Here is a 57671-nt window from a genome sequence, read left to right as displayed (position 1 = left end):
AAATCTCCCGACAATGGATTGTGATGAATATGGCTTGTATCACTGTGAACTTCTTGTTGAGTTGTTTCACCTTTGCAAGCGCTCAGTATAAAAAGAAGAGAGAGCAATATGTATATTTTTTTCATTTCTTTTCCTCCACAGCATATTCCACCCTCATTATAGAATGAATTTATGATAAAGTACAACATGAGTGGAATCACTCTAGTCAATCTTATAAGAAATTCATTTAAGCCGATATAAAATAAAAATATTAGGAGAAAGCAAGTATGAAAACAATTAAGGAAATAACAGAAGCATTAAAAAGTGCGTCTACATATGAGCCATGGATGAAGGAACTTGAATATGACGAAAGAGCGGGAGTAAAAAAAGCTTTTTTACAGTTTAAAAAGAGATTAGAAAATCAGGAGAAAATGCTTGAACAATTTCGTCAAAAGCAAGCATTTGATGCAAGTTTTCTTCCCTTTGAAGATGCCTATTTAGCTGGAATAGATGAGGCGGGAAGAGGTCCTCTAGCTGGACCAGTTGTCACTTGCGCAGTCATTTTACCAAAAGATTGTCCAGAACTTGTTGGAGTGAATGATTCAAAACAACTATCCAAAAAGAAACGCGCAGAATTTGCTGAGTTAATTAAAAAGCATGCTCTTGATTATTCAATACATTTTCAGAGCGCGGAAATCATTGATGAGATGAATATTTTAGAAGCAACAAAACAATCGATGAAAATGTGTGTTGAAAGTTTAAAAATACGCCCAGATTTTTGCATTGTAGATGCAGTTACAGTCCCGATTGATATACCTCAAAAAAATATAATAAAAGGCGATGCGAAAAGTCTTGCGATTGGAGCGGCATCGATATTAGCTAAACACGAACGGGATTTATATATGGAAAAGTTACATAAAGAATATCCTCAATACGGATTTGATCAGCATGCTGGTTATGGCACAAAGCAACATTTAGAAGCAATTGAACAATTTGGGCCAACCATTCATCATCGCAAATCATTTGAACCAATTAAAACAATGCTAGAGAAGAAGGTGATGATATGACAATTCCTTCCTTTCAACCGATTCAACAACAACAAGTGTCCGCACAAATAAATCCTCTTGTGTTGAAACAAGGACAAGTATTCCATGGAAAGATTAAACAATTATATCCAAATCAAATGGCGGAAATCCAAATTGGCGAGCATCGTCTCATAGCAAAGCTGGAAACGCCTATAAAAGTGGGAGATTCGCATTTTTTCCAAGTGATGAGCACTTCCCCCCAGACGGAGTTAAAAGTGGTTACAGGGCCAATGACGAAGGAATTTGTAAATGTGCAACAATTGATTGAAACATTGCATTTGCCGAAGTCTCCTGAAATGCAGCAACTGTTGACGCATTTCATCAAACATCAGCTTCCTATTGTTAAAGAACAATTATTGCAATCGGAAATATGGTTGAAAAATTTACCTGACGGAGTAACAAAGCAAGAAGCATTACAAACATTGCAAAAGATGATGGAATTGAAAATTCCTTTTTCGGAAGTAACATTTAAGGCGCTACTACTCGGTTCGAAAACAAGTGGCATTTCCAATAACCTTGAACAACTTACCCAATTATTGCAACAAAATCACTTAATTTCACCTCAAATAAAAGAAAATTTACTAAATGCGTTGCAGTCCATTGCCAAACCTTTCGAAGCAGAAACAGCGGGAACGATGATTGCACGCTCTGTGCAAATTCTTCTACAAAGTGATGGACAAGAAACAAAGCAACTTGAAGCGTTAAATATTTTAAAAGAAGCAAATATTTTACCAAAAGATGCAACACTTAATAATTGGTTGAACACCGCAACGCTCTCTTCTCGCAATGAAACAGCAGGATTCTTTGTCAGACAGTTGCAATCAAGTTCAACTGTTTCAATTGCTCATACAATTCAACAGATTACCCATTGGATTAAAGGGGAAGTAACGCTTACAGAACAACAGAAAAATACCATTCTTGAATTGCTCAAATCCTTCGAAAACACTAATCATGTTGAACAATTGGCTAAACAACTCCATGTCCAATTGTTAAAAGCCTTTTCAGAACAAGCAGTAAATCGATTATTTTTTAACGAAGATGGAATTTCGCCGAAGGAGCATTTATTGTCACTACTAAAACAGGAAATGAGTATAAAAAGCGATATGGAATTTATTCAAATGGCAAAAGCTTTTCAAGCATCTAAAGAGCCATCTACACAAGTTATGATGGCGGAATCTCAAGCAATTTTGGAGTCATCGTTGAACAGTCAAGGGATACAAAAAGCTATTCAACACATATTAATAAGGCTTGGTTTAAGTTATGAAGCTGCACTGAACAAAGGAGAGGATGTTACAAACCTCATCCAATCTATAAAGCCCCAATTATTGTCCCTTATTCAAGATGAGAACGCATCTACAGAATTGAAGAATAGTGCTGAGATGGTGTTAGCCCGATTAAATGGAATGCAACTGCTTTCTGGAGAAACAGGTCATCAACATCAAATAATTATGCAACTTCCATTGCAATTTTTAGGAAAGCACGTAGATGCGACCATTCAATGGAATGGAAGAATGAAAAAAGATGGAAAAATTGATTCCAACTATGCTCGGATTTTATTTTATCTAAATATGGAAGTATTAAAAGAAACCGTGATTGATATGCAGGTGCAGAACCGAATTGTTTCGATTTATGTGTACAATGAACTGGAAGGGTTAGATGTACTAGCTGAGCCGTTAAAAAAAGCTTTAAAAGTGGGCCTAGAAGAAAAAAACTATCATTTATCCGGCGTAATGATTAAACCTTATAAAAAAACTTTGCAAAAAAATCTTGAGAAAAATATTGAAAAATTGAATGACAGAGGGGCAGTACAAAGGGGAGTGGATATTCGCGTATGAATTCGGAAAAAAGAAAAGAAGCAGTTGCCCTTATGTATAATCCTGATGAAAATAGTCCAAAAGTGATTGCGAAAGGTAAAGGGAAAATTGCAGAAAATATCCTGCAAAAAGCGCAAGAATTCGATGTACCTATATATGAAGATCCCAGCCTAGTAGAATTGCTGGGACAACTCGATTTAAACGAGTCGATACCACAGGACTTATATGAAGCAGTGGCAGAAGTATTTGCTTTTATTTATCGATTAGATCGAAAAGTTTCTTCACATTCTTAACATGACTATTGTAGTATTGTAAAAGCAAAAATGCTTATTTTACGCGAAGTAGAAAAATATGTCGAAAATTAAGAAAAATACGAAAAAAATGCGAACATAGACAATGGGTTACTGTTTGATTAAAATAGTATTGGTAACAAACTATTTCCCAAATTGGTGAATTGGAGGATGGCAAATGAATATCCATGAATATCAAGGTAAGGAAATTCTTAGGAATTATGGTGTAGCAGTTCCAAACGGAAAAGTTGCTTTTTCACCGGATGAAGCAGTTAAAGTTGCAAAAGAACTTGGATCAAATATCACAGTGGTGAAGGCTCAAATCCATGCTGGTGGACGTGGGAAAGCCGGCGGGGTAAAAGTAGCCAAAAATTTGGATGAAGTTCGTGCATATGCGAAGGATTTATTAGGAAAAATTTTAGTTACGCAACAAACAGGTCCACAAGGTAAGGAAGTAAAACGCCTTTATATTGAAGAAGGTTGCGAAATTAAAAAAGAGTACTATATCAGTTTTATTTTGGATAGATCCACTTCGCGCATTACTGTTATGGGTTCAGCAGAAGGTGGAATGGAGATTGAAGAAGTAGCAGAAAAATCACCTGAAAAAATCTTTAAAGAAGTAATTGATCCGATAACAGGATTATTACCATTCCAAGCAAGAAGATTAGCATTTAATATGGAAATTCCACCAAAGTTAGTAAATCAAGCTGCTAAACTCATGATTGGATTATACACTGCTTTTGTGGAAAAAGATGCTTCTATTCTTGAAATCAATCCACTTGTGCTAACAGAAGACGATAAAATTATGGCGTTAGATGCGAAATTTAACTTTGATGCAAATGCTCTTTATCGCCATCCTGATATCGTTGAATTACGTGACTTTGATGAAGAAGATCCAAAAGAAATTCAAGCATCAAAGTACGATTTAAACTATGTATCATTAGACGGAAATATCGGATGTCTTGTTAATGGTGCAGGTCTTGCGATGGCAACAATGGATACAATCAGCTATTATGGAGGCTCTCCAGCCAACTTCTTAGACGTTGGTGGCGGTGCAAATACGGAAAAAGTAACAGAAGCGTTTAAAATTATTCTTTCTGATCCGAACGTAAAAGGTATTTTTGTAAATATTTTCGGAGGCATTATGAAATGTGATGTCATCGCTGAAGGTGTAGTAGCAGCAGCGAAGCAAATAGGGTTAAATGTTCCGTTAGTTGTTCGTTTAGAAGGAACAAACTCTGCTCTTGGTAAAGAAATACTAAATAAATCTGGATTAAATATTATCGGAACGACTTCAATGGCTGAAGGTGCACAAAAAATTATAGAACTCGTAAGGTAAGAAAGGCTGGGGAGAACAATGGCGATTTATGTAAATAAAGATACGAAAGTAATTGTTCAAGGTATTACTGGTGAAACAGCTTTATTCCATACAAAACAAATGTTGGAGTACGGTACAAAAATCGTAGCAGGGGTAACACCTGGTAAAGGTGGACAAGTAATCGAAGGAGTACCTGTATTTAATACGGTAGCTGAGGCAAAAGCAGCTACAGGAGCGAATGCTTCTGTTATTTTCGTACCGGCGCCATTTGCTGCTGATGCGATTATGGAAGCGGTAGAAGCTGAATTAGAATTTACATGCTGTATTACGGAACATATTCCAGTATTAGACATGGTGAAAGTTAAGCGTTTTATGGAAGGGAAGAAAACGCGCTTACTAGGTCCAAACTGCCCTGGACTCGTGACAGCTGAAGAATGTAAAATCGGTATTATGCCTGGATATATTTTGAAAAAAGGTCATGTTGGTTTAGTATCCCGCTCTGGTACTTTAACATATGAAGCAGTACTTCAATTATCAGATGCTGGTATTGGCCAAACAACTGCTGTGGGAATTGGCGGTGACCCTGTTAACGGTACAAACTTTGTAGATGTATTAAAAGAATTCAATGAAGATCCGGAAACATACGCAGTTGTGATGATTGGTGAAATTGGTGGTACAGCTGAAGAAGAAGCAGCAGCATGGATTAAAGAAAATATGAAAAAACCGGTTGTAGGATTTATCGCAGGTCAAACAGCACCTCCAGGAAAACGAATGGGACATGCTGGTGCGATTATTTCTGGCGGTAAAGGTACAGCAGCGGAAAAAGTTAAGGCGATGAATGATGCGGGAATTGAAATCGCTCCAACACCGTCTGTAATTGGTGAAACATTAATTAAAGTATTAAAAGAAAAAGGGCTATACGAAAAATGTAAAACCCATTAATATAAAGAGTGTAGCGCATCTATTTGCGTTACACTTTTTCATTTCTTTATTTTATAATATTTTTTGGACAATTCTTTGTGCGGTCACGAAAAGGATATGTTCTACTATAGGAGGGGTAATGTGAGCTCATTTTCAATTGATGAGTTGATTACCTTCCACTATGTTTACCCACTTCCACTAAATCAATTTCACAAATTATTAGATGAAATTTCCTCCCTTCATGAACTGCAATTTTTATCGCCTACAAAATTAACGTCCATTCTCCAAATTTCATCGGAAAAAGCAGAAAAAATCCTAACTAATTATAAGAGAATGTTAAAGAAAAATTTGCTTGATGCATATAATCATGAAGGAATACATGTAATTCCTTATACCGATCCAAATTATCCCCTATCTTTACTTACATTAGTCGATTCACCTACTGTGCTTTATGCGAAAGGGGATATATCTTTATTAACTAGAAGAAAAATTGCTATTATCGGTTCTAGAATGGCTACACAATATACTGTGAAAGCGCTGGAGTCGATTGTTCCACCTTTAATTGAAAAGGATATAGTTGTCGTTAGTGGATTGGCAAAAGGTGCAGATAGAATGGCTCATGAGGCAACTATTCGATACGGCGGGAAAACGATTGGTATATTAGGGAATGGATTATTTCATATTTATCCTAAAGAAAATAAGAAATTAGCGACGATAATGGCTAATCAACACTTATTGGTAACGGAATTTCCACCCTATGTTGGTCCCAAAAGGTGGCATTTTCCACTCAGGAATCGTATTATAAGTGGTATTAGTGAAGCGATTGTAGTAACAGAAGCTGCGGTGAAAAGCGGTACGTTAATTACGACAGATCATGCTTTAGAACATGGAAAAGATATATTTGTAGTACCAGGCCCTATTGATTCAAAACTTTCAGAGGGAACGAATCGATTGTTAAGAGAAGGAGCAATTCCTGTATGGAACGGTCAACAAATTTTAGATGAATTAAATTTGTTTTTTTAGGAAATATATTGAAAAAAAGTTGCATTATTAGTCAAACTGTTATACATTTTGCAACAGGAATTTCTTTAAAAATATATAAAGGTGCCTCTAGTGAGGAGGAAGTTGAAGATGGCAGACTATTTAGTGATAGTAGAATCACCAGCGAAAGCGAAAACCATTGAACGATATTTAGGAAAAAAATATAAAGTAAAAGCATCCATTGGACATGTAATTGATCTTCCGAAGAGCCAAATGGGGATTGATACGGAAGATAATTATAAACCTAAATATATTACCATTCGTGGAAAAGGGCCTATATTACAAGAGTTAAAAACAGCTGCGAAAAAGGCGAAAAAAGTGTATCTTGCAGCCGACCCTGATCGCGAAGGTGAAGCGATCGCATATCATTTAGCAAAAGCTTTAAATATCGATACTGAAAGCGATTGTCGAGTAGTATTTAACGAGATTACGAAAGATGCGGTGTTAGAATCTTTTAAACATCCGCGTCCAATTAATAAGCATCTTGTGGATGCTCAACAGGCTCGCAGAGTATTAGACAGGCTTGTTGGTTATAACATAAGCCCAATTTTGTGGCGAAAAGTGAAAAAAGGATTATCCGCAGGACGTGTTCAGTCCGTTGCAATGCGGTTGATTATCGATAGAGAAAATGAAATTAAACATTTCGTTCCAGAAGAATACTGGACAATAGAAGGAAAATTTGAAAAGAATAAAAAGCAATTTGAAGCGCTTTACTATGGAGATGAAAAGGAAAAAGTAAAGCTCACAAATCAACAACAAGTGGAAGAAATTTTAAAAAAAATAGAGGGATCCGAATTTGAAGTTGTAAATGTGACGAAGAAAGAGAGAAAAAGAAATCCTGCTCCAGCGTTTACAACTTCATCACTTCAACAAGAAGCGGCGCGAAAATTGAACTTCCGAGCAAAGAAAACAATGATGATTGCTCAGCAACTTTACGAGGGTATTGATATTGGAAAAGATGAAGGTACGGTCGGTTTAATTACGTATATGCGTACCGATTCCACACGTATTTCGGATGCTGCAAAAGCAGAAGCAATTCAATATATTCACGATAAATATGGCAAAGAATATGTCTCTGAAGAAATTCCGAAGGCGAAAAAACAAACAAATGCTCAAGATGCTCACGAAGCGATTCGACCAACAAGCGTGTTAAGAACACCAGACCAATTGAAAGATGTATTAACTCGTGATCAATTGCGTCTGTATCGTCTCATTTGGGACCGATTTGTAGCAAGTCAGATGGCTCCAGCTATTCTAGATACAGTATCTGTAGAATTAAAAAATTCTGGCTGTATTTTCCGAGCAAATGGATCTCAACTGAAATTTTCAGGATTTATGAAAGTATACATTGAAGGAACTGACGATCAAACGGAAGAAACAACCAAAATACTTCCAGAGTTGCACGTTGGAGACAAAATCAAATCAGTTGAAATCATTCCAAAGCAACACTTTACACAACCACCTCCACGCTATACGGAAGCCAGACTTGTGAAAGAATTGGAGGAACTTGGAATAGGAAGACCATCCACCTATGCTCCGACTGTGGACGTCATCCAAAGACGTGGTTATGTGCAACTTGATAATAAACGTTTTGTCCCGACGGAGCTTGGAGAAATTGTCCATTCATTGATGATGGAGTTTTTCCCGGAAATTATCGATATTGAATTTACCGCGAAAATGGAAGCTGATTTAGATAAAATTGAAGAAGGAAAAACTGATTGGATTCAAATTATCGATAATTTCTATAAAGAATTTGAAAAACATGTAAAGCATGCTGATGAAGCGATTGAAAAAATCGAAATTAAAGATGAGCCTGCTGGAGAAGATTGTGAAAAATGCGGAGCACCAATGGTATTTAAATTAGGCCGTTATGGAAAATTTATGGCTTGTTCCAATTTCCCAGAATGTCGAAATACAAAGACGATTACAAAACCAATCGGCGTAACATGTCCAAAATGTAAAACTGGAGAAATTGTGGAGAGAAAAAGTAAAACGAAACGCATTTTTTACGGTTGTGAAAATTATCCTGAATGCGATTTTGTCTCATGGGATAAACCGATCAGCAGACCTTGTCCAAAATGTAGTTCATTATTAGTTGAGAAAAAAGTGAAAAAAGGTATTCAAGTACAATGTACAAATTGTGACTACGAAGAACAACCAACACAATGAAGTTAGGAAGATGATAATTATGACAGAACAAGTAGTAAATGTAATTGGTGCAGGACTAGCAGGAAGCGAAGCGGCCTGGCAGATTGTAAGCCGTGGTGTAAAAGTAAAACTTTATGAAATGAGACCTGTAAAACAAACACCAGCTCATCATACAGACAAATTTGCAGAATTAGTTTGTTCCAATTCATTGCGAGCGAATGCGCTTACAAACGCAGTTGGAGTAATAAAAGAAGAAATGAGAATGATGAACTCATTAGTTATTAAAGCTGCTGACCAGGCTAGCCTTCCAGCAGGAGGCGCTCTCGCAGTCGATCGCCATGAATTTTCTGGATTTATTACAGAACAATTAAAAAATCATCCTCTTGTTGAAGTAGTTAATGAAGAAGTAACGGAAATACCTGAAGGCATTACGGTAATCGCAACTGGACCATTAACTTCTGAAACTTTGGCTAAGAAAATTCAACAATTGACAGGTGAAGATTATCTCTACTTCTATGATGCTGCTGCCCCAATTGTTGAAAAAGATAGCATCAATATGGATAAAGTGTATTTAAAATCACGTTATGATAAAGGAGAAGCTGCATATTTAAACTGTCCAATGACAAAGGAAGAGTTTGAACGATTTTATGATGCTTTAGTAAATGCAGAAGTAGTCGAATTGAAAGAATTTGAAAAGGAAATTTACTTTGAAGGTTGTATGCCGATTGAAGTGATGGCAAAGCGTGGACCGAAAACATTATTATTTGGTCCTTTAAAACCAGTCGGATTGGAAGATCCAAGAACTGGCGAACGTCCATATGCGGTTGTACAACTACGACAAGACAATGCAGCTGGCACATTATATAACATTGTTGGATTCCAAACTCATTTAAAATGGGGAGCGCAAAAAGAAGTATTTCGATTAATTCCTGGTTTAGAGAATGTAGAGATTGTTCGCTACGGGGTAATGCATCGTAACACATTCATTAATTCACCGAAAGTATTAAAGAAAACTTATCAATTGAAATCTCGTTCTAATTTATTCTTTGCTGGTCAAATGACGGGAGTGGAAGGCTATGTTGAATCGGCTGGAAGCGGACTTATTGCGGGAGTGAATGCAGCCCGCTTGGCACTTGGGAAAGAACCGATTGAATTCCCAATTGAAACGGCGTTAGGTAGCATGGCCCGCTATATTACTGAAGCAGATCCAAACAACTTCCAACCGATGAACGTTAACTTTGGTATCTTCCCGGAATTAGGTGAACGAATAAAATCTAAGCAAGAACGAGCATTAAAACATGCTGAGCGAGCAATTGAAACAATTCGGAATTTTATGAATACTCAAACTATATAATTGATTTTAGCCTCTAAATGTTGATATAATGTTTAGAGGCTATTATTTATGTCATCATCTTTGAATAAACGTGGATAAAAAAGGTTAAATTTTTAACAATTTGTGAAGGGAAACTGATTTTTTACAAAATTACTGATTTTTTGCTTGATATATCTCGAAGTTCGGTATACAGTCGAGAATGGATGTTTTCACTGTATGTGTTCCAATAAAGAAATGACGAAAAATATGTCCTAAATGCCGCATTTTTCTTCATGGTACTTCGAAATAGAGGTGACCCAAGTTGAATATTCAACCAACAAAAGCTTTGGATGAGTTTCTCCGAGTAATTCAATTGGAAAAAAACTTTTCTGTTCATACGGTAAAGGAATATGAACGAGACATTACCCAATTCCTTACCTTTTTAAGAGCAGAAGGAGTTGACGATTTACGCGAAGTGGAGTATATACATGCAAGGTTGTTTGTGACCAAACTATATGAAGAAAAACTGTCTCGTACAACAGTTTCTAGAAAAATTTCTTCCATTCGCACATTTTTTCGTTTTCTAAATCGAGATTATGGGATTGACCTTTCGCCTTTTCTATCTTTATATCATCCGAAAAAAGAAAAATTACTACCCAATTTTTTTTATGAAGATGAACTTGCACAGTTATTTGAAGCAAATGCAGGCGACGATTTAAAATCACTACGCAATATGGCGCTACTTGAATTACTATATGCTACAGGAATTCGTGTAAGTGAGTGCACATCGATTGAATTAGACGATATCGATTTTCATTATTCCATTCTTCGGGTGATGGGAAAAGGGAGGAAAGAAAGAATTGTTCCATTTGGGCAATATGCTCATGATGCTTTAATAAAATATATCAATGAAGCAAGACCATTGATTATGAAAAATAATAAGCACAACAGGTTATTCGTGAATATGCGTGGAGGCGAACTTACTGCTCGTGGTGTCCATTATATTTTAAATGAAATGATTCAAAATGCTTGTATGCATACGAAAATTTACCCTCACATGTTAAGACATACCTTTGCGACGCATTTATTGAATAATGGGGCAGATTTACGTACAGTTCAAGAATTGCTAGGACATGCGAATTTATCCTCCACTCAAATTTATACACACGTGACGAAGGAACACCTTCGAAGTACTTATATGAAGGCGCATCCAAGAGCATAATGGTAGGGAGGAATAAAAATTGGAAATGCACGCTACTACGATTTTTGCCATTCATCATAATGGCAAATGTGCAATGGCAGGAGATGGGCAAGTTACATTAGGGAATTCCGTCGTTATGAAGCATACAGCTAGAAAAGTGAGAAAATTATTTAACGGGCAAGTATTAGCGGGATTTGCGGGTTCTGTTGCTGATGCGTTTACGCTGTTTGAAATGTTTGAATCCAAATTGAATGAATATAGCGGCAATCTGCAACGAGCAGCTGTTGAAGTAGCGAAACAATGGCGTGGAGATAAGATGCTCCGACAATTAGAGGCACTATTACTTGTCATGGACAAAAACACGTTGCTTCTTATTTCCGGTACTGGCGAAGTAATTGAGCCAGATGATGGAATACTTGCAATCGGCTCTGGAGGAAACTATGCTCTTGCAGCAGGGAGAGCTTTAAAGCAACATGCGGGGCAGCATATGACAGCGGAAGAAATTGCAAAGGCGGCCCTAACAATTGCAGCCGATATTTGCGTTTATACAAATCATAACATTATTGTGGAGGCGCTAAACTGATGACGACACTTACGCCAAGACAAATTGTAGAACAATTAAACCGATATATTGTTGGTCAAGATGCTGCAAAACGGGCAGTAGCGATTGCATTAAGAAATAGATACCGGAGATCGCTTCTTAGCGATGAACTTAAAAGTGAAGTGATTCCAAAAAATATATTGATGATTGGTCCTACCGGTGTCGGTAAAACGGAAATAGCAAGAAGAATAGCTAAGTTAACAAATGCTCCGTTTGTCAAAGTTGAAGCAACAAAGTTTACCGAAGTGGGCTATGTTGGCCGAGATGTGGAATCGATGGTTCGGGATCTTGTTGAAGCTTCCAGAAGACTTGTGAAAGAAGAGATGATGGAAAAAGTTAAAGATCAAGCAGAACAACAGGCTAATGAAGTGTTAGTAAAATTGCTTGTTCCTTCTAAATCTAAGTCAAAAATGACGCAAAATCCATTTGAACTTTTATTTGGTGGACAAAAAACGGAAAGCCAAACGGATTCTCAAGAAGAAACTGAAATTCGATTAAAACGTTCTAAAGTAAAGGAAGACTTATTAGCAGGTAAACTGGAAGACGAATGGGTAACTGTAGAAGTGACTGAACAAAATACAGCATTTCTAGACATGATGATTCCGGGAATGCCTGAACTAGGCTCTAGCGGTATGCAAGATATGTTATCAAGTCTTGTGCCGAAAAAAACGAAAAAGCGTCGCATGAAAGTGAAAGATGCTCGTCGGGTATTAGCAATCGAAGAGGCGAACAAATTAATCGATTCCGAAGAGCTAGCGCAAGAAGCGATTAAACGTGCAGAACAATCTGGAATAATCTTTATCGACGAAATTGATAAAATTGCAAGCAGAGGTCAGCATTCGTCTGCGGATGTTTCGCGTGAAGGAGTACAAAGAGATATTCTCCCAATTGTAGAAGGATCAACAGTGACGACAAAATATGGACCTGTTAAAACGGATTATATGCTCTTTATTGCTGCAGGAGCTTTCCATATGTCGAAGCCGAGTGATTTAATTCCAGAGTTACAAGGTCGTTTCCCGATTCGAGTAGAGTTGGATAAGTTAACAAAAGAAGACTTTGTTCGGATTCTAAAAGAACCTGATCAATCTCTTATTTTACAATATAGAGCCTTGCTTGAAACTGAAGGCGTATCTATTGATTTTTCTGATGATGCAATTGAACGCATTGCGGAAATTGCAACGGAAGTAAATCAAGAAACGGATAATATTGGTGCACGTAGATTGCATACGATTATGGAGCGATTATTGGAGGAGTTATCTTACGAAGCACCTGAAATTGCTCCAACACATATTCAAATCACTCGTTCATATGTAGACAAAAAACTTGGTGAAATTTCAAAGAACAAGGATTTGTCACAATTTATCCTTTAACATGAATACTTTAGCAAATAAGTATAAAGCATTTTCTACGATAATAATTGAACAATGTAACCCTAGGAGGCAATTAATATGGATTTATTAACAAAAACTAGAAAAATTAACGCATTGTTGCAAAAAACAGCTGGAAAACCAGTTAATTTCAAAGAGATGGCAGATACATTAGGTGAAACGATTGATAGTAATGTATTTATTGTTAGTCGAAAAGGGAAATTATTGGGGATTTCCATTCATCAAAAAATCGAGAATGACAGAATGAAAAAAATGTTAGAAGAACGTCAATTCCCTGAAGAATATACAAATAGTCTGAAAGACATCAATGAAACATCTTCAAATATTGATATCAATAGTGATTATACAATTTTCCCTATTGAAAACCGCGATATTTTCAAAAATGGTTTAACGACAATTGTGCCTATTATCGGCGGTGGTGAACGGTTAGGTACGTTGATTTTAGGGCGTTTAGAGGAACGATTCGGTGACGATGATTTAATTTTAGCAGAGTATGGTGCGACGGTAGTCGGCATGGAAATTTTGCGTGAAAAAGCTGAAGAAATTGAGGAAGAAGCTCGCAGTAAAGCAGTCGTGCAAATGGCTATCAACTCCCTTTCTTATAGTGAATTAGAAGCAATTGAACATATTTTTGAGGAACTAGATGGAAATGAAGGTTTACTCGTTGCATCTAAAATTGCTGATCGTGTTGGTATTACGCGTTCAGTAATCGTTAACGCATTACGTAAACTTGAGTCTGCAGGAGTAATTGAATCAAGATCTCTCGGCATGAAAGGAACATATATTAAAGTATTAAATGATAAGTTTTTGACGGCTTTAGCTGAAATTAAAATGAAATAAGCAAGTTCTTCCTATACTAGAATAATGAATTCATAACAATATTGTTGTGTAATAACTACAACTATTAAAAAGGTCTCATTATTAATGAGACCTTTTTATTTTCCTTTTAATAATTTCATTAAGGGAATAGTTTTATATAATTGTAGTACTTTTTTATCAATTAAGTGATAGCTGATAGTAACTTTTGGGAATTGCAAAGTCAAAAATTTTGTCGAATTGAAACTTTTGTTATCGAAATGTGAACTTTTTGAAAAACTTGGCATGAAAAATTGATTCAGATAGACTATGAAAAAGTGCCAAAAGACGATAGACACTGTGAATTATCTTATTTACAATAAATACTAGTGTTGAGTAAGAAATTTGTCATTTTTGTAATGAAATAGAACGAGGTGAACGGTTTGAACTTGTTTGGAGGAACAATAAGTAACTTAGAGCATGGTTTAAAATACGCATCGCTAAAAAATAAGACTATTGCACATAACATTGCAAATGTCGATACGCCTAATTACAAGGCAAAAGATGTCAAATTTAAAAAACTATTGAATGATGAAAATGAAAAACAACTTAGGGCGAACAAATCAGATAAGAGACATTATGATTTTAGTTTTGAACAATCTACCCATGTTGTTTATAGTTATGAAAACTTTCAATATCGCCATAACGGCAACGGTGTAGATATGGATAAAGAACAAGCAGAATTAGCGAAAAATACGATTTACTACAATGCTTTGATTGATCGCATTAACGGTAAATTCAATACATTAAATACAGTCATTAAAGGAGGGAAATAGTAATGTCAATCTTTTCTAGCATCAATACAACAACATCAGCTTTAACTGCTCAACGCTTACGAATGGATGTCATTTCCTCAAATATAGCGAATGTTGATACAACTCGTGCTAGACAAGTGAATGGTGAATGGGAGCCGTACCGTCGGAAAACGGTGACACTTACTGCAAATGAAGGTACATTTTCATCCTTTTTAAATAAAGCAGTAGGGAAGAGCAATGGCGTAGGCAATGGAGTAAAAGTAACAAAAATAAATGAGGATAATGAAACGCCGTTCAAACTCGTATATGATCCAAGCCATCCAGATGCAAACGAGGATGGATATGTACAAATGCCTAATGTCGATGTGTTAAAAGAAATGGTCGATTTGATCTCTGCTACTCGTTCATACGAAGCAAATATAACCGTTTTAAATGCAAGTAAAGCGATGTTAACAAAGGCTTTAGAAATAGGTAAATAAGGGTGAACAATGAGAGGGGTGAATTGATGTGGCAATAAACCAAGTAAACTTATCTATTCCACTTCAAAATGTGAATGGTAATAGAGTGATATCCAATCAACAAACGCCATTTGAAGCGCAAAAAAGTTTTGCCAATACATTAAAAGAAGCGATTGACAAAGTAAATGATTACCAAGTTCAATCAGATGAATTAACAAATAAGTTGATTCATGGAGAAAACGTTGAGTTGCATGATGTAATGATTGCAGCACAAAAGGCGAGCATTACATTAAATGCTACGGTTGAAATTCGCAATAAAGTAATTGAAGCTTATCAAGAAGTTATGCGAATGACTGTATAATCTACGGTTACGCACGGAATATAAAATGTTAGTGTATTCACTAGTACCGGAGGATTTGTAATGAATGATCGACTTAATAAATTAAAAACCGATTCCATTAATTTTTGGAAAAGTCGGACAAAGAAGCAGAAAGGTGCAATAATTGGAACCTTCGTAGGGGTTATAGCGATAGCGGCTATTATTACATATTTTACTACTCGAACAAACATGGTTCCCCTTTTCACAGAATTATCAGCAAAGGAAACTGGGGAGATTGCGGAAGTATTAAGCTCTCAAGGTGTTACATATGAAATTGCTCCAGGTGGAACGAACATTTTAGTTCCAGAAAAGCAAGTTGATTCCATAAAAGTTTCCTTAGCCGCACAAGGATACCCTGAAACTGGAGGAATTAGTACAACATTCTTCACAGAAAATGCTGGCTTTGGTATGACGGATAATGAATTTAACGTCATCAAGCATAAAGCCCTAGAAACAGAACTTGAAAACCTCATAAAGAAAATCGATGGGGTAAAAGATGCAAAAGTTATGATTTCTATGCCAGAAAAAGGTGTATTCATTAATCAGAATGCGGAGAATCAAAACGCTTCTGCTGCTGTCGTATTACATACTGAACCAGGTCATAAGTTCACTGATGACCAAATTAAAACATTATATAACCTTGTATCGAAAAGTGTTCCTAATTTAAGCACAGACAATATTACAATATCTAATCAGTATTCTGAATATTACGATTTAGAATCCGCTATAGCTGGAAGTGGTTCAATCGACTCTGTAGAAGGTCAAATGAATGTAAAGAAAACGATTGAACGTGACCTTGAACGTCAAGTTCAAAAAATGCTTGGAACATTAATGGGACAAAACAAAGTTGTTGTATCAGTCACTACAGATATCGATTTTAAGAAAGAAAATCGTGAGGAGAAATTAGTAAAACCTGTAGATGAGGAGAATATGGAAGGCATTGAAATCAGTGCCCAACGCATTACTGAAACATATACAGGTATGAATGGTGCAACAGGTCCAACGGAGATGGGCGATCCGACTGATAATGCAACCGGATATCAAGAAGTTTTAAACGGCAATGGTGATTACGAACGAATTGAAGAAACAATTAATAATGATGTAAATCGCATTAATCGTGTAATCCAAGAAAGCCCGTACAAAATTCGCGATATTGGTATTCAAGTCATGGTTGAGCCACCTGTTCCTGAAGATCCAACATCCCTTTCAGCTACAGTTGTGGAAGATATTGAACAAATTTTAGCAACTATTGTCCGAACTTCAATTGATAAAGAAGCTGCTGGAGAATTAACAGATGAAGAAATTGAAAACAAAATTGTTGTTTCTGTTCAACAATTCTATGGCAATGACGTAGAAAATATCGAAGAAACACCAGTGATTCCATGGTGGATTTGGGTTGTTGGTGGAATTTTAGTTGCTGCAATTCTTCTTCTTATTGTTTACATCTTGCGTTCGAAAAAGCGAAAAGCGGAAGAAGAAGCTATGGAAATTATTGAAGAACAAGAAGAGTTGCTTGTGGAAGATATTAATCAAGAAAAAGAAACAGAATCTACAGTTCGTCGCAAGCAATTAGAAAAAATGGCAAAAGAAAAACCGGAAGATTTTGCAAAATTATTGCGGAGCTGGATAGCTGAAGATTAATGGATAGGAGGTTCGACTGTGTCTAAAAAAGAAAAGAAATTTTTAACAGGAAAACAAAAAGCTGCACTGCTGTTAATTTCTTTAGGACCAGAAGTTTCCGCAAATGTTTATAAACATTTATCTGAAGAGGAAATTGAACGACTTACATTAGAAATTTCAGCAGTGAAAAAAGTTGAACCTGAAGTGAAAGAACAGATTATCGAAGAATTTCATAACATTGCTCTAGCTCAAGATTATATCTCGCAAGGTGGTATCGGCTACGCAAAAACAATATTAGAAAAGGCGTTAGGTCCTGAACAGGCACAAAATATTATCAATCGTTTAACATCTTCCTTGCAAGTTCGACCTTTCGACTTTGCTAGAAAAGCTGATCCATCACAAATCTTAAATTTTATACAAAATGAGCATCCGCAAACAATTGCGTTAATTTTGTCATATTTAGATCCGCAGCAAGCTGGTGTTATCTTATCTTCATTACCACAAGAAGTGCAAGCGGATATCGCAAGAAGAATTGCCACTATGGAATCGACTTCACCAGAAGTCATTAGTGAAATTGAATCGGTATTGGAAAGAAAATTGTCATCCACTTTTACGCAAGATTATACGGAAACTGGCGGCATCGATGCTGTAGTAGAAGTATTAAACGGTGTGGATCGCCAAACAGAAAAAACAATACTCGATGCGCTTGAAATTCAAGATCCAGAGTTGGCAGAAGAAATCAAAAAACGCATGTTTGTATTTGAAGATATTGTGACTCTCGATAATCGTTCAATTCAACGAGTTATTCGAGATTGTGAAAATGAAGACTTGTTGCTCGCAATGAAAGTATGTAGTGATGAGGTAAAAGAAATTATTTTCCGCAATATGTCACAACGAATGGCGGATACATTTAAAGAAGAGATGGAAATTATGGGACCTGTACGCCTACGTGATGTAGAAGAAGCACAAATGAGAATTGTTGCTATCATTCGTCGATTAGAAGAAGCTGGAGAAATTATTATAGCTCGAGGTGGAGGAGATGACGTCATTGTCTAAGCTAATCCGTTCGAGCGAGGCAATTAAAAAGCAAAATGGGCCGGTTCAAATTGAAATTCGAAATCTTTTTGCGAAACAGTTTGATTCTACCCAGGATATAGGCGAAGAGGAGCATTCAATCACATTAGACGAGGTGTACAAAGAGCGAGATCGCATTCTTGAAGAAGCGAATCTAGAAATCTCTTCAAAGCGGGAAGAATTTGAATTGTATTGCCAAGCGAAACTAGAAGAAATCGAGAAATTAAGACAGCAATGGCAAGAGGAAAAGCTCATTCTTCAAAAAGAAGCATATGATGAAGGCTTTCAACAAGGTTATGAAGAAGGAATTCAGAAAGCGACTGCAGATATGGAAAATGCGTTAAAACTAGCGAATGAAACTGTTGAGAATGCTCACATCAATGGAATGAAATATGTTGAGGAGCAGGAACATGTTATTTTAGATTTGGCGATTAAATCAGCGGAAAAGATTATTGGAGCATCGCTAGAAAAAGATGAAGCGTTATTTTTATCCATAGTTCGAAGAGGTTTAAAAGAAGCGCAAGAAAGCAAAGAAATTAAACTATATTTATCACCAGTATATTACAAGTTGGTAACTGAAAATCGAGATGAACTAGCAGCAATGTTCCCGCCGGATGTTCCGTTCTTAATCTTTGTAAATGAAGATTTGAACGATACAGATAGCTACATTGAAACAAATCATGGGCGCATCGTATTATCAATTGATGAACAATTGAAAGAATTGCGCTTAAAGCTTAGCGAAATTTTGGAGAGTAAGGATTGATTCCGATGAAAGCGGCTGACTTGGTCAACAATATACCTGCCATCGACACGTTCAAAAAATATGGAAAAGTTACGAGAGTTGTCGGACTATTGATAGAATCTCAAGGTCCAGAATGTTCCATCAATGACGTATGCAAAATTCATGTTCGTACGAAAAAAGGGCACGAAGTAATTTTAGCGGAAGTAGTAGGCTTTAAAGATGAGTATGTTATGTTAATGCCTTTTACTTCCGTACGAGAAATTTCCATTGGCTGTTTAGTGGAAGGAACAGGAAGTCCATTAGAAGTTAAAGTCGGTCCTGAATTAATTGGAAAAGTACTAGATTCGCTAGGCAACCCTTTTGATGGGACTTCTCTTCCGAGAGGATTAGTTTCGGTACCTACAGAAAACGAACCTCCAAATCCTTTGCATCGTCCGCCCATTGATCAGCAATTGGAAGTGGGAGTAAAAGCCATTGATGCGATGCTGACGGTAGGAAGCGGACAAAGGGTTGGTATTTTTGCAGGTTCTGGTGTGGGTAAAAGTACTCTTCTCGGCATGATTGCACGTAACACAAGAGCAGATTTAAATGTGATAGCTCTTATTGGTGAGCGCGGCAGAGAAGTGAGGGAGTTTATCGAACGTGATTTAGGTGAAGAAGGATTAAAACGATCCATCGTGATTGCAGCTACAGGTGATCAGCCTGCATTAATGAGGATAAAAGGTGCTTTTACTGCGACAGCCATTGCTGAGTATTTCCGAGAACGAGGTTTAAATGTCATGTTAATGATGGATTCTGTTACTCGTGTTGCAATGGCACAACGGGAGATTGGATTAGCAACAGGTGAACCGCCTGCTCAAAAAGGTTATACGCCATCAGTCTTTTCAATATTACCGAAATTGTTAGAAAGAACCGGGACAAGCATGAAAGGGAGTATAACGGCCTTTTATACGGTGCTTGTTGATGGGGATGATATGAATGAACCAATTGCAGATGCGGTTCGAGGTATTTTAGATGGACATATCGTATTAGACCGCACCTTAGCAAATAAGGGACAATATCCGGCTATTAACGTACTAAAAAGTGTCAGCCGTTTAATGAATCATATTTCTTCTGAAGAACATGTAAAAGCTGCTGAGAGAATTAGAGAATTGTATTATACATACGCAAAATCAGAAGATTTAATAAACATTGGGGCTTATAAAAAAGGAACGTCGAAAGAAATTGACGAAGCGATTTATTATGAACCCCTTATTACTCAATTTTTAAAACAAGGATTTAAAGAAAAAGTAACACTTGAAGAAAGTGTTAACGAACTAATTGCTTTAGCGAATGGCGGTGGCAAATAATGGTTCAATATACGTATCGATTTGAAAAACTATTAACAATTCGCGAACAAGAAAAACAGCAAACAGAAATGGCTTACAAAGAATCGGTTCGATCTTTTGAAAAAGTAGCGACACAATTATATGAATTGTTAAAGAAAAAAGAAAACTTAATTGAATATCAAAATGAGCGGTTAAAAAATGGACTAACGATTGATGAAATCCACCATTTTGCAAAGTTTATTGATAGTTTGGAACATACCATTGATGAAGTACAACAAAAAGTAAAACAAGCACGTGTAAAAATGCAATGGTATGAACAAAAATTAGTAGAAAAAAACTTGGAAGTACGTAAGTATGAAAAAATGCGAGAGAAGGATTATAGTGCATTTCAAGAGGAACAAAATCGCCTAGAGGCCCAACACTTGGACGAGATTTCCTCACTTATGTACAACAAGAAGATATTTAGGTGATTTTATGGTGAAAGTGAACAAAAAGCTGAAAAATGATTATACTGAAGATTTTATGGAAAAAAAATCACCAGGATTTTTTCAAAAATTCTTCGCTTGGGTGATTATTCCGCTACTATTCGTTATAGCCATTTTGCTCGTCGTTGCTCAATTTACAAATACGAACATCTTTGAAAAGGCTTCTGAAATGTTGCCTCGTACTGAAGAAGAAACACCTGCCAGCGCTATTGATATGGACAATAAAATTGTTGAATTACAAGCGCAAATTCAAGAAAAAGATGCGCAAATTGAAAAATTACAAAGCGAATTGGATACTGCTTTAGCTGAGAACGAAAATCATATAGCAATACAGAAAGAATTGCGAAAAAGAATTGAAGAATTAGAATCTGGAAAACAAGAATCAAAAAAAGATTTGAAAGAAATTGTTAACACTTATGAAAAAATGTCGGCCAAAGCTGTTGCACCAATCATTGTAGAAATGAAAGATGAACAAGCGTTGGAAATATTATCGAATTTGAAGCCAGATACACTTTCTCAAGTTTTAGCGAAAATGGATCCGAAAGAGGCTGCAAGATATACAGAATTATTATCTAAAAACAAAGAATCAAATACCAACTAGAAAGGAGGTGAAAGAATGAGTATAGGAATGCCCTTTATTATATCTCAATCCCAATCGTTAGGATCCATAAAAGGACAGCAAAATGTTTTCAAAAACAAAGAAGGTTTTAGTAAGTTTGGTGATGTTTTTAATAAGGTTGTTCAAAGTGAAGAGAAAATGTCATCCGGAATTATGGAAACGGTAGAAAAAGAAATTCAACCACTATTAAAAGCTGATTCCGTAGAAGACATATTTGATTTACTCGAAATTCCTAACGATGAAGGATTGATTATACTCTCCCAAGGTGAAGAAGAGCAAGTAATTACAATAGAAGAATTAATGTCAAACATCGATGACATTTTAACACTATTAAATATGAATACTGAGCAACTAAATGAAATTGCTCAAGAGCTTTTGGGAGAAGAAGTTCGCATCGATAATATTTGGGATTTCATTCATCTCGTAAATCATGAACAGCAGTCTTTAAACGCCAACGTTGAGTCGCAATTGTTGGACAAAATGACTTCAATTTTATTTGGCGAAGAGAATGGATTACAAAGAGATGTAGTGAAATTTTTGCAAGTAATAAAATTAGCCCAATTAGTTGGCGAACAGTCTCAATTAAAATTAGAACAACAAGAACAGATTTCTAACTTAAAAACGTTCTTACTGAATATTGAAAAAACAATTATAAAGGAAATGACAACATCAACTGGCAAATTTTCATTAGAAAATTTCCAGCAAGTCGTAGTTAAACAGGTAAAAACAGAAGTTGATTCTAACGCTCATACAACTTCCAATATTTCTTTACATCAAAATTCGGAAACGAAAACAATTACGATTACTTTGCCAAATACAAATAATGGATCACAGGCTGAATCATTAGTAAAACAAATTGAATCGATATTACAACGTAGCCAAATATCCAATTCTCAAGGAACAACGAAATTATTATTAAAACTTTATCCTGAACATTTAGGATCTATTCGAATCGAATTAGTACAAAGAGACGGTGTGATTTCTGCTAGATTGCTTGCTTCAACTGCACTTGGAAAAGAATTACTGGATAGTCAAATTCATCAATTAAAGCAAGCGTTTGTTCAACAAAACATTCAACTTGATCGAATCGATATTCAACAAAGTTTACAAGAGACGGATTTACGCGACCAAAATTTATTTAACAATATGTTTAAAGGTCAGCAACAGTCTGAAGAAAATGATAAAGATTCAGAAGAGCAGCAAGATGATGAAAAACTGTCTTTTAATGAATTTTTAGTAAATGAGGAAGTGTAGCATATGGCAGAAATGTCAAAAATCACAAATGATTACTATTTATCTAACAATAAAAAAGTAGAAAAACGTACAGGAAACTCTATCCTTGGTAAAGATGATTTTCTAAAAATTCTAATCACTCAGTTGCAGCATCAAGATCCAACTAATCCAGTAGAAGATAAAGAATTCATTGCTCAAATGGCTCAGTTTTCAACATTAGAACAAATGCAGAACATGACGAAAGCAATGGAGGATTTGCTCGAATCACAATTGCAAACGCAATTGATGGCATACACATCTTTCATAGGGCAAGAAGTAAAATGGCATGAAATTACCGATAAATTGGATGAAAAAGGAAAGCCGATTATTAACGAAGGCCAAGGGGTTATCGTTGAAATAAAATTTAAAAACGGCATGCCATTGTTTATATTAGATGATGGAAAAGAAATTACTGCAGGCAATATTTCTTCTATTTTAAAAAAGAATAGCGAAAAACCTGTAGTTGAAAATCCTCTAGTAGAGGCAAGTAAACTTATTGGAAAAACTGTCAAATACCAAAATGAAAACGGTGAGTTTGTTCAAGGAATCATCGAAGCTGTGACAACAAACAATCAAACAATTGAATATATTTTAGATAACCAAGTTCGGTTAAAGAAAGAGCAATTTGAAATTGTCAGTGAATAAGGTTGGTGAATCCATGCATCGAATACAATTTCAGCACGTACCATTACAACCGATTCATCTAAAACATAGCTCGAAACCAACAACAGAAAAAAAGACGACAAGCTTCATTGAGCATTTTGAACAAGCGAAAAATGAACTGAAAATAAGCAAACATGCTAATGAACGAATTCGGGAACGAAATATTCAAATTTCAGAAGAAGAGTGGGAAAAAATTACGGACAAAGTAATTGAAGCTCGTTCGAAAGGGATTAAACAACCACTCGTATTAATGGATCAAGCTGCGTTAATCGTGAGCGCTAAAAATGGAACAGTCATTACAGCAATGGAGAGAGATGAAGCAAAAGAACAATTATTTACAAATATTGATGGCACTATTGTACTTTAAGGCAGGACCAATCTGGATGCCTTCGTTTGCGGACTGACAGAAGCAAACAATATACAATCGAAAGGAGAAGGAAAAACATGCTACGTTCAATGTACTCTGCTATTTCCGGAGTAAGAAACCATCAAACAAAATTAGATGTTATTGGGAACAACATTTCCAATGTTAACACATATGGATTCAAGAAAAGTAGAACAGTATTTAAAGAAATGATTTCTCAAAACATCGGTAGTGCTTCCGGTGCAACAGCAACACGTGGAGGTGTCAATCCAAAACAAGTAGGATTAGGTTCTACAATGGCAGCAATTGATGTCATTCATTCTACTGGAGCCCTTCAATCTACTTCTCGCACTCTTGACTTAGCGATTTCAGGTGACGGGTTCTTTATGGTGGCTGATACAGTAATTGATTTTAAACGATATAGCTCAGATGAACCAGATGTTGCTGAAGAGATTAGTGATGAGGGGGTAGGTGAAACTAACTTCACGAATATTTTATATACAAGAGCGGGGAATTTTTATTTGGATGATGAAGGATACCTTGTCAATGCTGAAGGGAAATATTTAGTTGGTGTAGCACCTGTAGTCGATGATGAAAATGGTGACGATGTTATTAACTCATTAGATTTCCCTACAATACCTGGGAAAAACACAGACATAGACGGTAATGAGGATTTATCACCATCTGACGATCCTGCATGGATTACACCAGTTGAAGATGAAATTGATGGTATGGATGTTATATATAAACCAATTCGAATTCCTACAGATGCAACAGAAATGAGTATCGGGCAAGATGGTACTGTGACATTTGTTGATGCAAATGGTGAATTAAAATGGGCAGGGCAAATTGTGTTGGCAAAATTCCCTAACGCAGGTGGTCTTCAAAAAGTTGGAAACAACTATTATCAAGAAACGAATAACTCAGGAGCTGCCTATACACAAGTTGCAACCGTAGCAGGTATAGGCTCTATCGAATCTGGGTTCCTTGAAATGTCAAATGTGGACCTATCAGAAGAGTTTACGGAAATGATTGTGGCACAACGCGGTTTCCAAGCAAATACTCGCGTAATTACAACTTCCGATCAAATTTTAGAAGAATTAGTGAACTTAAAACGATAATCAATCTAGTAATCTTTTAACTTACTAGTCTTTGGATTATTTTAAAGAAAAGGAGGGTCGGGCCGGCTCTATCCTTCCCGGCCCTATTTCAATGATTCAACTAACACGCCTTAATGGCAAAACATTTTCATTGAATGCTTTATACATAGAAACAGTCGAATCCTTTCCAGATACGACCATTACGCTAACGACTGGGCGGAAATATATTGTAAAGGAAACTGAAGAAGAAGTTAGAAAAAAAGTGACAAATTATTATCGCACGATTCAAGTGCTTTCTAACCCCCATCTACGAGGTGATGAAAATGAAGAATAATAAATTATTAACAGTAATGCTCATCATTTTAGTGTCGATTACGTTAATTGGGGTTGTACTTGTAGTTTTATTGACTCAATTCAATAAACAATCTACAACCCTCGAACCAACCATCGATAAAATTATCGAATCTAGCGTAGATGTACCTGAAATAACGACCAATTTAGCAGATGGAAATTATATTCGCATTGAATTGAAAATTCAAACAGATAGCCCTAAAGCAGCAAAGGAACTAGCTAAACGCGACTTCCAAACAAATAACATTATCATAGAGGAGCTATCTGAATTAACGGAGGAAAACCTAAAAGGAAAAGAAGGAAAAATTCTATTAGAATCAACGATTAAAGCCCGATTAAATGAATTGATGCAAGAGGGTGAAGTGCAACAAGTATACATTACCTCCTACATCATTCAGTAAAGAAATCTGTTGAAATGGAGGTGGTCAAATGCCAGGTGATGTATTATCCCAATCGGAAATCGATGCGCTGCTTTCAGCAATCTCTACTGGGGAAATGTCAGCAGATGAAATGAAGAAAGAAGAAGAAAAGAAAAAAGTCAAAGTTTATGATTTCAAGCGTGCCCTTCGTTTTTCAAAGGATCAAATTCGAAGTCTGACGCGAATTCATGAAAACTTTGCAAGACTTTTAACTACATTCTTTTCTGCTCAACTTAGAACATATGTACAAATTTCTGTAGCATCTGTTGATCAAATTCCCTTTGAAGAATTTGTTCGCTCGATTCCAAATATGACATTAATAAATGTATTTGAAGTACCGCCTTTAGATGGTAATATTTTAATGGAGATCAATCCAAACATTGCTTACTCCATGTTAGATCGCCTCATGGGTGGTAGCGGTACAAGTTATTCAAATGTTGACAATTTAACTGAAATCGAACAAAAAATCATGACAAACTTATTTGAACGTTCCTTCGATAATTTGCGTGAAGCTTGGGAAAATATCGCTGAAATTGACCCAATGCTTGTTGAACTCGAAGTGAACCCACAATTTTTACAAATGATTTCACCAAATGAAACAGTAATCGTTATTTCAATGAATACCGTTATTGGTGAAACTTCTGGCATGATTAACATTTGTATTCCACATGTCGTATTGGAACCAATTATACATAATTTGTCTGTCCAATACTGGATGCAATCGAATACAAAAGAGCCAACAGAAGCACAAATCAAAGCGTTAGAAACAAAAGTAAAACAATCTGACTTACAGCTCGTAGCTGAACTCGGTACATCTACGATTTCAATCGAAGACTTTTTAACGATGAATATCGGTGATGTCATCCAGCTCGATCAGAAAATTTCTGATCCATTAATTCTTAGAATTGGAGATATTCCAAAATTTACTGTTCAGCCGGGTAAATTAAAGAAAAAAATGGCAGTTCAGATTATTGAGACTTTGAAAGGAGGAGAAGAAGATGAGTGATGATATGCTCTCCCAAGAAGAAATTGAAGCCCTACTTCGAGGTGAAACACTAGATGATAAAATCGAGGAAATGGCTTCAAATTCTAAAACAAATTCAAACGAAAAATTAGTTGTTGAAGATTATTTAACAGAAATGGAACGCGATGCGTTAGGTGAAATAGGAAATATTTCTTTCGGGAGCTCAGCAACTGCACTATCTTCATTGTTAGGGCAAAAAGTTGAAATAACAACTCCTGTAGTGTCACTAATTAATAGAAATAATTTGGAAGAAGAATTTCCACATCCATATGTTGCTGTATCAGTAGAATATACAACTGGTATAAGCGGTGTGAATTTATTAGTCATTAAACAATCAGACGCTGCAATCATTGCAGATTTAATGCTTGGAGGAGATGGACGCAATCCGAACCCAGATTTAGGAGAAATCCAATTAAGTGCTGTTCAAGAAGCGATGAATCAAATGATGGGTTCAGCTGCAACCTCCATGTCTACGATGTTTAACAAAAAAGTAGATATTTCACCACCTTCTCTAGCTTTACTAAATATTAAGGAAAATGAAGGTGAAGAGAATATTCCTGATGATGAAATATTGGTAAGAGTTTCCTTCCGTTTACTCATCGGGGATTTAGTAGATTCTACAATCATGGAATTACTACCATTAGATCTAAGTAAAAAGCTTGTAAAATCCTTATTCGGTGAAAATGCAGATGCGAATCAACCTGAGGCACAACCTCATGCACAAGCTGAGCCGAAACAATTAACTGCATCGCCAATGCAACAAAGCACAACATCGCAATTGGAACAACCAATACAACAGGCTAATCAACCAGTATATCAGCAGCAAGCTGCTACTACTCATGAAATACCAAGTTTTACAACTTATTCACAACCAAAACCTCAGCCGGTAAATGTTCAACAAGCACAATTTGCAACATTTGAACAACCGAAGATGACAGAGGCAGAAGCTCGAAATTTAAATATGTTACTTGATATTCCTTTACAAGTAACTGTTGAATTAGGACGGACGAAGCATTCAGTGAAAGAAATTTTACAATTAGCTTCAGGTTCCATTATAGAGCTAGATCGTCTTGCTGGTGAGCCAGTTGATATATTGGTAAATAATCGTCTAATTGCGAAGGGTGAAGTTGTAGTCATTGATGAAAACTTTGGTGTGAGAATTACAGATATTATCAGTCAGAAAGAACGCATCAATAATCTAAGATAGATGTAATAATGGAGGAATCTTACTATGTCTAAAAAAATCTTAATAGTTGACGATGCAGCATTTATGCGCATGATGATTAAAGATATTTTGACGAAGAATGGCTATGAAGTAGTTGGAGAGGCAGCAGATGGAATGCAGGCTGTAGAAAAATATAATGAATTGCGACCAGATTTAGTGACAATGGACATCACGATGCCAGAAATGGACGGCATAACAGCATTGAAACAAATTAAATCGATTGATCCAAACGCTGTTGTAATTATGTGTTCAGCTATGGGTCAACAAGCGATGGTCATTGATGCCATCCAAGCGGGTGCGAAAGACTTTATCGTAAAACCATTCCAAGCAGATCGTGTTATTGAAGCAATCCAAAAAGCAATAGGTTGATAGGAAAGATGAAAAACCTTTATAAAAAAATTAGCATTGTCCTTATGTTGTTCGCAGTTTTTATAATGACTGCTCCAGCACAGCTCACTTTTGCGAACCAAAAAAATAAAATGATTGACGAAGGCTATTTTGATAATCCTGAAACTTTCAATCAAGATTCTACAGCTGTCAAAGAATCGGCAGCTGTAGGTCTTACAGCTTGGGATTATATCAAAATGCTGCTCGCACTCATTTTTGTACTCTTATTATTAATTTGGGTGTTAAAGTTTATTAATAAAAAAAGCTATCATTTTCAACAAAATCAAATTGTTCGAAATATCGGTGGTATTTCAGTAGGTTCACAAAAGTCTGTTCAAATTTTGCAAATTGGAGATAAGCTGTACATCGTTGGTGTAGGTGAAAATGTAGAACTCATTAAGGAAATTTCAAATCGTGATGAAATTGACAAGTTGCTTAATCTTTACAATGAAAAACAAATGTTAACAACAAGTCCACCATTCATTGCAGAATTATTTAAAAAATTGAAAGGGCAGTCAAAAACGCGTGAAAATAGTAATCATTCAGATTTCGGGAATATGTTAAATCAGCGTTTATCTGAAATTCAAAAGATGCGTCGCGACGAGCTCGAAAAATGGAAGGAAAAGGAGCACGATAAATAATGGAACAATTTATCTCATTCTTTTCTGACTCTGATCCTACGAACGTCGCTACTTCTGTAAAATTACTATTATTATTGACAGTATTATCACTTGCACCAAGTATTTTAATTTTAATGACATCATTTACACGTATCGTCATAGTCCTTTCGTTTACTCGGACAGCTTTAGCGACGAATCAAACGCCTCCCAATCAAGTAATTATTGGGTTAGCATTATTTTTAACTTTCTTTATTATGGCTCCAACCTTCCAACAAGTAAATGATGAAGCATTGCAACCGCTCTTTAACGAAGAGATTGGCCTTGAAGAAGCATATTCTAGAGCAAGTCTTCCATTTAAGGAATTTATGGCAAAACATACAAGACAAGGAGATTTGGAACTGTTTTTACAATATAGTCAAGCAGAAAGACCACAATCCATTGAGGAGATTCCTTTAACCATATTGGTACCGGCTTATGCTTTGAGTGAATTGAAAACCGCTTTCCAAATGGGATTTATGATTTTCATTCCGTTTATTGTCATTGATATGGTTGTAGCAAGTGTACTCATGTCTATGGGGATGATGATGTTACCGCCTGTCATGATTTCGTTGCCATTTAAGATTTTATTATTTGTACTTGTCGATGGATGGTATTTAGTCATTAAATCTTTACTCCAAAGTTTCTAAGGGAGGAAACTCAATGTCACAATTAACAGTCATTCAAATAGCTGAACAAGCGGTATGGGTTGTCCTCTTAGTTGCAGGTCCACTAATGTTAGTCGCTTTAGTTACTGGTCTAATCATCAGCATTTTCCAAGCTACAACGTCTATTCAAGAACAAACATTGGCGTTTGCTCCGAAAATAATTGCGGTGTTAGTAGCCATCGTATTTTTTGGACCATGGATGGTGTCAAAAATGTCAGAATACTTTATTGACATCTTGAACAACTTAACGCGATACATAGGGTGACATAAATGTTAGAAATCATACCACAATTTTCTGTATTCCTATTAATGTTTGTAAGGATTTCTGCATTTTTTGTTACCGTCCCTTTTTTTTCATATCGTACGATACCACCCCAATTAAAAATTTTGTTAGCTTTAATGCTTGCTTGGATGATGTATTATACGATTCAAACAGAAGTGATTCCAATTGATGGGAATTACATATTGCTTATTATGAAAGAAGCGATGATTGGGCTTATTATTGGATTAGCTGCAACCATCATAATATCCATCGTACAAATAGCTGGTGGTTTTATCGATTTTGAAATGGGATTTGCCATGGCAAATATTGTTGATCCGCTTACCGGTGCACAAAGTCCAATGATGGGACAATTTTTTAACTTACTAATTTTATATTTATTAATTGCTACTAACGGTCACCACCTTATTTTAGATGGAATTTACTATAGTTATCAGTTTATTCCAATTAATCATTTTCCGAACTTTGGGGATGCTGGCATGGCGGAATTTACAGTAAAGTTGATTGCTGTAGTCTTTTCGGTTGCTTTTCAAATGTCAGCACCTTTAGTAGCAGCATTGTTTTTATTAACGCTTGCTATTGGTATTACCGGAAAAACGGTTCCTCAATTAAATATTTTTATTATCGGATTTCCATTAAAGATTATCGTAGGATTTCTTGTATTGTTCATTTCAATGGGGATTATGATTGAAGTGATGCAAAAGGTGATTGAATTAATGATTACCGTTATGCGTGAATTCATGCAGTTTTTAGGTGGTGCATAATTTGAAGTTACTGCTTCCTTTAGACTTACAATATTTTGCTGGTGAAAAAACAGAAAAAGCGACTCAAAAGAAACGGAAAGATGCTCGAAAAAAGGGACAAGTTGTAAAAAGCCAAGATTTTTCGTCAGCGATTTTGTTTTTAATCCTTTTTCTTTTTCTCACCTTTATGGCACCGTTTATGTTTAAAGGTCTCCTTTCTTTTTTTATACAAGCCTTTGAAAAATACATACTTTTTGAGACAGTGACAGTCGATACCATCATGAATATCTATGTTGATTCTATTTCAGAAATGGCTGTCATTTTATTACCGGTGATGGTAGTAGCAATGGTTGTGGCAATGTTCTCTAACTTTTTACAATTTGGTTTCTTGTTTACAACAGAAACAATGAAATTTGATTTGAAAAAGATTGATCCAATAAAAGGGATTAAGAAAATTATTTCATTAAGAGCTATTGTGAACTTAATTAAGTCTTTGTTAAAAGTAGCATTTATTGGGACAGTAACTGGATTTGTTATTTGGCTTAATTTTGACGATGTATTGTCTTTAGCATTTCATAGCCCTTGGGAAGCATTAATAATAGTTGCAAAACTAACGGCTATGATGGGCATCGCTAGTGCCATTGCCTTACTATTAGTCGCTATTCTTGATTACATATATGAAAAATTCGATTATGAAAAAAAATTAAGAATGTCGAAACAGGACATTAAAGATGAGTATAAAAATACGGAAGGGGACCCACTCATCAAATCGAAAATTAAGCAACGGCAGAGAGAAATGGCTATGCGACGCATGATGCAAGAAGTTCCGAAAGCGGATGTGGTTATTACAAACCCAACTCACTTTGCAGTTGCCTTAAGATATGATGATGAGTCCATGGAAGCTCCTAAAGTCGTTGCAAAAGGTGTCGACTTTGTAGCACAAAAAATCAAATTAATTGCAAAGGAAAATGATATCGTCATGGTAGAAAATCGACCATTAGCAAGGGCGCTATATGATCAAGTGGAAATTGGTGAAGAAGTGCCTGAAGAATTTTTCAAAGCAGTGGCAGAAATATTAGCTTATGTTTATCGAGTTAAACGTAAAATTTAGTTTGTAGGAGGGAAAAACATGAAATTTCGCGACTTAGGAGTATTAGCATTTATCATCGTAATAGTAGCGATGCTCGTAATCCCTCTACCAACATGGTTGCTAAGTTTTTTAATCATCATTAATATTACGCTTTCTTTACTTGTATTGCTCACTGCAATGAACATGAAAGAGGCGTTGCAATTTGCGATTTTCCCGTCAATTATATTGATTTTGACGTTGTTCCGACTTGGTGTGAGTATTTCAACTACTCGTGCCATTCTTTCCCAAGGAGATGCAGGTGACGTCGTTGAAACGTTCGGGGAATTCGTAACGGGCGGTAATATACTAGTTGGTTTAGTTATTTTCATGTTGCTTGTCATTGTGAACTTTATCGTTATTACGAAAGGTTCAGAACGGGTTGCGGAAGTAGCAGCACGCTTCACGTTAGATGCGATGCCTGGTAAGCAAATGAGTATTGATGCAGATTTGAATGCAGGATTAATTTCTGAAAAGGAAGCACGGGAACGTCGCGATAAAGTTGCGAAAGAAGCAGATTTCTATGGGGCGATGGATGGTGCTACGAAATTTGTAAAAGGTGACGCCATTGCTTCCATCATCATGGTATTTATAAACTTAATTTTTGGTTTGTTTATTGGGATGTTACAAATGGGATATTCTTTTTCTGAAGCGGCAGACCACTTCTCCAAATTAACAGTCGGTGATGGTCTCGTTGCTCAAATTCCAGCCTTACTTGTATCAACAGCAACAGGTCTTGTAGTAACTCGAGCAGCAAGCGATGGTAATCTCGGAGAAGATATAATAGGGCAATTATTCTCTCAAGCAAAATTGCTTTATGTAGCAGCGGGAACCATTTTCTTGCTTGGCCTCTTTACTCCGATTCCTGACTGGATTACAATTCCAATTGCTGCATTACTTGCCATTGGAGCCTTTTTAATGAGTCGCAAAAAAGAAGAGGACCCAGAAGAATTGTTGGAAATTGAGGAAGAACAAGTAACCGATACAATGAAGAGTCCAGAAAATGTTGTCAATTTATTAAATGTTGATCCAATTGAATTTGAATTTGGTTATGGTTTAATTCCTTTAGTTGATGTGCAGCAAGGTGGGGATTTGCTTGACCGAGTTGTGATGATTCGTCGTCAGCTTGCATTAGAACTAGGTCTTGTAATTCCTGTTGTACGCATTCGAGATAACATCCAATTACAGCCGAATGAGTATCGTATTAAAATTAAAGGAAATGAAATGGCAAGGGGAGAATTATTATTAGACCATTATTTAGCGATGAGCCCTGGTGATGACGATTCGATTGAAGGTATTGATACAATTGAACCATCTTTTGGTCTCCCTGCAAAATGGATTACTGAGGAAGTAAAAGAAGAGGCGGAGATGCGAGGATTTACTGTTGTTGACCCGCCAAGTGTTGTATCCACACATTTAACAGAAGTCATTCGTGCAAACGCTCATGAACTACTCGGTCGACAAGAAACAAAGCAACTGATCGATCATTTGAGAGAAACACATGCTATTTTAGTCGACGAACTAACACCAACCCCATTATCGATTGGTGAAATTCAAAAAGTACTCGCAAAATTATTAAAGGAACATGTTTCGATTCGCAACTTACCAGTTATTTTTGAAACTTTGGCAGATTATGCAAAATTGACAAGTGACACGGATGTACTAACAGAATACGTAAGACAAGCCCTTGCACGACAAATTACAAGGCAATATGTACAAGACGGATCGCAATTAAAAGTAATTACCGTTCCGGCAAAATTAGAAAAAATCATTGCAGATAGCGTTCAGCAAACAGAACATGGAAATTACTTGGCGATGGATCCGCAAGAATCTCAAAACGTTCTTGAGTCCATTGCAAAAGAAGTGGAAAGAGTTTCATACATGGAACAAACGCCAATTATTTTATGTTCACCAGGTATTCGAATGTATTTAAGACAATTAACGGAACGATATTTCCCACAAATTCCTATATTGTCTTATAACGAATTGGATGCCAACGTTGAAATCCAAAGTGTTGGGGTGGTGACCGTTGAATGAAAATGAAAAAATATATAGCACCTTCTATTGCTGAAGCGATGAAACAAGTGCGTTCAGAATTAGGTGAAGATGCTGTCATCATCAATTCTAAAGTAATTGTCAAAAAGAAATTTTTCGGTTTGATAAGACAGAAAAATTTTGAGGTTCTGGCTGGAATTGACGTAGTTGAACGTCCAAAATTTGATATGCCAGAACAAATGGATAGCCCTGTGAAAGTTCAGCCCATCGTTCCAAAAAAAGACGAACAACCTGTAGCAGGAAATGTTTCGGAGCTAAAAGAAGAGATTGCCAGCTTAAAAAAAATATTACAATCAATGAAACATGAATCAATTCAATCTTCATTGCCTGATGAACTTAAACCATTTGCTGAATATATGAAACGTCAAGAGCTTAATCAAGAGCTCATCACGGCCATTTGTGATGAGCTTTTTGTACATATGCAAACGACGAAGGAAATATCTAATCAAGAAATAAAAAACATTGCAAAAAAAGTTTTACAAGCGAAACTTTCCCCCCTCCCATTAGGAGGTTTATCCTATGAGAAAAAATACGTGTGTGTCTTAGGTCCGACAGGGGTAGGAAAAACAACGACGATTGCTAAAATGGCAGCTCGAAGTGTTTTGGAGAAGAAGAAAAAAATCGGATTTATAACAACCGATACATATCGAATTGCAGCAATCGAACAGTTAAAAACATACGCTAATCTTCTTCAAGCCCCCGTAGAGATTGTTTACAACTTCAATGATTATAAAGAAGCAATTAAAAAATTTGAACATTTAGATTTAGTGTTCATTGATACAGCTGGGCGCAACTATAAAGAAGCAAAATATGTGAATGAATTAAAGAAACTGATTTCTTTCGATGAAGAAGTTGAATCTTATCTTGTTCTATCTTTGACTGCTAAAGAGAAAGATATCGAAACGATTATCGAACAATTTAATGAATTACCTGTTGAGAAGTTTGTCTTCACTAAAATTGACGAAACAAATTCTATTGGCGCGATGTATAATTTAATGATTAAATATAATAAAGGACTTGCTTACTATACAACTGGGCAAGAAGTACCGGAAGATATTGAAGAAGCAACTGCAGACAAATTACTTGAATTGTTCTTTCAAGGAGAATTCAAATGAGAGATCAAGCAGAAAAATTGCGAATGAAAATGTTGGAGCGTCAAGGTGCATTAGGGAGATCCATCGCTGTTGTTAGCGGTAAAGGCGGAGTAGGAAAGAGTAATTTTACAACAAACTTTGCTATTAATCTAGCGAAACGTGGGAAAAAAGTTGTCATATTAGATATGGATCTCGGAATGGCAAATGTTCACATTTTAATAGGAAAACAAGCTCAATATAATTTGAAGGACTATTTAGAAGGACATGTTTCGTTCGAAGAAATCATTTATGCAGGTCCACAAGACATTCATTACATTTCCGGAGGTTCCGGTTTTTCATCGGTCATTGAATGGTCAGAAGAGATGTTTGATGCCTTCATACATGCATTTGAAGAATTGCAGAAAAATTATGATTATATTTTATTCGATATGGGAGCAGGAGCAACAAATTGGGCGCTAGATGTGGTTACGTCCATTGAGGAAGTCATTGTAATCACAACTGCTGAGCCAACTTCGATTACAGATGCCTATTCAATGATGAAATTCATTTATTTAAAAGAACCGAGCAAAACATTTTATCTATTATGTAATCGAGCGTTTTCAAATGAAGAAGGAAGGGAAACGTTGCAGAGGCTAAAAAATGCAATGTTGAAATTTTTATCAAAAGAAGTTGTGATTCTTGGTTGGTTGCCAGAGGATAGTGCAGTCAGAAAAGCAGTGATTGAGCAAGTACCTTTTTCAATTTCATATCCAAATGCTCAAATTTCAAAATCATTACATGAAATTGTAAATCGTTTTATTCATAAAAAGTTAGGAGAAGAGATTCCTCTTCCATCCAATTCATTTATAACTAGACTAAAACGTATTTTCTCGAAAGGTCGTGATTAATTGGAACCTTCGAAAAAACATAAATTGCTAATAGTAGACGATTCCGCTTTCATGAGGAAAGTAATCAGTGATTTCTTTCATCAACATCCATCGATTGAAGTAATTGGTACAGCAAGGAATGGAAAGGATGCCATTCAAAAAATTCAACAACTAAACCCAGATGTTGTCACAATGGATGTTGAAATGCCGGAATTAAATGGTATTGAAACGTTAAAGCATATAATGGAAGTTTCCCCTGTTCCTGTCGTTATGATATCCAGTTTTACTGAAAAAGGTGCTCAGAAAACATTGCAGGCAATGGAATATGGGGCAGTTGATTTTGTGACAAAACCTGGGGGCACGATTTCTCTTGATTTACATAAAGTTAAGGACGAGCTTATTCGAAAAGTAGAGCTCGCTTCAAAAATTCCGATTGAAAAATTAAGAAAGCAAATTAATCCAAAAAAACATTATATAAACAATATTCAACAAGAAACAACCCTAAACACTAATGAAACGCATGTAGTAACAGAATTTTCATCTACTAGTAATAAAAATTGGACAAAAACTTCAGAGAAGATTGTATTAATAGGTACATCAACTGGTGGGCCACGAGCTTTGCAAGAAGTGATTACAAATTTGCCTGAATCCTTATCGGCACCCATATTAATTGTTCAACATATGCCACCAGGGTTTACAAAATCATTAGCAGACAGGTTAAACCATCTTAGTAAAATCCGAGTGAAGGAAGCTGAACAGGGTGAAATTGTTGAAAAAGGAACTGCTTATATTGCACCAGGTGGTTACCATTTAAAAATGAAAAAAAATGGCCAACATTATCAAATTGTTTTAGATAATCAGGAACCACCAAGAGCTGGCCACAGACCAAGCGTTGATGTTCTCTTTGAAAATATTAGCCAGTTTAATGAATTAGATAAAATTGCAATCATCATGACTGGGATGGGTAATGACGGTTCTAAAGGGTTAATGGCATTGAAGAAATCTGGAAATGTCATCGCGATTGCTGAATCAGCTGAAACTTGTATCGTTTATGGTATGCCAAAAGCTGCCGTTGAGACAAAGTTAGTTGATGAAGTAGTCAATTTAGATGAAATTTCAGAGACAATGATGAAATATTTGTCATAAAGGGAGTGTTTTCGAATGGAAATGAATCAGCAATATTTGGACATGTTTATAGAAGAAAGTAAAGAACATTTACAAGCTTGTAGTGATCAATTATTAGAACTTGAAAAGAATCCGAATGATTTATCCATCGTTAATGAGATTTTCCGCTCGGCTCATACATTAAAAGGAATGGCTGCTACGATGGGATTTGAAGACTTAGCGGATTTAACACATAAAATGGAAAACGTTCTAGATGCCATTCGAAATGAAAAAATCGTTGTTGATTCAAATCTATTAGATATTGTATTTGAATCGGTAGACCATTTAGAAGCGATGATAGTGGATATAGCAAATGGCGGTGATGGGAAACGGGATGTTTCCGATATAGTATCGAAATTAAAAGCGATTGAAGCAGGTCAACTGATTCCTACAAGCACTCCAACTGAACAAGAAATAGCAGCAGATGTATACACGGAAGAACCTACTACTGACCGATATTTAATTTATGATGAGTACGATGTTACGGTATTGCAACAATCGAAAGAACAAGGTTTTAATGTCTATGAAATTACTGTTTCCCTTCGACCTGACTGTCTATTAAAGGCAGCACGAGTATACATGGTTTTTGAGGTTTTAGAAAAAAATGGTGAAGTATTAAAATCTTTCCCAACGGTTGAAAAGCTTGAGGAAGAACAGTTCGATCAAACATTCCAAGTAACATTCATTACGAAAGATTCTGCGGAAGAAATTCAAAAGAAAATTAATAAAGTTTCTGAGATTGATAAAGTTGTAGTAATACCATTGACGAAAGAAATGATTAAAGAGGCCAGCAAAGAAGAATTGGTTTCAAAAGAACAACTTCAACAAGAATCAAAAAAATCTGAACAACAACCTTCAAAACAGCAGAAAAAGTCTGAACCGTTAAAGAAAGAATCGAATGCGACGAAACAAAGTGCACAGTCAAAAACGATTCGGGTAAGCATTGAGCGCCTTGATATTTTAATGAATCTATTTGAAGAATTAGTAATAGACCGTGGACGATTACAATCGATTGCGACAGATGTTAAACATTCAGAATTAACAGAAACAGTTGAGCGAATGAGCCGTACGATGGGAGATTTACAAAATATTGTCCTTACAATGCGGATGATTCCAATTGAAACTGTATTTAACCGCTTCCCTAAAATGGTTCGTTCTTTATCCAGAGATTTAAATAAAAAAATAAATCTGGAAATTATCGGTGCAGAAACGGAACTAGACCGTACAGTAATCGATGAAATTGGTGATCCGTTAGTTCACCTAATCCGTAATTCTGTAGACCATGGTATCGAAAGTCCGGAAGTGAGAAAAGCAAAAGGTAAACCAGAAGAAGGTACGGTCATCTTACGGGCATATCATAGCGGAAATTATGTATTTATTGAAATAGAAGATGACGGAGCTGGAATCAACAAAGATAAAGTATTAAAAAAGGCAATCGATCGAGGTATTGTGACGAAAGAATCGGCGTTAGTATTAACCGATAAGCAAATCAACGAACTCATATTTGAATCAGGTTTCTCAACAGCTGAAAAGATAACGGATGTTTCTGGGCGCGGTGTCGGCTTAGACGTAGTAAAAACAACGATTCAATCTCTTGGAGGCAGCATTTCTATTGAGTCAGAACAAGATGTTGGTTCGAAATTCTCCATTCAATTGCCATTAACTCTATCTATTATTTCTGTCATGCTCGTAGAAATTGAGAAAGAAATTTATGCGATTCCGTTATCATCAATTATCGAAACTTCAATTATTAAAAAATCTGAGATTTTAAATGCTCATAATCAAAAAGTAATTGATTTCCGAGGAAAAGTTGTTCCGTTAATTTTCTTAGATGAAGTATTTGAAGTACCGCGCAATGAAATTTATGATGATGAATATTTATCTGTTGTGATTGTTCGAAAAGGTGATAAATTAGCTGGTTTAGTCGTTGATTCATTCATTGGCCAACAAGAAATTGTTTTAAAATCATTAGGCAATTATTTAAAAAATATTTTTGCCATTTCAGGTGCAACAATTTTAGGTAATGGACAAGTAGCGTTAATTATTGATATTAATGCGTTAATGAAATAATTCCATGAAATGAGGTGTTGTAAATGGCAACTGTTGTGGAGCAAGAAAGTATAAAAGTAATAGTTTTCCAATTAATGGATAAGGAATATGCTATTCCTGTAAGCCAAGTTCAAGGTATTGAGAAAATGATGCATATTACTCGAGTACCAAGAACAGAAAAATTCGTAAAAGGTGTCATCAATTTGCGCGGAGTTGTAACACCTATTATCGATTTGCGTGAACGTTTTGGTCTTCCATCAGCTGAAAATACTGAATCTGTGAGAATTATTATTGTTCAGTTTGATGACATGGAAGTAGGATTTGTAGTAGATTCCGCGAACGATGTCATTGATCTTCCAGTGAATTCTATTGAACCTCAACCAGAAGTAGTAGGTGTGATAGAAGAAGCATTCATCTCAGGGGTTGCTAAAATTGATAATCGTTTATTAATATTGCTACATTTAGATAAAGTATTAAATATATCTGAATAGTATATTAAAAAAGTAGGGATTCATATGGGGCATCCTAAAATTAATTCTATGCATTTAGATATTCTGAAGGAGATTGGAAATATCGGTGCAGCTCATGCAGCGACTGCTTTATCGGATTTGCTAAAGAAAAAAATCGAAATGCGCGTCCCAAAAGTAGAAATGATTACATTTAATGAAATGATGGATTTAGCTGGCGGACCGGAAAAAGTCGTTGTTGGTATTTTCTTGCGAATCGAAGGCGATTTAGAAGGAAGCATGTTTTTCATATTACCGATTGAACAGGCCAATCGGTTCATTCAACATCTCATTCAAGATGACCAGTTCGATTTTCGATCCAATGGCTCTTTCATCGGAATGTCTGCAATGCAAGAAATGGGAAACATATTATCTGGATCTTATCTATCCGCCTTGTCTGATTTTTTGCAATTAAAAATGTATCCTACAGTACCTGGTTTAAGCATTGATATGTTTGGGGCAATCATTAGTATTGGCCTCATTGAAATTTCTCAAGTAAGCGACTATGTGATTGTCATCAATACATCCATTTCGGAAGAAGGGCTTGAAAATACAGAAATGAAAGGGCACTTTTTATTATTACCTGACCCTGAGTCTTTTAACGTAATATTTAAGGCGTTAGGGGTCGAATAGTATGTTTGCATCGAAGGAAGGAAAGGTAGTTAAAGTTGGAATTGCCCAAATGGATGTAGTCAAATCTCCGGATACGATTCGAACTTCGGGACTAGGCTCATGTGTGGGAGTAGTTTTATATGATGAAACGAAGAAGGTTGCAGGGCTTGTTCATATTATGTTACCGGATTCTTCATTAAGCCGTTCAGAAACAATCAATTGTGCAAAATTTGCCGATACTGGTATTCAAGGTCTACTAGAGATGTTATTAGTAGAAGGGGCTCAAAAGTATCGGTTAAAGGCCAAAATAGCTGGTGGAGCCCAAATGTTCCAATTTGCTTCAGATAAGAATATGATGAGAATAGGTCCTCGCAACGTTGAAGCTGTGAAAAAAGTATTAAAAGAATTGGGGATTCCTCTCATTGCGGAAGATACAGGTGGTAATAGCGGTAGGACGATTGAATTTGATCCTGATACTAGTAAATTAATGATTCGGACAGTCAATAAAGGAGTGAGTGAAATATGATGTATGGCTCTATATTTTATAATTGTTGGGGTAGTTTAATAGCATTTACCATTACCTTTGCGATTATGTATCAAATTTCTATATTTCCTTCGCAGATTTTGCTTGTTTCATTCATTGTTGCACTCGCTGCCTTTGTTGTAATGTTCGCTGTACGGTATTTAATAGGCTATATTTTGTATACACCTGATGACGCACTTTTTGCAGATTTTATTGAAGAAGTTGCATCTGAGAACAGTGAAAATATAATGGATGAGGAAATGGATAATAGCTTTAAAAGAGCTTCTAATGATTTTCAAGATGAAAATCCAGAAGAAATTGCAGATGTCGTGCGTAGATTGCTAGAAGAAAGAGATACCTAAGAACTATTTTATAAATTGTAGAGAGCCGAATTTAGGCTCTTTTTTCATATCTATTAAGAGGAATTTCCTAATGGTCAGTAAATGATTTAGTCCTATAGAATGCTGTGTTTTTTAGACCTATATTTGGTATAATAATGGAAAGAAAAGCGTTTGTTAAAGAAAGGTGGATTCGATGGTAAGTAAGCTAGATGAACAAAAATTATGGAATAGCTGGATAAAAGATCGAGATCCGCATGCAGGGAATTTACTAATAAAAAAATACATACCGCTTGTGTCCTATCATGTTCAACGTATAGGTACTGGATTGCCAAAAAATGTGTCTCGGGATGATTTGACTAGCTTAGGTATGATGGGACTATTTGATGCTTTAAATAAATTTGATATTAATAGAGATTTAAAATTTGATACATACGCATCTTTTCGTGTACGGGGAGCCATTATTGATGGCCTAAGAAAAGAGGATTGGCTACCGCGTACTGCAAGGGAAAAAGCGAAAAAAATGGAAGCTACAATTGAACAATTAGAACAAAAATTAATGCGCCATGCAACACCTGAAGAACTGGCAGAACATATGAATATGCCTGTCGAAGAAGTATATCAAACAGTACAAGAACATTTCTTTTCAAATATATTATCTCTAAACGAAACGCAGCAAGATTCTGAAGATGCTGATGGGAAAGCTTGTGTCATTCGAGATGAAAATACACGAACACCTGAACAAGAGGCGCTTCATAAAGAACTAGTGGACGAACTTGCTGAAAATATTAAAAAGTTAAGTGAGAAGGAACAACTCGTATTAAGTCTTTTTTATTCTGAAGAAATGACATTGACGGAAATTGGTGAAATGTTAGATTTATCCACTTCTCGTATTTCACAGATACACTCAAAAGCGTTATTGAAATTAAGAAAACTGCTATCAAGCGAGGCTAATGCTTAAATTAGGAGGAGCTAATGAGTTTAAAAGGTGTTGAATTACAAATTGCTATTCCGAAAACTGTTGACGCTGGGAAAATGGTTGGGGAGCATCAACAGCACGTCGTTCAGCAACAATATAATGCTAACGAGGCGTTAAAAAGAGAGATTGAAAGAAAGCAGCTTACCGTGAATGACACCGAAAAAATCTCAGAAGTTTCTGAAGAAGAAAAGGAAAAAGAACGAAAAGGAAAACAATCATCCAACAATCACAATGGACAAAAGAAACAACAACAACAACAAGAACAGCAGAAAGCACAACATCCATATAAAGGAAAGTATATAGATTTTAGCGGATAGGAGATTTTATGACTACAATATTCATCATTCTATTGATTATTTCTCAATTGATTAGCTTTTTCCTCATTTTCATTCTAAATGCGAAAATCGCTAAATTTAAAGATTTGGAATTGCGGCAAGATAAATTAATGGAAGAAATGGAAAATGCAATTAGCGTCTATTTGTTGGAAATGAAGGAAGAAAATGAACGTTTTATTGATGAATTAACAAAGCTATCAAAACCTCAACCAAATGAAAGCTATAACATAGCAAATGAACAAATAAATAAACGAATTTCTGATCATATTAATAAAGACAGTGTTCAATTAAAAAATGAAGAAAACAATGGGAATCAAAAAATAGAAAAGTTGCAAGTGATTCCGAAAGCTGTTGCAAAAAATGCCTATATTCAACAACAAAAATCCCATACGTCAAATAGAGAGAAGTTGAATGAAGAGGCGGTAAATGAAGAAAAACAGCAAAAACTCACTGAAACTAATTTACAAATGACATCACCAACACTCAAAGAAAAAATCGTTGCTCTTCATCAAGAAGGTAAATCGATTGAGGAAATCGCAAAAATCACGCAAAAAGGAAAAACGGAAATTGAACTATTATTAAAGTTCAATGCATAAAATTTCTTGCACAGTAAAAGGGATTGTGTTATATTACCAAGTGGTGTGATTATTACACACGCATTTTCGATGAATAAGTGGTGCTTAAAGATTTTCTTTAAGTTGCTTATTCAGATGAGAAATGCGGAGGAACAAAACCAATATAATTAGGAGGAAAATTCATGTCAGTAATTTCAATGAAACAATTACTTGAAGCTGGTGTACATTTCGGACACCAAACTCGCCGTTGGAATCCAAAAATGAAAAAATACATTTTTGTTGAACGTAACGGCATTTACATTATCGACTTACAAAAAACTGTAAAAAAATTAGAAGAAGCTTACGAGTTCATGCGTGAAGTTGGCGCTAATGGCGGAAAAGTTCTTTTTGTTGGAACAAAAAAACAAGCACAAGACGCTATTAAAGAGGAAGCTGAACGTTCAGGAAACTTCTACATTAACCAACGCTGGTTAGGTGGAACGTTAACAAACTTCGACACAATTAAAAAACGTGTTGCTCGTATGAAAGAAATCGAGAAAATGGAAGAAGAAGGAATTTTTGACGTTCTTCCTAAAAAAGAAGTTACGAAATTGAAAAAAGAACATGAACGATTAGTGAAATTCCTTGGCGGTATTCGTGAAATGACTGAATTACCTGACGTAATGTTCGTAGTAGACCCACGTAAAGAACGTATCGCTGTAGCTGAAGCTCGTAAATTAAATATTCCGATTGTAGGAATTGTAGATACAAACTGCGATCCAGATGAAATTGACTACGTAATTCCTGCAAACGATGATGCGATTCGTGCTGTAAAATTATTAACTGCTAAAATGGCAGATGCTCTTATCGAGTCTAAACAAGGTGAATCAGAAGCTCCAGCTGAAGAAGTAGTTGCTGAGTAATTCACTACTACAAAGGTGATAAGTGGATGTTTCACTTATCACCTTTTTTTAAGAAACTACGGTTTCTTATTATATAAAAAGGCTAAAACTTATAGTAAACATAAATTATCCAAGGAGGAACTTTCAATGGCAATTACTGCTCAATTAGTAAAAGAACTTCGTGAAAAAACGGGCGCAGGTATGATGGATTGTAAAAAAGCCCTTGTAGAAACGAACGGTGATATCGATGCTGCAATCGATTACCTACGTGAAAAAGGTTTATCATCTGCAAGTAAAAAAGCTGATCGTATCGCTGCGGAAGGTACAACTTACATTTTAACAGAAGGTAACGATGCTGTAATTTTAGAAGTAAACGCTGAAACTGACTTCGTTGCGAAAAACAACCAATTCCAAGAATTAGTAAAAAGCTTAGCGGCACAATTATTAAAAGCTAAACCTGAATCTTTAGAAGCTGCTTTAGAAGTAAAAAATGAAGAAGGTGTTAGCATCGCAGAACAAATTTCTTCTGCTGTTGCAACAATTGGTGAAAAAATCACTCTTCGTCGTTTCGAAGTGAAAACTAAAACAGATGCTGATACATTCGGTTCTTACTTACACATGGGTGGACGTATCGGAGTTTTAGTTGTACTTGAAGGTTCAACAGACAGCGATGCTGCAAAAGATATCGCTATGCATATCGCTGCGATCAATCCAAAATACATTACTCGCGAAGAAGTACCTGCGGAAGAAGTTGAACGTGAACGCAAAGTGTTAACTGAACAAGCATTAAACGAAGGTAAACCAGAAAATATTGTTGCAAAAATGGTTGAAGGTCGTCTTGGAAAATTCTTCGAACAAGTTTGCTTACTTGATCAAGCATTTGTTAAAGATTCTGATAAAAAAGTACGCGATTTCGTGAAATCTACTGGCGGTAACGTAACTTCATTCGTGCGTTATGAAGTTGGAGAAGGTATTGAAAAACGTGCAGACAACTTTGCAGAAGAAGTTATGAGCCAAGTGAAAGGTAAATAATTGTAGGATAAATACACAAACTTTATGGGGAGCACTCTAAGTGTTCCCTATTTTTCAGAAATGAAAATTAATTATTCACATAACGGAGGTTTACTATGAGTGTGCCGCAGTATAAACGAGTTGTAATCAAAATTAGTGGTGAGGCATTGGCAGGAGAAGCAGGATTCGGTATCTCGCCAAAAATCATTAAGTCAGTTGCTGAAGATATTAAAGAAGTTGTAGATCTTGGTGTTGAAGTTGCAGTTGTAGTTGGCGGAGGAAACATCTGGCGTGGTAAAATAGGAAGTGAAATGGGAATGGATCGTGCTTCTGCCGACTATATGGGAATGCTTGCGACTGTGATGAACTCTCTTGCACTTCAAGATGCATTAGAAAAACTCAACGTGGAAACTCGAGTGCAATCTTCAATCGTAATGACCCAAGTGGCGGAACCTTACATACGTAGAAAAGCAGTGCGTCATCTTGAAAAAGGACGCGTAGTAATCTTCGCTGCTGGTACTGGAAATCCATTTTTCTCTACAGATACAACAGCTGCATTAAGAGCTGCAGAAATAGAAGCAGAAGCCATTTTAATGGCGAAAAATAATGTCGATGGTGTTTATTCTGCGGATCCAAAAACTCACGAAGATGCAGTGAAATATGATACACTCACTTATTTAGATGTAATTCAACAAGGTTTACAAGTGATGGATTCCACTGCTTCCACTTTATGTATGGACAACGACATCCCATTAATAGTATTCTCTATTATGGAAAAAGGTAACATTAAACGTGCCGTTTTAGGTGATAAAATTGGGACAGTTGTTAGGAGGAATGCATAATGTCAAATAATGTATATGAACAAGCGAAGGAAAAAATGAACAAATCCATTGCTGCCTTTACCCGCGAACTTGCTTCAATTCGTGCTGGTCGAGCAAACGCTTCATTACTCGATCGAATCACTGTTGATTATTATGGGGTACCAACACCGGTTAACCAACTTGCTGGTATTTCGGTTCCAGAAGCACGACTCCTTGTCATTACACCTTATGATAAATCAATTTTAAGTGAAATTGAAAAAGCGATTTTAAAATCTGATATTGGTATTACGCCTACAAACGATGGAAATGTAATCCGTTTAACAATTCCACCTTTAACAGAAGAACGTCGCAAAGAATTAGTGAAAATCGTGAAAAAAGAAGCGGAAGACGCAAAAGTTGCAATTCGTAACGTTCGTCGTGATGCGAATGATGATCTGAAGAAAATGGAGAAAAATGGTGAGATTACGGAAGACGAACTACGTGGTCAAGTAAATGATATTCAAAAATTAACAGATGATTTTATTGCAAAAGTAGAAAATTTGGCAAAAGAGAAAGAAGAAGAAATCCTTGCAATTTAATGCTTACTCAGTTATAACAGAACTTTCTGTAGGAATGTGACGTCCTTTCATCTAGGACGTCATTTTCATTTATCTCATCTATGTTTTATCCATCAATTAATATTGATATGATTGAACAAAAAAATACATATGATAGTAAAACATTACAAAAAATACGAATAATTATCAAGGAAATAAAAGACACGTATATTTGTTTTTGATATTATTAATAAGAATACGTCCAAAACGTTGTCAGGTGGGGGAATAAATGGTATTAAAAAATTTTTTTAATAAAACTAAATATGAGAAAAAAATAGCTGAAGAAAGCGTCAATCTTGAAGTAATCCCTTCCCATATTGCAATCATCATGGACGGTAATGGACGTTGGGCAAAAAAGCGGGCAATGCCACGAATCGCTGGACATCATGAGGGGATGAAAACTGTTAGAAAAATAGCACGTGTGGCAGATGATTTAGGTGTGAAAGTGTTAACACTATATGCCTTTTCAACAGAAAACTGGAAGCGTCCCAAATCTGAAGTAGAATTTTTAATGAGCTTACCAGAAAAATTTCTTAATGATTTTTTACCTGAAATCATGGAACGAAATATTCGCGTGCAAATGATTGGTGAAAAGGAAGGTTTACCAGAACATACAAAAAAAGCTTTAAATAAAGCGTTAGAAAAAACAAAAAATAATACAGGGCTTATTTTGAATTTTGCGATGAATTATGGCAGCCGTGCCGAAATTGTGAATGCTATAAAAAAGATGATGATAGATGTACAAGAAGGAACATTAAATTTTGATTCGATCACTGAAGAAACAATGAACCAATATCTAATGACATCACATCTACCGGAACCAGATTTATTAATTCGTACAAGCGGAGAAGTACGATTAAGCAATTTTATGCTTTGGCAATTAGCCTATACTGAGTTTTGGTTTACGGATACGCTATGGCCAGATTTTAATGAGGAAACTTTCTTAGAAGCAATTCAAGCCTATCAAAAAAGAAATCGTCGCTATGGTGGATTGAAAGGAGAAGAAATTAATTGAAGCAACGTATTATAACGGGTGTAGTAGCAGCAGCTTTTTTCATCCCGTTTGTATTATATGGTAATCTCCCGTTTACTCTATTAGTTTACGCAATGGCTACAGTTGGAATGTTCGAACTACTACGCATGAAAAAGATGGCTATTTTCTCAGTTCCAGGCTTAATTGGATTACTTACCGTATATATGCTATTAATGCCTGATAATTTTGCGGCAAAAGTCCAAGATATCACATCTTATTCGAAATTAGAATTTCTTGTCATTGCTGCACTGTTATTATTAATTCATTCTGTCATTGTAAAAAATCATTTTACATTCGATGAAATTGGATTTGTCCTACTGTCAGCTTTGTATATAGGAATCGGATTTTATTATTTAATTGAAACGAGAGATGCAGGGTTACAATTTATTATTTTTGCTTTACTTGTAGTTTGGTCTACTGATTCAGGGGCATATTTTACTGGTAGAAAATTTGGGAAAAACAAGCTATGGCCAGAAATTTCACCTAATAAGACGGTTGAAGGATTTTTCGGAGGGATTTTGATAGCGGTTGTATCTGCCTGTGTTATGCAATTTATTTACCCCTTTGAAAAACCTTGGTTTATACTAATACTTGTAACGATTGTAAGCTCTATTTTTGGACAATTAGGTGATTTAGTAGAATCTGCTATTAAAAGACATTATGATGTAAAAGATTCAGGAAAACTTCTTCCTGGACATGGTGGAATACTAGATCGATTCGATAGTTTATTGTTTGTATTACCATTATTCAACTTGTTGCATTTTGTTAGTTAATGAAGGGAAGGACCCAAATTGAAAAAAATTAGTTTGTTAGGGGCAACAGGCTCAATTGGATGGCAAACTTATGATATATTAAAATCCCATCCTGAAGAGTTCCAACTTGTTGCTTTTTCTGCAGGAAAAAATATAGAAAAAACAAAAGAAATCATTAAAACATTACAACCTGAGTTAGTTTCTGTGCAAGAGGAAAAAGATGCACTTGCATTAAAAAAAGAGTTTCCTCATATACATTTTACATACGGCGAACAAGGTTTAGTAGAAGTTGCAACTCATCCTGAGACGAGCGTTTTATTGAATGCAGTTTTAGGAAGTGTTGGTTTGCCATCTACATTAGCTGCCATTCGTATGGGAAAAACGATTGCAATCGCTAATAAAGAGACCCTTGTTACTGCTGGTCATCTAGTAATGAAAGAAGCAAAAAAACACCACGCACCGATATTACCAGTTGACAGTGAGCATTCAGCGATATTCCAGTCGATGAATGGGGAAAATCCAAAACAAATTAAGCGGTTAATTTTGACAGCTTCTGGCGGTGCATTTCGCGATAAAACTCGCGATGAATTAAAAAATGTTACAGTCAAGGATGCCTTGAATCATCCGAACTGGTCAATGGGTGCAAAAATTACAATTGATTCTGCAACGTTGATGAACAAAGGATTAGAAGTGATTGAAGCCCATGTACTATTTGACATGCCTTTTGACCAAATTGATGTCTTGCTTCATAAAGAAAGCATTATCCACTCGATGGTGGAATACCATGATACAAGTGTCATCGCTCAATTAGGAACTCCAGATATGCGTGTACCAATTCAATATGCATTAAGTTACCCAGACCGATTGCCACTTGTTGGTGGAAAGTCATTAAATTTAGCTGAAATTGGACAACTACATTTTAAAGAAGTTGATTTTGAGCGATTCAGAGCATTAAAACTGGCTTATGAAGCAGGAAGAATTGGCGGAACCATTTTAACGGCCATGAATGCAGCTAATGAAGCAGCAGTACAGTTGTTTTTAGAAGAAAAAATTGCATTTTTACAGATTGAAGAGATTATCGAACGCATCATGAATGACCATCACAATGTACTGAATCCAGATTTGGAAACGATTTTGCATGTTGACAGTGAAACAAGAAAAAAAGTGCTTCATATGGTACAATAAACACGAGCTTGGCTCTAAAGGTGGTATTTTATGCAAACTATTTTAGCATTTATCCTCGTATTCGGATTAATCGTATTCTTTCATGAATTAGGACACTTTATTTTTGCAAAAAGAGCAGGTATTTTAGTGCGCGAATTTGCTATTGGTATGGGACCAAAAATTTTTGGTATGACGAAGGGGGAAACAATATATACCATTCGTCTATTACCTTTAGGCGGATATGTACGAATGGCCGGAGATGATTTTGATCGGATTGAACTTCAACCTGGCTATCGTGTTGGGCTCATATTGAATAATGAAGAAAAGGTCGAAAAGATTTATTTAAATCAAAATGTTCAAAATCCGAACGTATTATTTATGGAAGTGGAACGAGCGGATTTAACTAAAAAATTATGGATCGAAGGATACGATGAAGAAGAGCGTTTAGTTCGTTTTGATGTTTCTCGCAATGCAATAATTGTTGAAAATGGCGAAGAAACGTTAATTGCTCCTTATGACCGAACATTCGAAGCGAAATCGTTATGGAACCGAACTTTAACAATTTTTGCTGGTCCTTTATTTAACTTTCTTTTAGCCTTTGCAATCTTTTTACTTCTTGGTATTTTCCAAGGAGTACCAACAAATGAACCGATTGTTACGGAAGTAGTAGACAACAGTCCTGCAGCTGTAGCTGGTATGCAAGCCGGAGACTATGTGAAATCTATAAACGGAAAGCCTATTAATGAGTGGGCTGATTTAACAAGTTATGTTCAAAATAGTGCCGGCAAAGAGTTATCCGTCATTGTAGAGCGAAATGAAGAACTTGTCGAGTTAAATATTGTTCCAGATACAGTCAAGCTGGAAAATGGCGAAGAAGTTGGACAAATTGGCGTTATGTACAAAAGTCCATTTGTAAAAAATCCATTTAAAGCTGTTGTGTATGGCTTCCAACAAACTTGGGAATACACTATTTTAATTCTTCAGGCGTTAGTTCATTTAATCGCTGGACATTTCACTCTTGATGACTTGGCTGGTCCAGTTGGTATTTATCAAGTAACTGGAGAAGTAGCAAAACATGGTTTCTTTACGCTGATGTACTGGACAGCAGCATTAAGCATTAATTTAGGAATCATGAATTTACTTCCACTTCCAGCTTTAGACGGCGGCCGATTAATGTTCTTTGGTATTGAAGCACTTAGAGGAAAACCTGTCGATCGTCAAAAGGAAGGCATGGTTCATTTTGTAGGAATCGTGTTATTAATGATTTTAATGATTGCTGTAACATGGAACGATATACAGCGGTTGTTTTTCCAATAAATAATATGATACGACTTTAATAAATCGCCATCCGATTATTATATCGGAGGCGATTTTTATTTTGTGGAAAATGATGCAATTGTGACAGGATGTTGTATGTAGACATTGGAATAAGTGCTTTTCTTATCATTTATTACAAAAATGACAGAAAGCCTTTGATTTTAGTCATTATTTATAAAAAAATGTATATACTCAATCTCTTCAAGGATATGCTATTCTATTAAGAAAGATAGAAAATCATAAAGGTGGAGCACTGATGAGACAAAGTTTAACGTTTATACCAACAATGCGGGAAGTGCCTCAAACTGCCAATACAAAATCTTGTCAAATGTTGCTGCGTGCTGGATATATTCGTCAACATGCAAATGGAACATATACGTATTTACCTTTAGCGAAACGGGTATTACATAAAATTGAGCAAATCGTACGGGAGGAGCTTGAGGAACGTCAAGCCATTGAATTGGAATTGCCGTCGATTCAATCGATTGATTTATGGAAGCAGTCAGGTAGATTGCAGTTTTTCAACAAAGAATGGATTTATCTAAAAGATCGTAACCAACATGAATTAGTCATGGGACCAAGCATTGAATTGATTACTTCTATTGTTAGGGATGAAATCAAAACGTATAAAAAATTACCTTTAACGCTATTTCAAATTCAAAGGAGGTTCTGTGACGAAAAGGAATACCGCCATGATTTATTTCAAGCGCGGGAGTTTCTGATGAAAGATGCTTATTCATTTCACGAAAATGAAGAAAGTTTAAATGGAAGCTTTGAACATATGATTAGTGCTTATGAACGAATTTTTTCTCGTCTTGGATTAAACGTGCATATTGTGAAAGCGGATTCAGGAGCATTTGGTGATCAATCGTTTGAATTTGTCATTCTAAACAATAATGGACAAGAAATGATCGCTTTTTCAAATCAATCACATTATGTAGCAAATGCACAAATTGCAGAAGTGGCCATTGAATATGAACAACCCAATGAGGAATTGAAACCGATAGAAAAAGTTGCAACACCAAATGTTCAAACGATTCACGAATTATGTGATTTTTTACAAGTTGAATCGACGAAATGCATTAAATCCCTAGTTTTAAATGTTGATGGCGAAATCATCGTCGCATTAGTTCGCGGAGACCACCAGTTGAATATGATAAAAATCATGAAATTATTAAATGCATCAAATGTACAGTTTGCTAGTGAAGAGGAAATTGAAAAAACTCTCGGATGTTCTACTGGATCGATTGGTCCAATAAAACTGCCTCTTGATATAAAAGTGGTTGCTGACTATGGAATTAAGTCCATTGTAAACGGTGTGAGCGGGGCTAACGAAAACGGCTATCATTACATTAATGTGAATCCAAATCGAGATTTTGCTATCAATTTATATGGAGATATTCGGTATATTGAAGAAGGTGACCCTTCACCAGACGGAAAAGGCATTATTCGTTTAGAAAAGGGAATTGGAATTGGACGAGTAACAAAACTGAATACGCTATACGCAGAGAAAATGAAAGCATATGTTACAAATCAAGAAGGTAAAAAAATACCGATGCATTTAGCGAGTTACGAACTAGATTTGACTAGATTATTTGGCATATTAGCAGAACAATACTATGATGAAAAAGGATTTACTTGGCCAAAACATTTAGCTCCATACGATTTACATCTGATGGCAGTTAACGTAGCAGATGAAGCTCAACGAAATCTTGCAGATCAGCTTTACAATATCTTAACAACTTATCGCTATGATGTGTTATATGACGATCGGGATGATCGGGCAGGCATCAAATTTGCTGACAGCGATTTAATCGGTTTACCAATTCGCGTTACAATCGGTAATAAGGCGATGGAGGGAATCGTGGAAGTTAAAATTCGAAAAACAGGAGAGACTTTTGAATGCGCGAAGGAAGAGCTTATTGACCGATTAAATGAATTTTATCGAACTCAATAATTTCAAACAATCCGTTGAAAAATAGTGTATACTTAATAGTTGGATAGAAAATAGAATTCGCTCGTTCTATAGATGAGGCGTTTATTCGCCTTATCTACAGAGATATGCGAATTCTTTTCATTTTTTACTTTCCTTTTGAGGGCTTCTTAATATAGAAGGTGGTGAGTTGATTGGCAAACTTAGATGCAAGAGAGCGCTTTAATACGCTCCTTTCACAAATTAACTTAACAGATGATATTTACATGTCTTTTTTTGAACAAGGTGAACTCACTCGCTTAACAGTTCATAAGAAAAAACGGATTTGGAATTTCTCAGTAAAGCTTCAAAATATCTTGCCCTATCAAATCTATCAATTATTTTCTTCTCGATTAAAAGAAGAATTTCATCATATTGCCCAAACAACGTTAACAATTGAAGCAATCAATCCACAAATAACGGAAGAACTAATTACAGACTACTGGTTGTCTGTTGTAGAACGCATTGATGCATCTCCACCAGTAAAAAAACGACTCACTTGTCAGATGCCAACATGGGCAGGAAACAAATTAGTTCTTACATGTATATCAGAAATGGAACAATTGACATTAAAATCAAAATATGGCGCAATCATTTCAGAATCTTATGCTTGCTTTGGATTTCCACTGTTTCCTGTCGATTTCAAATTAGTTGAAGCATCAGAAGAGGAAAAGGCCGAGCAAGAAAGATTATTGGAACAGCGAATGCTAGAAGAAGCTGAACTGGCAAGACAAGCCATTGAAGACTTCCAAAAACGGGAAAAAGAGAAGAAGGAAACGCCGCAAGTTGAAAGTGGTCCTGTGCAACTCGGATCTATTATTAATGACACAGAAATTGTTGATATCAAATCGATTGTTGAGGAAGAGCGCCGCATCGTGATTGAAGGTTACATTTTCAATGTGGAAGTGAAAGAATTAAAAAGCGGACGTTCATTGTTGGAAATAAAATTGACGGACTATACAGATTCCATTCTTGTGAAAATGTTTTCTCGCAACAATGATGATGCTGAAACTATGTCCCGTATTAAAAAAGGGATGTGGGTAAAAGTTAGAGGATCCGTTCAAAACGATACGTTCGTTCGTGATTTAGTGGTAATGGCGAATGATATCAATGAAATTCATAAAGAGACAAGAAAAGATACAGCACCTGATGGCGAAAAACGAGTTGAATTGCATCTACATACGCCGATGAGTCAAATGGACGCTGTCACGCCAGTTGACCGAATTGTAGGACAAGCTGCAAAGTGGGGGCATCCAGCAGTAGCGATTACAGATCACGCTGTCGTCCAAGCATATCCGGAAGCTTACGCTGCGGGGAAAAAGCACGGTATTAAAATTATTTACGGTTTGGAAGCAAATTTGGTGGATGATGGTGTACCGATTGCTTACGAAGAACAGCATATTCTCTTAGATGATGCGACGTTCGTCGTGTTTGATGTGGAAACAACCGGGTTATCTACTGCTTACGATACGATTATTGAATTAGCAGCAGTTAAAATAAAGGAAGGCAAAGTCATTGATAAATTCGAACGATTTGCTAATCCACATAGACCGTTATCGGAAAAAATCATTGAATTGACTCATATTACCGATGATATGTTGAAAGATGCTCCAGAAGTTGACGATGTGATACGAGAGTTTCACGAATTTATTGGTGATGCAATTGTTGTTGCTCACAACGCTTCCTTTGATATGGGGTTCCTTTATGCAGCATATGAAAAAGCGGGAATTGAAGGAGTTAAACATCCGGTAATTGATACGTTAGAGTTATCAAGACTAATTAATCCAACTCTTAAAAATCACCGTTTAAACACGCTTTGTAAAAAATACGGTATTGAATTGACGCAACATCACCGAGCTATTTATGATACTGAAGCGACGGGTTATTTATTATTGCATCTATTAAAAGAGGCAAGAGAAAAAGGCATAAAATACCATGATGATTTTAATAAATTCATGGGTGGAGAAGAAGCATATAAACAATCTAGACCGTATCATTGCACAATTTTAGTAGTTAATAATAACGGTTTGAAAAATTTATTCAAATTAGTGTCCATTTCTCATACGCAAACATTTTATCGAGTGCCGCGCATTCGACGTTCAGATTTAATGAAACATCGGGAAGGATTAATCATTGGTTCTGGCTGTAGCAACGGCGAATTATTTGAAACAATGATGAATAAATCCCCTGAAGAAGCAGAAGAAGTAGCGGAATTTTATGATTATATTGAAGTGCATCCAAAATCAGTTTATTCTCAACTGCTTGACAGTGGCACGATTCATGATGAGTGGCATTTAGAGGATATCATTCGTAAATTAGTGAAACTTGGCAAGAAAATGGATAAACCGGTTGTTGCAACTGGTAACGTTCACTATTTAGACGAACATGATGCCATCTACCGTAAAATTTTAGTATCTTCTCAAGGTGGAGCGAATCCTTTAAATCGTTATCCTCTTCCAAAAGTGCATTTCCGCACAACAAATGAAATGCTTGAAGAATTTGCATTTCTAGGTCCAGAAACTGCAAAGGAAATCGTTGTCACAAACTCTCAAAAAATTGCAGACATGATTGGCGATGTGAAGCCGATTAAAGATAAACTTTATACACCTGTAATTGAAGGTTCAGATGAAGAAATTACACGAATGACGTATGAAATGGCTCATAAAATCTACGGTGAAAATCTTCCGGAAATCGTAGAGAAACGTCTTGAAAAAGAGTTGAACTCTATTTTAGGCCATGGTTTCGGGGTTGTTTATTTAATTTCTGCAAAACTCGTGAAGAAGTCTTTAGAAGATGGTTATTTAGTAGGTTCGCGTGGTTCTGTTGGATCTTCCCTAGTTGCAACAATGATGGAAATAACGGAAGTGAATCCGTTGCCACCTCATTATGTATGTCCGAACTGTTACTATTCTGAATTCTTTACAGATGGCTCCGTCGGTTCAGGATTTGATTTGCCAAATAAAGATTGTCCAAAATGCGGAACACCTTTAAATAAAGACGGACAAGATATTCCGTTTGAAACGTTCCTTGGATTTAATGGAGATAAAGTTCCAGATATCGACTTGAACTTCTCAGGGGAATATCAGCCTCGCGCCCATAACTATACGAAAGTATTGTTTGGGGAAGATAAAGTATATCGTGCAGGAACAATCGGCACCGTTGCTGAAAAAACAGCGTATGGCTTTGTAAAAGGATATGCAAATGATAATAATATAAATTTCCGAGCCGCAGAAATCGATCGTTTAGTACAAGGTTGTACGGGCGTTAAACGAACGACTGGACAACATCCAGGAGGGATTCTCGTTGTTCCTGATTATATGGATATTTACGATTTTACACCTGTGCAATATCCTGCAGATGCCCAAGATGCTGAATGGCGTACAACGCACTTTGATTTCCATTCGATTCACGATAACATTTTAAAACTTGATATACTTGGGCACGATGATCCGACAATGATTCGCATGTTGCAAGATTTAACAGGCATCGATCCTAAAACAATTCCACCCGATGATCCAGAAGTGATGGCGATTTTTACCGGAACAGAATCTTTAGGGGTAACTCCTGAGCAAATTTTTTGTAAAACAGGAACTCTTGGCATACCAGAATTCGGTACAAAATTTGTTCGTCAAATGTTGGAAGATACAAAGCCAAAAACGTTCTCAGAGTTATTAAAAATCTCTGGGCTTTCTCACGGGACAGATGTTTGGTTAGGAAATGCCAGCGAATTGATAGCAAACAACGTATGTTCTTTCTCAGAAGTTATCGGATGTCGTGACGATATCATGGTATATTTAATATACAAAGGGCTAGAACCTTCTCTCGCTTTCAAAACGATGGAATCTGTTCGTAAAGGAAAAGGATTGACAGAAGATATGGAGAAAGCGATGAGAGAAAACGGTGTGCCAGACTGGTATATTGAATCATGTAAAAAGATTAAATACATGTTCCCGAAAGCTCACGCTGCCGCTTATGTATTAATGGCTGTGCGGGTGGCATACTTTAAAGTACATTTTCCTCTAGCATACTATTGTGCCTATTTTTCAGTTCGTGCTGAAGATTTTGATTTACCAGCGATGATTAAAGGGGCAAGAGCCATTCGTACAAGAGTGGAAGAAATCAATGCAAAAGGATTAGATGCAACGAAAAAAGAAAAGGACTTGTTAACGGTTCTTGAAATTGCTCTTGAAATGTGCGAAAGAGGAATGAGCTTTAAAAATGTCGATTTATACAAATCAAAGGCAACAGAATTTGTCATCGAAGGGAATTCCCTTATTCCTCCGTTCAATGCTATTCCAGGATTAGGGGAAAGCGTTGCGAAACAAATTGTAGCAGCAAGAGAAGAACGACAATTTTTATCAAAAGAAGATTTACAAACTCGCGGTCGTGTATCAAAATCATTGATTGAATACATGGAACAATTAGGTGTGTTAGATGGCCTTCCAGATGAAGACCAATTATCACTATTCTAATTTTCGAAAAGATGTCGAGTTTGATTCTCTTCCAAAAGCCGTGCATTGCAAATTTGTCAATACGGTGGAATCGTTTTGTAAATTTGCATTTATTAAGAAATTGTGCTATTGTTATATCAATAATTTGTTGATAGTTTTTGCAGCAAAAGAGTGGGTTTTCCCGCTCTTTTCTATTGTTTACATTGTGTCTTGAGTTTTGCTCTCCACCAAGGAGGGGGGCGATTGAAAAAGTACACGGAATGCGAATTTCACCAATATTGGTGGAATTTCTGTTTTTAGTCAACGAAACAAGACGTTGGGAGGATATTATGAGCAAAATTACTACAATAGTAGAACAGCTAGTTACACCGATTTTACAGGATTTAAATCTTGAATTAGTGGATATTGAGTTTGTAAAAGAGGGACGCGCTTGGTTCCTCCGTGTATACATCGATACTCCTCAAGGTGGAATTGATATCGACCAATGTGCACTAGTTAGCGAGCGATTAAGTGCTGTGTTGGATGAAAAGGATCCGATTGAACAAAACTACTATCTAGAAGTTTCTTCTCCTGGTGCGGAACGTCCATTGAAGAAAGAATCGGATTTTGAGAAAGCCGTTGGAAAGTACGTTTACATAAAAACGTATGAACCAATAGATGGCATGAAAGAATTTTATGGATACTTAAAATCCAACAATGAAGAGAGCCTGGAAATTGAAATTCGTATAAAAACTCGTAATGCATTAATACAAATTGCAAAAGAGAAGATTGCAAAAGCTAGGCTAGCAATCGATTTTTCATCAAATTAATTAGGAGTGAATTTAAACAATGAGCAGTGAATTACTAGATGCTTTAATTGCTCTAGAAGAGCAGAAAGGCATTTCAA

Annotated in this window: 60 protein-coding genes (2 of these 60 cut by a window edge); 59 read left to right on the top strand and 1 reads right to left on the bottom strand. The window is 36.0% G+C overall.

Going from position 1 to position 57671, the window contains the following annotated elements; translation table 11 throughout:
- Nucleotides 1-125 carry the start of a PCYCGC motif-containing (lipo)protein gene (locus NST00_RS13295; protein ID WP_016837435.1) on the bottom strand. Its footprint begins 361 nt before the window's first position, so the window shows 125 of its 486 coding nt (coding positions 1-125); the start codon lies at nucleotides 123-125; its stop codon lies off the left edge, out of view.
- A 141-nt stretch (nucleotides 126-266) separates the two neighbouring features.
- Between NST00_RS13295 and NST00_RS13290 the strand changes: the two genes are divergently transcribed.
- From NST00_RS13290 to nusA, 59 genes are all read left to right on the top strand, one after another.
- Entirely contained in the window at nucleotides 267-1046 is a 780-nt protein-coding gene (locus tag NST00_RS13290) for a ribonuclease HII (protein WP_016837434.1), read from the top strand.
- The gene (locus NST00_RS13285) at nucleotides 1043-2899 is read left to right on the top strand and encodes a hypothetical protein (RefSeq protein ID WP_340710109.1); all 1857 of its coding nucleotides are present in this window, start codon (nucleotides 1043-1045) and stop codon (nucleotides 2897-2899) included. The genes NST00_RS13290 and NST00_RS13285 overlap by 4 nt, the downstream gene beginning before the upstream one ends.
- The gene (locus NST00_RS13280; protein WP_016837431.1) at nucleotides 2896-3171 is read left to right on the top strand and encodes an EscU/YscU/HrcU family type III secretion system export apparatus switch protein; all 276 of its coding nucleotides are present in this window, start codon (nucleotides 2896-2898) and stop codon (nucleotides 3169-3171) included. The genes NST00_RS13285 and NST00_RS13280 overlap by 4 nt, the downstream gene beginning before the upstream one ends.
- A 175-nt stretch (nucleotides 3172-3346) precedes the next feature.
- Nucleotides 3347-4507, top strand: coding sequence for an ADP-forming succinate--CoA ligase subunit beta (gene sucC / locus NST00_RS13275; RefSeq protein ID WP_016837429.1), 1161 nt, complete (start codon nucleotides 3347-3349; stop codon nucleotides 4505-4507).
- Between the two features lie 18 nt (nucleotides 4508-4525).
- Entirely contained in the window at nucleotides 4526-5428 is a 903-nt protein-coding gene (gene sucD, locus NST00_RS13270; RefSeq protein WP_016837427.1) for a succinate--CoA ligase subunit alpha, read from the top strand.
- A 120-nt stretch (nucleotides 5429-5548) separates the two neighbouring features.
- Nucleotides 5549-6430, top strand: coding sequence for a DNA-processing protein DprA (dprA, locus tag NST00_RS13265; protein ID WP_340710106.1), 882 nt, complete (start codon nucleotides 5549-5551; stop codon nucleotides 6428-6430).
- A gap of 108 nt (nucleotides 6431-6538) precedes the next feature.
- Nucleotides 6539-8617, top strand: a complete 2079-nt coding sequence (gene topA, locus NST00_RS13260) for a type I DNA topoisomerase (protein WP_016837424.1) — start codon at nucleotides 6539-6541, stop codon at nucleotides 8615-8617.
- A 19-nt stretch (nucleotides 8618-8636) separates the two neighbouring features.
- On the top strand, nucleotides 8637-9950 hold the full coding sequence (gene trmFO, locus NST00_RS13255; protein WP_339288873.1) for an FADH(2)-oxidizing methylenetetrahydrofolate--tRNA-(uracil(54)-C(5))-methyltransferase TrmFO: 1314 nt from the start codon (nucleotides 8637-8639) through the stop codon (nucleotides 9948-9950).
- A gap of 280 nt (nucleotides 9951-10230) precedes the next feature.
- Nucleotides 10231-11130, top strand: coding sequence for a tyrosine recombinase XerC (gene xerC, locus NST00_RS13250; protein WP_016837422.1), 900 nt, complete (start codon nucleotides 10231-10233; stop codon nucleotides 11128-11130).
- A gap of 25 nt (nucleotides 11131-11155) precedes the next feature.
- Nucleotides 11156-11692: an ATP-dependent protease subunit HslV gene (gene hslV / locus NST00_RS13245; RefSeq protein WP_040764442.1), complete on the top strand. Its 537-nt coding sequence runs from the start codon at nucleotides 11156-11158 to the stop codon at nucleotides 11690-11692.
- On the top strand, nucleotides 11692-13080 hold the full coding sequence (gene hslU, locus NST00_RS13240) for an ATP-dependent protease ATPase subunit HslU (protein ID WP_016837420.1): 1389 nt from the start codon (nucleotides 11692-11694) through the stop codon (nucleotides 13078-13080). Before hslV ends, hslU begins: the two co-directional genes overlap by 1 nt.
- A gap of 78 nt (nucleotides 13081-13158) precedes the next feature.
- Entirely contained in the window at nucleotides 13159-13938 is a 780-nt protein-coding gene (gene codY / locus NST00_RS13235; RefSeq protein WP_016837419.1) for a GTP-sensing pleiotropic transcriptional regulator CodY, read from the top strand.
- A gap of 398 nt (nucleotides 13939-14336) precedes the next feature.
- A complete protein-coding gene (flgB, locus tag NST00_RS13230) occupies nucleotides 14337-14729 on the top strand; it encodes a flagellar basal body rod protein FlgB (protein WP_026018944.1) in 393 nt (130 codons plus the stop codon).
- A gap of 2 nt (nucleotides 14730-14731) precedes the next feature.
- Nucleotides 14732-15187, top strand: a complete 456-nt coding sequence (gene flgC / locus NST00_RS13225) for a flagellar basal body rod protein FlgC (RefSeq protein ID WP_016836753.1) — start codon at nucleotides 14732-14734, stop codon at nucleotides 15185-15187.
- 70 nt (nucleotides 15188-15257) lie between these two features.
- Entirely contained in the window at nucleotides 15258-15527 is a 270-nt protein-coding gene (gene fliE / locus NST00_RS13220; RefSeq protein ID WP_408056478.1) for a flagellar hook-basal body complex protein FliE, read from the top strand.
- A 60-nt stretch (nucleotides 15528-15587) separates the two neighbouring features.
- Entirely contained in the window at nucleotides 15588-17186 is a 1599-nt protein-coding gene (gene fliF / locus NST00_RS13215) for a flagellar basal-body MS-ring/collar protein FliF (RefSeq protein WP_016836755.1), read from the top strand.
- An 18-nt stretch (nucleotides 17187-17204) separates the two neighbouring features.
- Entirely contained in the window at nucleotides 17205-18221 is a 1017-nt protein-coding gene (fliG, locus tag NST00_RS13210; protein ID WP_096550657.1) for a flagellar motor switch protein FliG, read from the top strand.
- On the top strand, nucleotides 18205-19002 hold the full coding sequence (gene fliH / locus NST00_RS13205; RefSeq protein WP_184656203.1) for a flagellar assembly protein FliH: 798 nt from the start codon (nucleotides 18205-18207) through the stop codon (nucleotides 19000-19002). The genes fliG and fliH overlap by 17 nt, the downstream gene beginning before the upstream one ends.
- A gap of 5 nt (nucleotides 19003-19007) precedes the next feature.
- Nucleotides 19008-20330, top strand: a complete 1323-nt coding sequence (gene fliI / locus NST00_RS13200; RefSeq protein ID WP_026018945.1) for a flagellar protein export ATPase FliI — start codon at nucleotides 19008-19010, stop codon at nucleotides 20328-20330.
- Entirely contained in the window at nucleotides 20330-20779 is a 450-nt protein-coding gene (fliJ, locus tag NST00_RS13195) for a flagellar export protein FliJ (protein WP_016836758.1), read from the top strand. The genes fliI and fliJ overlap by 1 nt, the downstream gene beginning before the upstream one ends.
- 7 nt (nucleotides 20780-20786) lie before the next feature.
- Nucleotides 20787-21395, top strand: coding sequence for a MotE family protein (locus NST00_RS13190; protein ID WP_340710103.1), 609 nt, complete (start codon nucleotides 20787-20789; stop codon nucleotides 21393-21395).
- Between the two features lie 15 nt (nucleotides 21396-21410).
- Nucleotides 21411-22667, top strand: a complete 1257-nt coding sequence (locus NST00_RS13185) for a flagellar hook-length control protein FliK (RefSeq protein WP_340710101.1) — start codon at nucleotides 21411-21413, stop codon at nucleotides 22665-22667.
- 3 nt (nucleotides 22668-22670) lie between these two features.
- Nucleotides 22671-23330, top strand: coding sequence for a flagellar hook assembly protein FlgD (flgD, locus tag NST00_RS13180; RefSeq protein ID WP_016836761.1), 660 nt, complete (start codon nucleotides 22671-22673; stop codon nucleotides 23328-23330).
- A 13-nt stretch (nucleotides 23331-23343) separates the two neighbouring features.
- Complete coding sequence (locus NST00_RS13175; RefSeq protein ID WP_026018946.1) at nucleotides 23344-23715, top strand: TIGR02530 family flagellar biosynthesis protein; 372 nt, start codon at nucleotides 23344-23346, stop codon at nucleotides 23713-23715.
- A gap of 77 nt (nucleotides 23716-23792) precedes the next feature.
- A complete protein-coding gene (locus NST00_RS13170; protein ID WP_016836763.1) occupies nucleotides 23793-24833 on the top strand; it encodes a flagellar hook-basal body complex protein in 1041 nt (346 codons plus the stop codon).
- A 91-nt stretch (nucleotides 24834-24924) separates the two neighbouring features.
- Complete coding sequence (locus tag NST00_RS13165; RefSeq protein WP_016836764.1) at nucleotides 24925-25146, top strand: flagellar FlbD family protein; 222 nt, start codon at nucleotides 24925-24927, stop codon at nucleotides 25144-25146.
- Nucleotides 25136-25564 carry a flagellar basal body-associated protein FliL gene (gene fliL, locus NST00_RS13160; RefSeq protein ID WP_016836765.1) on the top strand — a complete coding sequence of 143 codons (429 nt, stop codon included), beginning with the start codon at nucleotides 25136-25138 and terminating at the stop codon, nucleotides 25562-25564. Before NST00_RS13165 ends, fliL begins: the two co-directional genes overlap by 11 nt.
- Before the next feature lie 28 nt (nucleotides 25565-25592).
- A complete protein-coding gene (fliM, locus tag NST00_RS13155; protein ID WP_016836766.1) occupies nucleotides 25593-26588 on the top strand; it encodes a flagellar motor switch protein FliM in 996 nt (331 codons plus the stop codon).
- A complete protein-coding gene (gene fliY, locus NST00_RS13150) occupies nucleotides 26581-27813 on the top strand; it encodes a flagellar motor switch phosphatase FliY (RefSeq protein WP_016836767.1) in 1233 nt (410 codons plus the stop codon). Before fliM ends, fliY begins: the two co-directional genes overlap by 8 nt.
- Before the next feature lie 24 nt (nucleotides 27814-27837).
- Nucleotides 27838-28200, top strand: a complete 363-nt coding sequence (locus NST00_RS13145) for a response regulator (protein WP_016836768.1) — start codon at nucleotides 27838-27840, stop codon at nucleotides 28198-28200.
- Between the two features lie 8 nt (nucleotides 28201-28208).
- Nucleotides 28209-28859 (top strand): flagellar biosynthetic protein FliO, encoded by a 651-nt coding sequence (locus tag NST00_RS13140; RefSeq protein WP_016836769.1) that lies wholly within the window; start codon nucleotides 28209-28211, stop codon nucleotides 28857-28859.
- The gene (fliP, locus tag NST00_RS13135) at nucleotides 28859-29524 is read left to right on the top strand and encodes a flagellar type III secretion system pore protein FliP (protein ID WP_016836770.1); all 666 of its coding nucleotides are present in this window, start codon (nucleotides 28859-28861) and stop codon (nucleotides 29522-29524) included. Before NST00_RS13140 ends, fliP begins: the two co-directional genes overlap by 1 nt.
- A 13-nt stretch (nucleotides 29525-29537) precedes the next feature.
- Nucleotides 29538-29807, top strand: a complete 270-nt coding sequence (gene fliQ, locus NST00_RS13130; protein WP_016836771.1) for a flagellar biosynthesis protein FliQ — start codon at nucleotides 29538-29540, stop codon at nucleotides 29805-29807.
- Nucleotides 29808-29812: 5 nt separating this feature from the next.
- Entirely contained in the window at nucleotides 29813-30586 is a 774-nt protein-coding gene (fliR, locus tag NST00_RS13125) for a flagellar biosynthetic protein FliR (RefSeq protein WP_016836772.1), read from the top strand.
- Between the two features lies 1 nt (nucleotide 30587).
- The gene (gene flhB / locus NST00_RS13120; protein ID WP_340710091.1) at nucleotides 30588-31676 is read left to right on the top strand and encodes a flagellar biosynthesis protein FlhB; all 1089 of its coding nucleotides are present in this window, start codon (nucleotides 30588-30590) and stop codon (nucleotides 31674-31676) included.
- An 18-nt stretch (nucleotides 31677-31694) separates the two neighbouring features.
- Complete coding sequence (gene flhA / locus NST00_RS13115; RefSeq protein WP_340710090.1) at nucleotides 31695-33728, top strand: flagellar biosynthesis protein FlhA; 2034 nt, start codon at nucleotides 31695-31697, stop codon at nucleotides 33726-33728.
- A complete protein-coding gene (flhF, locus tag NST00_RS13110) occupies nucleotides 33725-34861 on the top strand; it encodes a flagellar biosynthesis protein FlhF (protein WP_016836775.1) in 1137 nt (378 codons plus the stop codon). Before flhA ends, flhF begins: the two co-directional genes overlap by 4 nt.
- A complete protein-coding gene (locus NST00_RS13105) occupies nucleotides 34858-35727 on the top strand; it encodes a MinD/ParA family protein (RefSeq protein ID WP_016836776.1) in 870 nt (289 codons plus the stop codon). The genes flhF and NST00_RS13105 overlap by 4 nt, the downstream gene beginning before the upstream one ends.
- A 51-nt stretch (nucleotides 35728-35778) precedes the next feature.
- Nucleotides 35779-36852: a protein-glutamate methylesterase/protein-glutamine glutaminase gene (locus tag NST00_RS13100; RefSeq protein ID WP_050988821.1), complete on the top strand. Its 1074-nt coding sequence runs from the start codon at nucleotides 35779-35781 to the stop codon at nucleotides 36850-36852.
- 15 nt (nucleotides 36853-36867) lie between these two features.
- A complete protein-coding gene (locus NST00_RS13095) occupies nucleotides 36868-38940 on the top strand; it encodes a chemotaxis protein CheA (protein WP_016836778.1) in 2073 nt (690 codons plus the stop codon).
- Between the two features lie 23 nt (nucleotides 38941-38963).
- Nucleotides 38964-39410 carry a chemotaxis protein CheW gene (locus tag NST00_RS13090; RefSeq protein WP_016836779.1) on the top strand — a complete coding sequence of 149 codons (447 nt, stop codon included), beginning with the start codon at nucleotides 38964-38966 and terminating at the stop codon, nucleotides 39408-39410.
- Between the two features lie 24 nt (nucleotides 39411-39434).
- Nucleotides 39435-40058 (top strand): chemotaxis protein CheC, encoded by a 624-nt coding sequence (locus NST00_RS13085; protein ID WP_016836780.1) that lies wholly within the window; start codon nucleotides 39435-39437, stop codon nucleotides 40056-40058.
- A gap of 1 nt (nucleotide 40059) precedes the next feature.
- Nucleotides 40060-40563: a chemotaxis protein CheD gene (locus tag NST00_RS13080; protein WP_016836781.1), complete on the top strand. Its 504-nt coding sequence runs from the start codon at nucleotides 40060-40062 to the stop codon at nucleotides 40561-40563.
- Nucleotides 40560-40922 carry a hypothetical protein gene (locus tag NST00_RS13075; RefSeq protein WP_016836782.1) on the top strand — a complete coding sequence of 121 codons (363 nt, stop codon included), beginning with the start codon at nucleotides 40560-40562 and terminating at the stop codon, nucleotides 40920-40922. Before NST00_RS13080 ends, NST00_RS13075 begins: the two co-directional genes overlap by 4 nt.
- A gap of 172 nt (nucleotides 40923-41094) precedes the next feature.
- The gene (locus tag NST00_RS13070) at nucleotides 41095-41859 is read left to right on the top strand and encodes a FliA/WhiG family RNA polymerase sigma factor (protein ID WP_016836783.1); all 765 of its coding nucleotides are present in this window, start codon (nucleotides 41095-41097) and stop codon (nucleotides 41857-41859) included.
- A 14-nt stretch (nucleotides 41860-41873) separates the two neighbouring features.
- Complete coding sequence (locus NST00_RS13065; RefSeq protein WP_016836784.1) at nucleotides 41874-42194, top strand: hypothetical protein; 321 nt, start codon at nucleotides 41874-41876, stop codon at nucleotides 42192-42194.
- An 8-nt stretch (nucleotides 42195-42202) separates the two neighbouring features.
- Nucleotides 42203-42808, top strand: coding sequence for a hypothetical protein (locus NST00_RS13060; protein WP_016836785.1), 606 nt, complete (start codon nucleotides 42203-42205; stop codon nucleotides 42806-42808).
- Nucleotides 42809-42969: 161 nt separating this feature from the next.
- The gene (gene rpsB / locus NST00_RS13055; protein WP_016836786.1) at nucleotides 42970-43689 is read left to right on the top strand and encodes a 30S ribosomal protein S2; all 720 of its coding nucleotides are present in this window, start codon (nucleotides 42970-42972) and stop codon (nucleotides 43687-43689) included.
- A gap of 126 nt (nucleotides 43690-43815) precedes the next feature.
- Nucleotides 43816-44700 (top strand): translation elongation factor Ts, encoded by an 885-nt coding sequence (gene tsf / locus NST00_RS13050; RefSeq protein ID WP_016836787.1) that lies wholly within the window; start codon nucleotides 43816-43818, stop codon nucleotides 44698-44700.
- A 95-nt stretch (nucleotides 44701-44795) separates the two neighbouring features.
- Nucleotides 44796-45521: a UMP kinase gene (gene pyrH / locus NST00_RS13045; RefSeq protein ID WP_016836788.1), complete on the top strand. Its 726-nt coding sequence runs from the start codon at nucleotides 44796-44798 to the stop codon at nucleotides 45519-45521.
- Nucleotides 45521-46078, top strand: coding sequence for a ribosome recycling factor (frr, locus tag NST00_RS13040; RefSeq protein ID WP_016836789.1), 558 nt, complete (start codon nucleotides 45521-45523; stop codon nucleotides 46076-46078). Before pyrH ends, frr begins: the two co-directional genes overlap by 1 nt.
- A gap of 247 nt (nucleotides 46079-46325) precedes the next feature.
- Entirely contained in the window at nucleotides 46326-47111 is a 786-nt protein-coding gene (locus NST00_RS13035; RefSeq protein WP_016836790.1) for an isoprenyl transferase, read from the top strand.
- A complete protein-coding gene (locus NST00_RS13030; RefSeq protein ID WP_016836791.1) occupies nucleotides 47108-47902 on the top strand; it encodes a phosphatidate cytidylyltransferase in 795 nt (264 codons plus the stop codon). Before NST00_RS13035 ends, NST00_RS13030 begins: the two co-directional genes overlap by 4 nt.
- An 18-nt stretch (nucleotides 47903-47920) precedes the next feature.
- Nucleotides 47921-49066 carry a 1-deoxy-D-xylulose-5-phosphate reductoisomerase gene (locus NST00_RS13025; RefSeq protein ID WP_016836792.1) on the top strand — a complete coding sequence of 382 codons (1146 nt, stop codon included), beginning with the start codon at nucleotides 47921-47923 and terminating at the stop codon, nucleotides 49064-49066.
- Nucleotides 49067-49096: 30 nt separating this feature from the next.
- Complete coding sequence (gene rseP, locus NST00_RS13020) at nucleotides 49097-50362, top strand: RIP metalloprotease RseP (protein ID WP_016836793.1); 1266 nt, start codon at nucleotides 49097-49099, stop codon at nucleotides 50360-50362.
- Between the two features lie 256 nt (nucleotides 50363-50618).
- Nucleotides 50619-52319 carry a proline--tRNA ligase gene (locus NST00_RS13015; RefSeq protein WP_168411710.1) on the top strand — a complete coding sequence of 567 codons (1701 nt, stop codon included), beginning with the start codon at nucleotides 50619-50621 and terminating at the stop codon, nucleotides 52317-52319.
- A gap of 170 nt (nucleotides 52320-52489) precedes the next feature.
- On the top strand, nucleotides 52490-56806 hold the full coding sequence (locus tag NST00_RS13010; protein WP_016836795.1) for a PolC-type DNA polymerase III: 4317 nt from the start codon (nucleotides 52490-52492) through the stop codon (nucleotides 56804-56806).
- Nucleotides 56807-57114: 308 nt separating this feature from the next.
- Nucleotides 57115-57594 (top strand): ribosome maturation factor RimP, encoded by a 480-nt coding sequence (rimP, locus tag NST00_RS13005; RefSeq protein WP_026018948.1) that lies wholly within the window; start codon nucleotides 57115-57117, stop codon nucleotides 57592-57594.
- A 19-nt stretch (nucleotides 57595-57613) separates the two neighbouring features.
- A protein-coding gene (gene nusA, locus NST00_RS13000; RefSeq protein WP_168411712.1) for a transcription termination factor NusA crosses the window boundary here: on the top strand, nucleotides 57614-57671 show its start. Its footprint extends 1148 nt past the window's final position; only the first 58 of its 1206 coding nucleotides appear in the window; its start codon is at nucleotides 57614-57616; its stop codon lies off the right edge, out of view.

Source organism: Ureibacillus sp. FSL K6-0165, from assembly GCF_038004285.1.
Lineage (GTDB): Bacteria > Bacillota > Bacilli > Bacillales_A > Planococcaceae > Ureibacillus > Ureibacillus thermosphaericus.
Note: the sequence above shows the minus strand (reverse complement) of the source record. Positions and strands in the feature narration are given on the sequence as shown.

What these genes read in the sequence shown, in the direction of transcription:
- NST00_RS13290 (WP_016837434.1), top strand. Translation starts at nt 267, where the DNA reads ATGAAAACAATTAAGGAAATAACAGAAGCATTAAAAAGTGCGTCTACA.
- NST00_RS13285 (WP_340710109.1), top strand. Translation starts at nt 1,043, where the DNA reads ATGACAATTCCTTCCTTTCAACCGATTCAACAACAACAAGTGTCCGCA.
- NST00_RS13280 (WP_016837431.1), top strand. Translation starts at nt 2,896, where the DNA reads ATGAATTCGGAAAAAAGAAAAGAAGCAGTTGCCCTTATGTATAATCCT.
- sucC (WP_016837429.1), top strand. Translation starts at nt 3,347, where the DNA reads ATGAATATCCATGAATATCAAGGTAAGGAAATTCTTAGGAATTATGGT.
- sucD (WP_016837427.1), top strand. Translation starts at nt 4,526, where the DNA reads ATGGCGATTTATGTAAATAAAGATACGAAAGTAATTGTTCAAGGTATT.
- topA (WP_016837424.1), top strand. Translation starts at nt 6,539, where the DNA reads ATGGCAGACTATTTAGTGATAGTAGAATCACCAGCGAAAGCGAAAACC.
- trmFO (WP_339288873.1), top strand. Translation starts at nt 8,637, where the DNA reads ATGACAGAACAAGTAGTAAATGTAATTGGTGCAGGACTAGCAGGAAGC.
- hslV (WP_040764442.1), top strand. Translation starts at nt 11,156, where the DNA reads ATGCACGCTACTACGATTTTTGCCATTCATCATAATGGCAAATGTGCA.
- hslU (WP_016837420.1), top strand. Translation starts at nt 11,692, where the DNA reads ATGACGACACTTACGCCAAGACAAATTGTAGAACAATTAAACCGATAT.
- codY (WP_016837419.1), top strand. Translation starts at nt 13,159, where the DNA reads ATGGATTTATTAACAAAAACTAGAAAAATTAACGCATTGTTGCAAAAA.
- flgC (WP_016836753.1), top strand. Translation starts at nt 14,732, where the DNA reads ATGTCAATCTTTTCTAGCATCAATACAACAACATCAGCTTTAACTGCT.
- fliF (WP_016836755.1), top strand. Translation starts at nt 15,588, where the DNA reads ATGAATGATCGACTTAATAAATTAAAAACCGATTCCATTAATTTTTGG.
- fliH (WP_184656203.1), top strand. Translation starts at nt 18,205, where the DNA reads ATGACGTCATTGTCTAAGCTAATCCGTTCGAGCGAGGCAATTAAAAAG.
- fliI (WP_026018945.1), top strand. Translation starts at nt 19,008, where the DNA reads ATGAAAGCGGCTGACTTGGTCAACAATATACCTGCCATCGACACGTTC.
- fliJ (WP_016836758.1), top strand. Translation starts at nt 20,330, where the DNA reads ATGGTTCAATATACGTATCGATTTGAAAAACTATTAACAATTCGCGAA.
- NST00_RS13185 (WP_340710101.1), top strand. Translation starts at nt 21,411, where the DNA reads ATGAGTATAGGAATGCCCTTTATTATATCTCAATCCCAATCGTTAGGA.
- flgD (WP_016836761.1), top strand. Translation starts at nt 22,671, where the DNA reads ATGGCAGAAATGTCAAAAATCACAAATGATTACTATTTATCTAACAAT.
- NST00_RS13175 (WP_026018946.1), top strand. Translation starts at nt 23,344, where the DNA reads ATGCATCGAATACAATTTCAGCACGTACCATTACAACCGATTCATCTA.
- NST00_RS13170 (WP_016836763.1), top strand. Translation starts at nt 23,793, where the DNA reads ATGCTACGTTCAATGTACTCTGCTATTTCCGGAGTAAGAAACCATCAA.
- NST00_RS13165 (WP_016836764.1), top strand. Translation starts at nt 24,925, where the DNA reads ATGATTCAACTAACACGCCTTAATGGCAAAACATTTTCATTGAATGCT.
- fliL (WP_016836765.1), top strand. Translation starts at nt 25,136, where the DNA reads ATGAAGAATAATAAATTATTAACAGTAATGCTCATCATTTTAGTGTCG.
- fliM (WP_016836766.1), top strand. Translation starts at nt 25,593, where the DNA reads ATGCCAGGTGATGTATTATCCCAATCGGAAATCGATGCGCTGCTTTCA.
- fliY (WP_016836767.1), top strand. Translation starts at nt 26,581, where the DNA reads ATGAGTGATGATATGCTCTCCCAAGAAGAAATTGAAGCCCTACTTCGA.
- NST00_RS13145 (WP_016836768.1), top strand. Translation starts at nt 27,838, where the DNA reads ATGTCTAAAAAAATCTTAATAGTTGACGATGCAGCATTTATGCGCATG.
- NST00_RS13140 (WP_016836769.1), top strand. Translation starts at nt 28,209, where the DNA reads ATGAAAAACCTTTATAAAAAAATTAGCATTGTCCTTATGTTGTTCGCA.
- fliP (WP_016836770.1), top strand. Translation starts at nt 28,859, where the DNA reads ATGGAACAATTTATCTCATTCTTTTCTGACTCTGATCCTACGAACGTC.
- fliQ (WP_016836771.1), top strand. Translation starts at nt 29,538, where the DNA reads ATGTCACAATTAACAGTCATTCAAATAGCTGAACAAGCGGTATGGGTT.
- fliR (WP_016836772.1), top strand. Translation starts at nt 29,813, where the DNA reads ATGTTAGAAATCATACCACAATTTTCTGTATTCCTATTAATGTTTGTA.
- flhA (WP_340710090.1), top strand. Translation starts at nt 31,695, where the DNA reads ATGAAATTTCGCGACTTAGGAGTATTAGCATTTATCATCGTAATAGTA.
- flhF (WP_016836775.1), top strand. Translation starts at nt 33,725, where the DNA reads ATGAAAATGAAAAAATATATAGCACCTTCTATTGCTGAAGCGATGAAA.
- NST00_RS13105 (WP_016836776.1), top strand. Translation starts at nt 34,858, where the DNA reads ATGAGAGATCAAGCAGAAAAATTGCGAATGAAAATGTTGGAGCGTCAA.
- NST00_RS13100 (WP_050988821.1), top strand. Translation starts at nt 35,779, where the DNA reads ATGAGGAAAGTAATCAGTGATTTCTTTCATCAACATCCATCGATTGAA.
- NST00_RS13095 (WP_016836778.1), top strand. Translation starts at nt 36,868, where the DNA reads ATGGAAATGAATCAGCAATATTTGGACATGTTTATAGAAGAAAGTAAA.
- NST00_RS13090 (WP_016836779.1), top strand. Translation starts at nt 38,964, where the DNA reads ATGGCAACTGTTGTGGAGCAAGAAAGTATAAAAGTAATAGTTTTCCAA.
- NST00_RS13085 (WP_016836780.1), top strand. Translation starts at nt 39,435, where the DNA reads ATGGGGCATCCTAAAATTAATTCTATGCATTTAGATATTCTGAAGGAG.
- NST00_RS13080 (WP_016836781.1), top strand. Translation starts at nt 40,060, where the DNA reads ATGTTTGCATCGAAGGAAGGAAAGGTAGTTAAAGTTGGAATTGCCCAA.
- NST00_RS13075 (WP_016836782.1), top strand. Translation starts at nt 40,560, where the DNA reads ATGATGTATGGCTCTATATTTTATAATTGTTGGGGTAGTTTAATAGCA.
- NST00_RS13070 (WP_016836783.1), top strand. Translation starts at nt 41,095, where the DNA reads ATGGTAAGTAAGCTAGATGAACAAAAATTATGGAATAGCTGGATAAAA.
- NST00_RS13065 (WP_016836784.1), top strand. Translation starts at nt 41,874, where the DNA reads ATGAGTTTAAAAGGTGTTGAATTACAAATTGCTATTCCGAAAACTGTT.
- NST00_RS13060 (WP_016836785.1), top strand. Translation starts at nt 42,203, where the DNA reads ATGACTACAATATTCATCATTCTATTGATTATTTCTCAATTGATTAGC.
- rpsB (WP_016836786.1), top strand. Translation starts at nt 42,970, where the DNA reads ATGTCAGTAATTTCAATGAAACAATTACTTGAAGCTGGTGTACATTTC.
- tsf (WP_016836787.1), top strand. Translation starts at nt 43,816, where the DNA reads ATGGCAATTACTGCTCAATTAGTAAAAGAACTTCGTGAAAAAACGGGC.
- pyrH (WP_016836788.1), top strand. Translation starts at nt 44,796, where the DNA reads ATGAGTGTGCCGCAGTATAAACGAGTTGTAATCAAAATTAGTGGTGAG.
- frr (WP_016836789.1), top strand. Translation starts at nt 45,521, where the DNA reads ATGTCAAATAATGTATATGAACAAGCGAAGGAAAAAATGAACAAATCC.
- NST00_RS13035 (WP_016836790.1), top strand. Translation starts at nt 46,326, where the DNA reads ATGGTATTAAAAAATTTTTTTAATAAAACTAAATATGAGAAAAAAATA.
- rseP (WP_016836793.1), top strand. Translation starts at nt 49,097, where the DNA reads ATGCAAACTATTTTAGCATTTATCCTCGTATTCGGATTAATCGTATTC.
- NST00_RS13015 (WP_168411710.1), top strand. Translation starts at nt 50,619, where the DNA reads ATGAGACAAAGTTTAACGTTTATACCAACAATGCGGGAAGTGCCTCAA.
- rimP (WP_026018948.1), top strand. Translation starts at nt 57,115, where the DNA reads ATGAGCAAAATTACTACAATAGTAGAACAGCTAGTTACACCGATTTTA.